Origin of the sequence: Arsenicicoccus sp. UBA2120, from assembly GCF_002330965.1 — a bacterium.
GTDB lineage: Bacteria > Actinomycetota > Actinomycetes > Actinomycetales > Dermatophilaceae > Arsenicicoccus > Arsenicicoccus bolidensis.
Genome location: NZ_DCYC01000052.1, coordinates 15106 through 69703, shown reverse-complemented (window position 1 = coordinate 69703; position 54598 = coordinate 15106). Strand labels below are relative to the sequence as shown.

The window sequence follows — 54598 nt, the reverse complement described above, 5'->3', positions numbered from 1 at the left end:
GGGGAGTAGTTGACCCACAGGGCGTCGAGCCCCCGCAGCGTCGAGAGGCCGTTGACCAGGGACGAGGCGCCGAAGGAGGCGTAGTTCAGCAGGCGTCGGGCGCTCAAGCCGTCGTGGCTGGGGTAGAGCGCCACCCGTCGAACCTGGACGCCGTCCACCAGATGGTCCTCGCAACGGCGGACCTGGTAACCCTCCGTCACGCGCCCCGTGGGGTAGTTGGGGTATCCCGTCAGGACCTGGACGTCGTGGCCGCGACCGGCCAGGCCACGAGCGAGCGCGGAAGGGAGGGCGGCTGGCCCGGGCTCAGGTTCGTACCACTGCGTGAGCAGACCAATCCGCACCGATACCTCCTCCAGCCGATCGCCTGAGATGACAGTACAGAGTGTAATGTATCGGTGACTTTCCGTGGCGACTTGACCGTTAAGGAGTGAATGTGGCACCTGCGCCATTCATCCCCTTCGCCCTCCCCGACATCGGTGAGGCCGAGGTGCAGGCCGCGGCGGAGGCGATGCGATCCGGGTGGCTGACCACCGGGCCCAACGCAGCGGCCTTCGAGCGGGAGTTCGCGGAGTTCCTCGGTGGGGGGCGGGAGGCCATCGCCGTCAACTCCGCCACCGCGGGGCTGCACCTGGCCCTCGAGGCGCTCGCCGTGGGGCCCGGCGACGAGGTGCTGGTGCCAGACTGGACCTTCACGTCGACCGCTGAGGTGGTGAGGTATCTCGGGGCCCAGCCCGTGCTGGTCGACGTCGACCCCCTGACGCTGAACCTCGACGTCGAGCGCGCCCGGGCCGCCGTCACAGGTCGCACCAAGGCGGTGCTGCCCGTGCACATGGCCGGGCTCCCGGTCGACCGCCGTGCCCTGCGCGACTTCGCGGACGAGCACGGGCTGAAGGTGGTGGAGGACGCCGCCCACGCCTTCCCCGTCAGGTCCGGGGGCGACCTCGTCGGGCAGAGCGACAGCGACGCCGTGGTCTTCAGCTTCTACGCCACCAAGACCATCACCACCGGGGAGGGGGGCATGGTCGTCACCGCCGACCCCGAGATGGCCCGCCGGATCCGGACGATGCGGCTGCACGGCATCAGCCGCGACGTCTTCGACCGTTACCGCAGCACCAAGCCCTCCTGGCACTACGAGGTCGTGGCGCCGGGGTTCAAGTACAACCTCCCCGACCCGGCCGCCGCCATGGGGCGGGTCCAGCTGAGCCGGGCGACCCAGATGCGGGACGCCCGCGCTGCGATCGCCGCACGCTACGACGCCGCGCTGGCCGACACCGGTCTGGGCCTGCCGGCGAGGGCCGCCGAGCCGGACGGGCACGCCTGGCACCTCTACATCGTCCGGGTGCCGGGAGGCGGGGCTGCTCGCGACGCCTTCATCGGTCGGATGGCGGACGCGGGCGTCGGCTGCAGCGTCCACTTCATCCCCCTGCACCGCCACCCCTACTGGCGGGAGCAGTGCTCCGCCCGTCCGGAGGACTTCCCGGTGGCCGAGGACCAGTTCGGCCGCGTCGTGAGCCTCCCGGCCTTCTCGGCCATGACCGACGACCAGGTCGACCGCGTGATCGCAGCGGTGCGCTCGTGCCTGTGACGGTGCCCGACGCCAAGCGGCTGCTCGACATCGCGGTCGCCGGTGCGGGGCTGGTGCTCACCGCCCCCGTCGCGCTCGCCGTCGCGGTGGCGGTCCGGCGCGAGGACGGCGGCCCGGTGCTCTTCACGCAGGAGCGTGTGGGCGCCGGGGGGCGGCACTTCCGCATCCACAAGTTCCGCACCATGCGGGCGGCCGGGGGTGGCCCGGCCGTGAGCGGGAGCGACGACGTGCGCGTGACGCGCGTCGGGCGGCTGCTGCGGCGCACCAAGCTCGACGAGCTACCGCAGCTGTATGACGTGCTGCGCGGCGAGATGAGCCTGGTGGGGCCGCGGCCCGAGGTGCCGGAGTTCGTCGCGCTGTGGCCCGCCGAGCTCGCGCCCGTCATCCTCTCGGTGCGCCCCGGGATCACGGATCCGGCGAGCGTCGCCTACCGGCACGAGGCGGACGAGCTGGCGGCAGCACCTGATGCCTACCGCCACTACGTCGACGTCATCCTCCCTCGCAAGGCACGGATGTATGCCGACTACGTCCGGGGCCGCTCCCTCTCCGGCGACATGCGCGTCGTGGGCCAGACGGTGCGAGCGGTTCTGCTCGACTAGGCGCTCGACACGGTGTCGGTCACGTCCTGGAGGTGCCGCAGCGGCCCCTGGCCCTCCCGGGCGCAGCCGCGCATCCACCCGGCGGCCCGCTCGTGGGTGAGCGGCATACCGTCCACCGTGGTGCCGTCCAGTCGCGGCACGTCCACGCTGGTGACCAGGGGGTGCGCCGTGACGCGGGACTCGTCCGCCGCGTTGAAGAGGTCCTCGGACATCTTCTCCCCCGGGCGCAGGCCGGTGTAGACGATCTCGACGTCCTGGCGACCCGACATCCCGATCAGGGTCTCGGCGATCTCCTTGATGCGCACCGGGGTCCCCATGTCGAGCACCATCACCTCCCCGTGATCCCCCATGGTGGCAGCCTGCATGACCAGCTGGCAGGCCTCGGGGATGAGCATGAAGTAGCGCTGCACGTCGGGGTGCGTCACGGTGACCGGACCGCCCTGCGTGATCTGTCGCGTGAAGGCCGGGATCACCGAGCCGCGGCTGCCGAGGACGTTCCCGAATCTCACGCTCATGTAGCGGCCCTCGGACTGCTGTGCCACATCAGCGGTCAACCGCTCGGCGATGCGCTTGCTGTAGCCGAGCACGCAGACGGGGTCGGCCGCCTTGTCCGTCGAGATGTTGACGAAGGTCTGGACACCGGAGGCCTGGGCTGCGCGAAGGACGTTCAGCGTGCCGAGGACATTGGACTTCCACGCCTCGAGGGGATAGCGCTCCAAGAGGGGGAGGTGCTTGAGCGCGGCCGCGTGGAAGACGACCTGGGGACGGTGCTGCCCGAAGACCCGCTGCATGGCCTCCTGGTCCCGGATGTCCGCGAGGACGATGCTGTCGTTCTGGAGCAGGCCGTGGCCGTCGAGGTCGAGCTGCACCGACTGCAGGGCGGACTCGTCGCGGTCGAGCATGACCAGCTTGGCCGGGTGGAACTTGGCGATCTGTCGGCACAGCTCGCTGCCGATGCTGCCCCCGGCGCCGGTCACGAGGACCACGCGGTTCTCGAGGGTGGTGGCGATGCTGGACTGGTCCAGCGTGATCGGACGTCGACCCAGGAGGTCCTCCAGGTTGATGTCGCGGATGTCGTGCGACGTGGGGGTGCGGCCCACCATGGCGCTCATGGTGGGGACGACCAAGGCCTTGACCCCTGCCTCCATGGCGGCCTGCCGCAGCTCGCGGATGGTGTCGGTGCCTGCGCTCGGGATGGCGATGACCATCTTGTCCGCGTCGTACCTCTCGGCGACCTTGGCGATGTCCTTGCGCCCGCCGCTCACCCGCACGCCGTCGAAGGACCTCCGTCGCTTGCCGCGGTCGTCGTCGAGCAGGGCGACCGGGATGTAGGGGGAGGTCGGGTCGTGACGCAGGTTGCGGATCAGCAGCCGACCGCCGTTGCCGGCGCCGAAGACGAGGATCCGCTCCTTGCCCTCCAGGGTCGCCCAGTGCCGCTGGCGTGCCGCCCGGATGACGAAGCGGGTCGCCATCATGGCGAGCGAGGCGATGAGCGCGGCCATGATCGGGACGGTGCGCGGGACCACGATGGGCCGGGCCGTCATGGCCCAGGCCATGAGGCCGGAGCACACGATGGCGACGGTGGCCGCCACCTCCAGGACCTCCTCGAAGGACCCCCGCACGTGCCCCTTGCGATAGGGGCCGGTGGCGAAGGACACGACGACGTGGCCCAGTGCCGCGGCTCCCGCGACGATCGCGGTGTTGCGGACGAAGGTCGGCTCCAGCTCGTAGGCATGACGAAGCCAGGTGGCGGCGTAGATCGCGACGACCCAGACCGAGGCGTCGACGAGGCACCAGGTCACTCGGACGAACCGATCTCGTCGCCGGGGGGCGAGCATGGGCCACTCCTGTGGGGGTCCCTGCTGAGTCACGCAGGGTAGCTTGGCGTATGCTCAGAGTAACCGACGAATGGCGTCCCTACGGCCTTGTGGGGGATTTGGTCACGGATTGTCTTTGCCGTATCAACCAGATGTCGTCATAGAGCGCGATGTGCGGACGCTCCGGCATACGGTTGCGTCATGAGCGAGCCTGCCCGGATCCTGACCGTCTGCACCGGCAATGTCTGCCGGTCGCCCTACATCGAGCGGCGGCTGCAGCACGAGCTGGATCGGGCCTGGGGCCCGGGGGCCGTGGAGGTCAGCAGCGCCGGGACGGGGGCCCTGGTGGATGCCGCCATGGAGCCCGACGCGCTGTCCCGGCTCGGGGTGGCAGGCGGCGCGGGTGAGGACTTCCGCGCGCGAGCCATCACCCGCGAGCTGGTGTCGGACGCCCAGCTCGTCATCGTGGCCACCCGCGACCACCGGGGAGCCGTCAGCCGCCTCTATCCGCGGGCGCTGTCGCGCATCCACGCCCTGCGCGACCTCGCTCAGCTCGCGGAGGGTGTGGCCGACGACGAGCTGCCGGGCCGCACGTCGGCCCGTGCGTGGCTGGACGAGGTGGTCCCGCTGATCGCCTCGAAGCGAGGCCTGCGTCCGCCGCTGGAGCCGAGGGAGGCCGACGTCGTCGACCCCTTCCGTCAGGGTCGAGACGCCTTCGACACCATGTCCACACAGGTCGAGGACGCGCTGCCACAGGTGCTGCGCGTCCTCGGTGCGGGAGCCGGTGCCGGCGCGGGGAGCCGCTAGACCGTCGTCGACTCCCGGTGGGCGCCGGACCCCGACGGTGTGCGCTCGACGGGCATGGCCGGCTCGGACGAGCGATAGGCGTAGCGCTCGCCGTAGTAGGAGTAGCCGTCCGCGCCCTTGGTCGGCACGCGGTTCACGACGAGCCCCAGCACGCGCGCCCCCACCGTCTCCAGGGTGTCGAGGGCCCGGCTGAGGTCCTCCTTCTTGATCACCCCGGCACCCACGACCATGACGGCGCCGTCGGCGAGACGGGACACGACCGCCGCGTCCGTGACGGGCAGCACCGGGGGAGCGTCGATGATCACGTAGTCGAACCGCTGGCGCAGCTCGTCGAGCACCGCGCGCATGGGGTCCGAGCCGAGCAGCTCGCTCGGGTTGGGCGGGATCGGTCCGGCCCCGAGGACGTGGACGTTCTGTCCGAAGGGCTGGAGCACGTCGTCCAGCTCGGCGTCGCCGATGAGCACCGTCGTCAGACCCACGCCGCCCTCGAGGCCCATGTACTGCAGCAGCCGCGGACGACGCAGGTCGCCCTCGACGACGCAGACGCGCGCGCCGCCGGCGCCCATCGTCAGCGCGAGGTTGGCCGTGGTGGTGGACTTGCCCTCGCCCGGCAGGGACGAGGTGAATACCAGCACCTTGGGGTGGTTGGCCGCGTCGACGAACTGGAGGTTGGTGCGCAGCGTGCGGAAGGCCTCGGCGCGCGTGCTCTGCGGGTCGCCCTGCACGATGAGCGGGTGGGTCTTGGCGTCGGGGTCGAAGTGGATGCCGCCGATGATCGTCTCGTCGGTGACCTCCTTGACGTCCCGCTCGCCCTTGATGGAGGTGTCCAGCAGGTCGCGGAGCAGCGCGAGACCGAGGCCGAGCAGCAGACCCAGGAGCAGGCCGAGGGCGAGGTTGCGGGCAGGACGAGGCGCGACGGGTGCGGAGCCCTCGATGGCCGGCCGCACGACGGTGGCCTTGACCGGGCTCTGCTGGCCGGCCTTGACCGACTGCAGCTCCTGGATGGTCGAGGTGAACTCCTCGGCCACGGCGTTGGCGACTTGAGCGGCCTTGGCCTTGTCGCGGTCGACGACGGAGACGTTGAGGAGCACGGTGTCGGGAGGCGTGGTGGCCGTGACGGAGCGTGCCAGGCTGGCCGAGCGGTCGACGCCCAACGCGTCGTGGACGGGGTCCAGCACCTTGGGTGACGTGATCACGTCGGCATAGGTCTTCATCTGCTTCTGCGTGAAGGTGCTGCCTTGGGCCAACTCGGCGGTCGTCTCGCTGTTGGCCGTGGAGATGAAGAGCTGGGCCGTGGACTGGTAGGTCCGGGGCGTGAGGATCGTCAGGGCGGCAGCGGCCAGCACTGCGAGGCAGGTGACCGCGACGATGATGCGCCAACGCTTCCGCACGACGCGGAGGTAGTCCTGCAGGTCCACGAGGAGTCTCTCTTCTCCCGGGCGCGGACCTTACGGTCGGCGCATGTCTGAATACTGAGCGTGATGCTATCGGGTGAAACGGGGGCGAGGTGGGACCTACCCGCCAAAACCCTGCTTGGGAGACACGTTGTCGACATACGTCGCCATCGAGTCGGTGCGCAGGTGCTCGGCCAGCGTGGCCATCTGGCTGCGGCTCATGACGACGATCGACATGTTGTTGGGGCCCGGCTCGGCCGCGACCCACGGCGCCGTCGTCGTGTGGATGTCGCCGCCGCGCACGTTGCGCATGCTGAGCGCGACCTTTTGCATCTCGTCCACCGTGAAGCCGCTGTCCACGGTCATGTTGCGCGTGCCGGCGTCGAGATAGCTCGAGAACTCGCGCGGGTTGAGCAGGACGTCGCGGGACAGTCCCTTGGTCAGGACGGCGCGGATGAACGCCATCTGCCGCTTGCCCCGGCTGATGTCGCCCTGGTCGAGGCCGTAGCGCTCGCGCACCCAGGCCAGACCCTGCGTCCCGTTGACGTGGCGGACGCCCGCGTCGGTCGGCACGTCGACGCCGCCGATCGCGTCGGTCATCGACGTGAAGCCGTTGAAGTCGATGGTGGCGACGTGGTCGATCGGCACCCCGATCAGGGGCTGGATCGTCTGCACCAGCAGCGGCGCGCCGCCGTACTGGTAGGCCGCATTGATCTTGTTCTTGCCGCGCCCCGGGATGGTGACGTAGAGGTCGCGGGGGAAGTGGACGAGGTCGACGCGCTTGCGGTCGTCGGACACGTGGGCGACGACGATGACGTCGGAGCGACCCTGGTCGGAGCCGCGCGAGTCGCTGCCCAGCACCAGGTAGTTGAGCGAGTTCTTCGACGTTCCCACCTTCTTTGGCTGCGCGACCTCCTCCGAGGCGGTGCCGAGGATGGGCTTGCCGCCGGACAGGATGGGCTTGCCCTGCTGGTCGACGATCTGGCCCTTCGCATCGACGTGCGCGGCCCCGGCGTCGACCGGCTTGCCCTGCTGGTCCGTCACGACCTTGCCGCTGCTGTCGACCAGGTTGCCCTTGTCGTCCTGCGGGACGATCCGGTGCTCGGCCGGCGCGTCGGGCAGCAGGGGCGCGCGCTGCACGTTGTCGGACACGGTCCGGCGCAGGTGCCAGGCATAGCCGCCGACCGCGGCGGCGCACAGCACGAGGACGGCGGCGAGCGTCCACGCCAGGGGCTTGAGCCACCGGCGTCGACGTCGGGGCACGGCATGACCGTCAGGGCCCGCGTCGGGCGCCTCGATGTCGCGCTCGGTGGGAGAGGGAGGGACCGGCATACGACCAGAGTAGTTGCCTGGGGGAGTGATGTAACACAAAGCAACCGTCAAGCACTCTGTGTTGTCGCTCCGTGTGACCGGTTGGGGCCCCGCTCGTCCGGAGCGGACGGCGACCGGTGGAGCTCATGATCGGATGTCCGGCACGCTCGCGCTCGCACGCTGAGGCAACACCTCTGCACCCCGCGGGCTGGGGTCTGCCGGTCAGCGGCGCACCCGATAGCGCAGGTGGAGCACCCGGTTACCGACGAGCGCCACGGCAGGATCCTCCAGGAGGTGCTGCGCGTCGACGGACCCGAAGTAGCGCCTGCCGGAGCCGAGGACGACCGGCGCCACGTCCATGCGCACCTCGTCGACGAGGCCCGCCGCCAGGGCCTGGCCACCGACGTCGCCCGCGGCGACCTCCACGATGCGGTCACCCGCGAGCTCCTGCGCCCTGGCCACGGCGGCCTCGACCCCCTCGACGAAGTCGAACGGTGCCGTGGGATCCCAGCCTTCGGGCGGCGGCCGGTGGGTCACGACCACCACGTGATCGATCCCGCTCGGAGGTGTCCCGTCCCAACCGTCCGTCAGGTCGAAGACTCGGCGGCCGACGACGGTCACCCCGATGCTGTCCCAGTAGGGCCGGGTGTAGTCGTGGGACGCCTGCGACACCGTGAGGGCGCCGCTCGCGTCCAGGGGGACGTCCCCGCTGACGAGCCAGTCGAACAACGGCCCGGGCTGGTCGTTCTCGTCCGCGACGAAGCCGTCGACCGAGACTGATGCGTACATGACTACCGTGCCCATGGGGTGCTCCTCTGTATGTGTTGGGGGGGACTCACGCTAGGGGCGGGGGAGCGGCGGCTCTTGTAAGAAATCAATCGGTCGGAAGCGACCAGCTGTCGAGCACGTGACCGGGATGCTCGCGCAGGAACCGCTGACGGACGCCGACATACTCCGTGGGTGTGAGTCCCGTGAACTCGCGGAACTCGTGACCGAAGTGGGCCTGGTCGAAGAAGCCTGCGCCGGCCGCGAGGTCGGCCCAGTCGATCCGTTCGACGGGGTCGAGCGAGAGCAGGGTGGCGGCGAAGCGGTAGCTGCGGGCGAGCCGCTTCGGCGTGACCCCGACGACCTCCTTGAACCGCTGGGCCAGGTGAGTGCTGCTGACGCCGGCTGCCACGCTCAGGTCCCCGACCACGACCACCCCGCGGGTCGCCGCGATCACCCGGCTGGTGTGGCGACCAGCCCGAGACCGGTCGTCGCGCGCATCCGCCCCATCAGCTCGTCCTCGAGCAGGGCGAGCATCTCCGCCGGGCCGGCTGCCGTCGCCAGCCGGTCGCGCAGCTCGTCGCTGGCCGACCGACCCCACGCCTGCTCGATCGTCACCGGCCGGTCGCACAGCTCGCCGGCCGGCATCGGCAGGAACGAGGTCGCTCCCCAGGGCTTGAAGTGCACCCCCACGGACCGGGTGCTGACCGGGTAGCCGAACTCGATGGCGCGGGTGGGCGTCGTCACGACGCAGCCATCGGAGTACTCGATCGCCTCGGCGCCACTGCCGGAGCGGATGCGGAAGGGGTCGCCGAGGTTGACGACGAGGAACGCCGCCGGCGACGGAGGCAGCCGCAACCGGGCGTATGGCGGCGCGCCCTCCAGGTAGTAGAGGTCGTCGATCAGCTCGTCCAGCGGCGGCCGCGGCACTCTGGAGACGTACTCCATGCGCCCAGCATCGCCGATGACCGCGGCGACCGACTGCGGCGGCGTCGGCATACGGCCGAAAGCCGGCGCCGCCGGGGCTGCCGCCCGGCGCAGGCTCACTCCGGAGAGGGCTTGCCGCGGATCGGGTGCCCCTTCATCCCGGCCATCCACAGCACGACGTCAAGGTGCCGGAGCGTTAGCGTGCCATCGCCGAGGTCGGCACCTCGACTGATCGCCTCGCTGACGACGCGGTCGAGACGCTCCCGGACGACGTCGTCCCGCATGATCGCGGCGAAGGCGGGCCAGTCGGTCGAGTAGCCGGGCGTGAGGCCGAGGAACTCCAACACCACGCGGTCGCGGACAGGGAACAGGTTCGGCCGTTTCCGCGCGCAGAGCTTCGACGCCGTCACCCACGGGTTGGCGCCGAGAGTCGCCTTGGCGAAGTTGTGGAACTCCGCCATCTGGTGGGCAAGCTTCGGCGCGCTGTCATCCTCGAGCCGAGCAGAGGCGGGTAGCCGCTCCAGGAGCTCCGAGGCCCGCTGCGCATGGTTGTCGTCGAGAAAGCGCCGGATCGCGAGCGGCAGCACCCTCACCGACAACGTCGTCACCGCGAGCAGGTCCGCCGGCCCGATCGACATGGGGTCGTTCGGGGCGAGGTCAGTGAAGGTAGATCCGGCGTAACCCCTCGCGGGGTCGTAGTAGCGCACAAGGTGGTGAACCGCGCGAGGATCTCCCACCGCGCTTCGAGCACGTTCGACGGCTGCGGAGCACAGCGTCTCGTCGACCACCCAGGCCGCAGTCTCAGGCGCGCCCATCACGCCCCTCCTCGTCCAGCACGACACCCTCAAGCTCGAGGTCGCTGACGATGCTGATCTCCTCGTCGGCGACCGGCTCCCCTCCCGGCATGCTGAAGGCCTCGTGGATATCCACCGAACCAAGGTCCGGGTACTTCTCCAGCAGGAAGCGACGTCGGTAGACGAAGTCCGCTGTGTCCACGATGGATTCGAGCGTCGCCCAGTTGAGGGCCCCGGACACGGCGATGCCCGCGGCAGGAACAACCTTTCCCAGGCTCTGCTTTGTCCACCGGGCGTTGAACGACTTCGCAAACTGGCCGGCGATCTTCGAGATCACCGACTTGTTCAGCTCGTCCCAAGACTTCTTGTGCACGAGAGCCTGGGTCAGTTTTGAGACATCCTTGAGCGCTGCCGATTTCGCGCCGCTCGACGCAGCAGTGCCTGCGTTCACCACGGACATGATAAAGACCTTCTCGGTCGGCGCCTCGGGGTCGTAGCCGTAGGTCAGCGCCACCTGCCCCGCGGCCCTGGAGGACAGGGCGAGGACGGCGGCAGCATCGGCGACGAATGCGCCCGCCACGGCGGCACCCCCTGGCGCAGCGCTTGCGCCGGCCCCAACCACGACCACGAGCTGTCCGCCCGTCATCGCCAACGCAGCTCCCGCACCCGACATCGCGGCAGCCAGCGGGTAGGACCAGCTCGTTGTCCGCCCGCGGAGCTCGTCCACCTGCTCGAGGTCGAGGCGGCGCACGTCGGCGAGATGTTTGACCTCGTGGCCCGCCTTCTGGTGCTTCTTCACGACGCCCTTGGGCGAAAGGCCGACGCGGGACGCGCGCGCAAGGCTGCTGCCGATCGACGTGACAGCCGTTCCGGTCCAATTGGGACTGCTCGCTGCAGCCTTCTTGGCAGCCTTGCTGGCAAGATCCGCGCCTTTCGACGACGCCACTCGCGCTCGATCGACGATGGCCTTCGCCTGCGGTCGCGCCTCGACCTGAGCGTGGGCCTTGTCCCCGAGGCTGACGGCCACGTTGCCTACCTTCGAGGCAGCCTTTCCGGCGGCTTGGTTGACCTGAGCCACGCCGCTCGACATCGTGCGCCCCTGGAACTCCTGAACCTCACGCCACGCATCCAGCTCGTACTGCGACGGTATCCCCATGCACGGAACGTAGCCAACGAGCCCGGGGGCCGACCAGACTGAGTGCGAACGCCGCCCGGTCGGCCTAACGGGGGCCAGGTGAAGCGGTCATCTCCACAAGACTCGGCCGGCTCTAGCGGCTCTCGCCGAGGACCTGGGCGATGCCGTCGCGATAGGTCGTGACGGCGAAGTCGGGGAAGCGGCGGGTGAACTCCGAGGAGTCGAAGACGTTGTCCCCCCGGTAGCGGGGCAGCAGCTCACTCATCTCCTTGAGGGGCTGTGAGACGAGGCTGCCGAGCCGGAACGCCGCGACGGGCAGGACGGTGAACGGGATGCGCCGGCCGGTCACCTCCGACGCCACCGCGATGAGCTGCCGGTAGGTCAGGCGGTGCGGGTCGACCGGCAGGTGCCAGGTCCGACCGTAGGCGTCGGGGGTGTTGCCGATGAGCGCCATCGCGCGGCTCGCATCCGGCGTCCAGATCAGCGACCGCACGGCATCGGCGTCGACGGGCACGAGCGGCCGCTTGCCCGCCTTGATCCGGTCGAGCACCAGCGTGTTGGTGTAGCTGCTGGTCCGGCCCGGGCCGTAGAACTCCGGCGCCCGGCAGATGACGGCGTCGATCCGGCCCTCCTCCATCTCCCGCAGCAGCATCGAGGTCATCTCGGCGCGCACCCGCCCCTTGCGGCCGTTCGGCGCGAAGGGGGTCGACTCGGTCTGCGGGGCCGTGCTGCCCGGATACATGTAGGTGTTGTCGAAGTAGACGAGCGTGGTGCCGTGCTCGACGCACGCGTCGATGACGTTGCGCATCATCGTGGGGAACTGCTCCTCCCACCGCTGCGAGTCCAGCGGCAACCCCACCGTCAGATAAGCGATCTCGCTCCCGGCGACGGCGCGCGACGTGGCCTCGGCATCGGTCAGGTCGGCGGCCACCAGCTCGTCGGTGTCGTGCACCTGCTGCGGGTGACGACTGACCAGCCGTATGTCGTGCGTGTGGCTGCGGTAGAGCTCGCGGGTCAGCTCCACGGCGATCTGGCCGTTCGCGCCGAGGACGGTCTGCATCAGGAACCCCATGTCTGTCGTGATGTCTGTCGTGCGGGTCGGGACGCACCGCTGCTGCGGCGGTCTCGGAGACGTGGGCGACAACGCAGCCCCTGCGCGCCGTCATTCCGTAGCAGACTGAAGTCTCCGATCCCGCAGGCGAAAGGACTGACCATGAGCGTTCCCACCGATGCAGCGTTCGAGATCCCCAAGGAGGGGGACAACGAGGGCGCGCGGCCCCAGGAGGGCGGCGAGCACGAGGCCTACGTGGACGAGAGCAACGTCCCTCACTCCGACCGCGAGGCGACGGACGACCCGTCCATCTGACCCCGCTGCCTGCGAGAGCCCCCGACCCGCCGCGGGCCGGGGGTTCTCGCGCGACACCGGCCCTGGGCGGGGCGGCTTAGCCTGGCCCCATGGACAAGCCCTCCTGGCCCCCGGTGGCAGGCCCCATAGGTGTCGGCACGCTCTTCGTCGTCGTGACCTTGGCGTTCCCACGAGGCGGTGACCTCGAGACGCTCGGGCTGGTGCTGAAGGTCGCCCTGGGGCTGTGGTCCCTCTACCTCTTCGTCCAGCTGTTCCGTCAGATCCTGCGTGACGACCCCGACTTCAACGGGGAGAGCGAGCGTCGGTTCCGCGAGCGGCACAACCGCCCCAAGGACTCCTGAGGGGACGCAGACAGCTGCGACACGCCGCTCGGAGGAGCACTTCTCGTCCTCTCGCGGCGAGGGGCGGGGCGGGCGGCATACGGGCTCTGCCTCTCGATCAGGCGCCGACCTCGCGCAGGCGACCGGTCGCCACGTCGAAGACGAAGCCGCGGATCGAGTCCGTGTGCGGCACATAGGGATCGGCGACGATCCGGGCGATCGAGGAGCGGACGTCGGCGTCGAGGTCGGTGAACGCCGCGGACTCCCAGCCCGGCCGCGTCCCCGTCTCCTGCTCCAGGTCGTCGCGGAAGGCCTGGTCGGTGAACGTCAGCATCCCGCAGTCCGTGTGGTGCACCAGGACGATCTCGCGCGTGCCCAGCAGGCGCTGGCTGATCGCCAGGGATCGCAGGACGTCCTCGGTGACGACGCCTCCGGCGTTGCGTATGACGTGCGCCTCGCCCTCACCGATGCCGAGGACGCGGGACACGTCGAGCCGGGCGTCCATGCACGCCACCACCGCCACGTGCTTGGACGGCGGCAGGGGGAGCGGGCCCTCGAAGCCCTGCGCGTAGGTCTCGTTGTTGGTGAGCAGCTGGTCGGTGACGGCCATGGGGGTTCCGTTCCTCGAGGCGGTGGGTCAGTGCGCGTGGTTGCGGATGCCGTCGAGCCAGCGGTCCACGCCCCGCACCGGGCGGCCGTGCGTGGAGACGATCAGCTCGGGCTCGAGCTCGGCGAGGTGGCGGCGGGACTCTACGGCTCCGGCCGGGTCGTGGTGCCAGCTGACCGGCAGCTTCATCCAGCGGGGGGAGGTGGGGTCGTTGGAGATGTTGGTCGGCCCGTCCCCGACGATGAGGACGCGGTCGGACTCGCGCCAGAAGGCCAGCAGGCCGGGGCTGTGGCCGGGCTGCGGCAGGACCGTGAAGCTGCCGACCTGGTCGCCCTCCGTGAGGCGCTGGTCGACGTGGTGCCGTTGGCGCGTCATACGGGGCACGATCAGTCGCCCGGAGAGCCCGGCGTGGTAGGCGATGCTGCCGCGCTCGAAGTCGTCGGCCTCGATCCCGCTCATCGCGAGCGGCGCGCCGGTGTGGTTGCACAGCCAGGCGCTGGAGCCGACGTGGTCGCCGTGGGCGCGCGTGACGACGTGGCGGCTGACGTCTCGACCCCGCAGCAGCCGCGCCAGGCGCTTGCCCGACCACGCGGGTCCGGAGTCGATGACGATGTCACCGTCAGGCCCGTCGAGGACCACGGAGTTGAACATGCTGAGCGGGGCGAGGGAGCCGAGGTGCACCCCGTCCGCCACGGGCTGCAGGGAGGTAGCCATCCATCGAGCCTAGGCGTCATCCGGCCGATCGGCAGGGGGGAGCGCTTGGGCGCCCCGTCAGCGGCCGAGCTGGGCGTGCCAGGCGTCGTGCTGGGACTCCTCGGCGGCGCCGACCCTGGCGCCGCAGCGATCGCACACCTGGTAGCGAACCGCCCAGCTGCCGGACCAGCGGTAGCCGGGGCCCGACGGCGGCATCGTGAAGCCGAGATGGCTCATCAGCGTGTGCAGGACGTTCCCCATCTCCGCAGTATGCGTCGACGGGCGCGTCAGCCCTTGCCGAACCGCGTCCCGCCGTACTTCTTGTGCACCGCCTGCCTGCTCACGCCCAGCACGCCGGCGATCTGCGCCCAGGACGCACCCTTGGTCCTCGCCCGGCGCACGACCACCGCCTCGGTGCGGTTGATCTCGCGGTGCAGCTCGGCGACGGCGGCCAGCGCACGCAGCGGGTCGTCGTCGCCGGCCTGGCTCACCAGTGCACTCATCGGCTGCTCACCCATCTCGTGTTCGTTCCTCGCGGCGACCTGGCGTCAATCTACGTTGACGTCCGTATGTCGTCAATCCTGGTTGACGTCTGGCCCGGGCCCGACGCTCGCGGTCGTCCGTCATGAGCCGGTCCGGCAGGGGCGTGGCAGGGTTGGGCCCATGGACTTACGCGTGAGGGTGTTGGTGGTCGTCGCGGGGGCCGTCCAAGCGTGGGATGCCTTGCGCGCCAAGGATTCTCGATGACGGACCCGGTGTGAATGGTTGAAGAGGCGCCTGCTGACGGGTGGCAAGGTGCGTGGGCGGGTGCTGGAGTTGCGGCCGGGGTGCGGCCGGGGTGCGGCAGGTCTCGAGGGCGGGACTTGCCACATACGACACGTGCTGTCTCATGACACGCCAGGTGTCCTATGGGGCAAGTGCGGCCGAGCAATGAGGACACCGCCTGGAGCGTGCGGCCGTGACGGCGTCAGGAGGGTTGACGGGCGGCGTCCTGGCTCCTGACGATCAGCGAGCGCGACAGGTTTCCCTGCGGCTCCGGACGGTGAGTTCCCGCAACGCCACGTGAGCGTGGCCTCCGGGGCGAGGGTTGGCAGCGCTGGGCCGCGTCAAAGGTGCGTCGGGCCAGCACGAAGCGCACGCGCGGCCGCCGAGGTGGGCGGCGAGGGGACGCAAACGTCCGCGACACGCCGTGCTACGCGACAGCTGCGTCCCCTCGAGGTGCGCGCGGACACGCCGGGGAGCAGGTGCGCGGGGTGAGAGGGCAAGAGTGGCAGCGAAACGCCGGTCAGGAGAGCGATCTGTGCCCTCTCGACCGGCGTCCGCGTGAGCGACCAGCGACCGGCGACCGGCGGCGCCGGCCGCGCGGCGTGGTTCAGGCGCGGAGGGACTTCTCGATCGCGTCGACCATCACGTCGATGTCGTCCGTCGTCGCGACCAGCGGGGGAGCGAGGCGGATCGTCGAGTCGTGGGCGTCCTTGGCGAGGACGCCGTGACCGGCCATGCGGTGGCACAGCTCGTAGCCCGTCATCAGGTGCGGGTCGATGTCGAGGCCGGCCCACGCGCCGCGCACCCGCACCTCCAGGACGCCGTGCTCGCGCAGCGCCTCGAGCCGGGGCGTCATGTAGTCGCCGAGGACGCGGGCGCGGTCGTTCCACTCGTCGGTGAGGAGCATCTGCACGACCTCGTGCCCCACGGCCGCGGCCAGCGGGTTGCCGCCGAAGGTCGAGCCGTGCGAGCCGGGCGTGATCACGTCCATCACGTAGTGGTCCGCCGCGATCGCGGACACGGGCAGCAGGCCGCCGCCGAGCGCCTTGCCCATCACGTAGATGTCGGGCACGACGTCCTCGTGGTCGCACGCGAACGTCCGCCCGGTGCGCGCGAGGCCGGACTGCACCTCGTCCGCCATCATCAGCACCTCGTGGCGGGTGCACAGGTCACGCACGCCCGGCAGGAACCCGGCCGGCGGGATCAGCACCCCGCCCTCGCCCTGGATCGGCTCGAGCAGGACCGCGGCCGTGTGCTCGTCGATCGCCTGGTCCAGGGCCTCGAGGTCGCCATACGGCACCACCCGGAAGCCGGGGGTGTAGGGGCCATAGCTCCGCCGCGCGATGTCGTCGGTGGAGAAGGACACCACCGTGGTCGTGCGGCCGTGGAAGTTGCCCTCCATGGTGACGATGTTGGCCTGGTCGGCCGGGATGCCCTTGACGTCGTAGCCCCAGCGCCGGGCCACCTTGACGGCGGTCTCGACGGCCTCGGCGCCGGTGTTCATCGGCAGGATCATGTCCTTGCCGGTGAGCGTGGCGAGGTCGCGGGCGAACGGCCCGAGCTGGTCGCTGTGGAACGCCCGGCTGGTCAGGGTGAGCTGGTCCAGCTGCTGGTGCGCCCGGGCCACGAGCCGCGGGTGGCGGTGGCCGAAGTTGAGCGCGGAGTAGCCCGCCAGCGCGTCCAGGTAGCGCCGGCCGTCCACGTCGGTCACCCACGCGCCCTCGCCCTCGGTGAGGACGATCTCGAGCGGGTGATAGTTGTGCGCGGCATAGGTCTCGACGAGACGGATCTGCTCGTTGGTGGTGCTCATGCTGGGGCTCCTTGCTGTATGCCGGAGGCGCTGGCGCGCCGGCCCGGCCTGGGGCGGGGACGGCCGGATCAGGCCGTCTCGTCGGTGAGCACGCGTCCGCGGGTCTCGGGGAGCGTGAGGACGGTGGCTGCGCTCACGAGCAGCAGCGCGATGACGTAGTAGGAGAAGGCCTGGGGACCGTAGGCCCGCGTGAGGTAGGTCTGCAGGTAGAGGCTCGTCCCACCGAAGATAGCAATGGCCACCGACAGCGGGAGCGCGACGCCGATCGTGCGGATGCGGGTGGGGAAGATCTCGCACATGATCGCCGGGGTGATGGCGTACGGCGCGGCGACGAAGACCTGCGCGATCGTCATCGCGAGGAACAGCTTCATCGGGGTGCCGTCGATCATCGCCGACAGGGGGACGCACAGGGCGATCAGGCCGATGATGCCGATGAGCATGACGGGCTTGCGGCCGATCCGGTCGGACAGGATGCCCCACAGCGGCAGCCACACGAGGAACAGCGTGTTGGCGGCCACGCTCGCGATCAGCGTCTGCGTGGGGTCGGCCTTGAGGACCGCGATCGAGTAGCCCGCAGCGGCCACGACCCAGAGGTAGTACGAGACGGTCAGGCCGACCGTCATACCGATCACCTGGAACGCCGAGCGGCGGTGCACCCACATCTCGTGGGCCAGGCTGGGGCGGTCCTGCGCGATGGTCGCCTCGGTGCGCGCGAACTCCTCGGTCTCGCTCATCCGCGAGCGCATGTAGAGCGCAAACAGCCCGCCGAGGGCGCCGATGACGAAGGCGATGCGCCAGCCCCATGCGGTCATGTCGGCGCGGCCGAGCGTGGCGGACAGGACGGCGGCCAGGACCAGCCCGACGTTCGCCCCGATCGTGCCGGAGAAGTAGATCAGCGTCGACCACAGGCCGCGACGCTCCGGCGGGGCGGCCTCCGCGAGGTAGGCCTGCGCGGCCGGCTGCTCGCCGCCGTGCGCCAGGCCCTGCAGGACGCGGGCGACGAACAGCAGCACCGAGGCGAAGACGCCGACCATCGCGTAGGACGGGGCGATCGCGATGATCAGGCTGGCGAACGCGCCGAGGGCCATCGTCATCGCGAGGGCGCGCTTGCGGCCCAGCCGGTCCGAGACCCGGCCGAACAGGAGCCCGCCGAGGGGGCGCGCGACGAAGCCGACGGCGAACACCGCGAGGGTCGACAGGAACGCCGAGACCGGGTCGGTCGACACGAAGAAGCTGGCGGCGAAGAACGGCGCGAAGCTGGAGTGAATGCTCCAGTCGAACCACTCGATCGCCTTGCCGATGCCCGTGCCGACGAGGGTGCGACGGGTGGACGTGGGGCGGGCGCTCGCGGAGGTGGAGCCGGAGTCGGACGCAGGGGCGGGGGCGTCCGAGCCGCCGGAGCTGCTGGGCTGCTGGGGCTGCTGGAGCCGGGCGAGGCTGCGGAGAAGGGCAGGGAGGTGGCGGACATGCGACTTCCTCGATGGGTGAGGTGGAGAGGCTCAGGAGGGGAGCGTGGCCAGCCGGCGGATGGCCAGCTCGGCGTGTATGGCGGCGCCCAGCGGCAGGACGTCGTCGTCGTACGCGGCGTGGGCGCTGTGGTTGAACGGCGCGCTCGCGGGGTCCAGGCCGGCAGGGGTGGCGCCGAGTCCCAGGAAGGTGCCCGGGACGGACTGCAGGGCCCGGGAGAAGTCCTCGGAGGCCGAGAACGGTTGTGGGAGAAGGGAGAACGTGTCCTCGCCGAGCACGTCCGCGACGACGGTGCCGGCGAAGTCGGTCTCGTCGGCGGACGTGTGGGTGACCGGGTAGCCGTCGAGGTAGGACACGTGGGCGGTCATGCCGTGGGCCTGCGCGATGCCCCGGGCGAGCTGCCCGGCGAGCTCGCGGAAGCGGGCGCGGGCTCGGTGGACCAGGAGCGGACGCTGGCGACCAGGCGGGCGTCCTCGGGGATGACGTTGGGGCGTCGCCGGCCCGGAGGCTGCCGACGGTCACGACGACGGGGTCGAAGACGTCGAAGCGGCGCGTGGTCATCGTCTGCAGGGCCATGACGATCTCGCAGGCCACGGGCACGGGGTCGAGCGCGTGCTGCGGCGCGGAGCCGTGACCGCCTCGCCCCTCCACGACGACCTCGAAGCCGTCGGCGGCGGCCAGCATCGCGCCGTGCCGGCTCACGACGTGACCGCCGGGCACGGTCGCCGCGAACGCGTGGATCGCGTAGGCCGCGTCGGCGCGACGACCGGCGGCGTCCAGGACGCCCTCCGCGATCATGAGGGCGGCGCCGTCGTGCATCTCCTCGCCGGGCTGGAACATGAGGACCACGTCGCCGCGCAGCTCGTGGCGGCGGTCGGCGAGCAGGCGGGCGGCGCCGGCACCTCGACCGCCTCGTCGCGTCGGGAGCCCTGGCCTTCCGCTGCGACCTGGCGCACGACGCCGCCGACTGGCCGGTGACCTCCGCGTGGTTCGTGCGCGTGCCGCCGTCCGACCTCGCCCGCACCGTCACGCTGCTGTCGACGCTCACCCAGCTGCGGCTCATGCTCGGCGTGATGGGGGAGGTCAACCTGGTGTTCTCGGTGTTCGGGCGCTCGGTGGCGGGGGTCGCGGCGTTCGAGGAGACGCTGGGGCGGCGGCTGCCGTGGCTCGAGCACGTCGAGTCGCTGCTCCTGCTGCGCTCCGTCAAGCGCATGGGCTGGGTCCTCGACGAGCAGGGCCGCCGCACCGACCGCCTCGTCGTGCCCGCCGTCGTCGACCGCCTCGGCTGAGGTCTGTCCCGCGCAGAGTGGTCGCGCATCGACGTCAGGGCGGCCCTGGTGTCGGATCTGTGACCACTCTGCGCGGCAGGGCGCGCCGCACGGCCATCGCGCCCGCCGAGGTTATACGATGCCGCACATGGCGGGTCCGGCCCGACGTGCCCGCACGCACAGCTGACCGAGGAGCGTCATACGAGATGGGTGCTTTGCGAACCCCGCGAGAGAAGTGGATCGACGAGGGGCTGCGCGTCCTGGCTGAGGGGGGCGTGGACGCGGTGCGCGTGGAGGTCCTGGCCAAGCGGCTCGGGGTCACCAAGGGCGGCTTCTACGGCTACTTCCAGGACCGGCAGGCGCTGCTGACCGAGATGCTGGACACGTGGGAGCGCGAGGCGGTCGACGAGGTGATCGATCGCGTGCAGGCCGAGGGTGGCGACCTGCTCGACCAGGTGCGGACCGCGGGCCGGCTGACCTTCTCCAACGACCGGCTGCTGCCCGTCGACCTGGCCATCCGCACCTGGGCGCGCCGGGACCCGGAGGTCGCCGAGCGCCTGCGCCGGGTCGACAACCGGCGCATCCAGCTGTCGCGCGACGCCATCTCGACGTTCTGCGACGACCCCGACGAGGTCGAGGCGCGCGCGCTGCTGGCCTACTGCGTCGCCATCGGCAGCCACTTCCTCGCCGCGGACCACCCCCGGCGCACGCGATTGAAGGTCATCAACCACGCGGCCGACCTCATCCTCGACCAGGGGGCCCGTGGCCGCCTGAGGTGACGCAGGTCGCACCCCCGCCAGTCGTGCACCCGCGGCCGCCGGGCGAGCGACTCCCCGTCTGACGGCCGGCACAGAGTGGTCACACGTCCGACCTCAGGGTGACCTTGATGTCGGATGTGCGACCACTCTGGATCGGGCAGGGCCGCTCCCACGACTGGGGCGACCGCTCCACGGAACGTTAGATTGCAGAGGCGGATCGTCCCGCCGCAACGCCGCGCCCTGGAGGTGGACCTCGTGTCGTCCCTGCTCGTCCGCAACGTACGCCTCGTCCCGGTGACCCCGCCCGAGCTGGGCGGGCGTCATACGGCCTCTGCCGCAGGCGAGCTCGACTCAGGCCAGACCGTTGCCGCGCACGCGGGGTCCGAACCCGTCGACGTGCGTGTCGTCGACGGCGTCGTCACGCAGGTCGGGCCGGGGCTCGCGGACGACGGGTCCCCGGTGCTCGAGGGTGAGGGCCGCTGGGCGATCCCCGGGCTGTGGGACCAGCACGTCCACTCGGCGCAGGCCGGGCTGATGGCCCGCCGGCTCGACGTGTCGGGGACGGCCGGGCCCGAGGAGGTCACGGCCCGCGTGGCCGAGCACGTGCGGTCGCTGGACGAGCGGCCCGACGCCGACCGCACCTCCGTGGTGTCGGCGTGGGGGCACCGCAGCGCGACCTGGTCCCGGCCGGCCACCGTCGCCGAGCTCGACGCGGTCAGCGGCGAGCACCCCGTGGTCATCGTCAGCGGCGACGGGCACAACGGCTGGCTGAACTCCCTTGCGCTGCAACGACTCGGCGCCCCCGCGACCCAGCACGCGCTGGACGAGGACGACTGGTTCCCGGTGTTCGGGAGGTTGTCGGAGCTGACCGGGGACGACGACGTCGAGGGGGCGGTCGCCGACCTCGTCGCCGACGCGAACGCCCGCGGCGTCGTGGGGATCGTGGACTTCGAGTTCGGGGCGGGCTACGCGCGCTGGCCCGAGCGGGTCGCGGCCGGGCTGGACACGCTGCGGGTGCGGCCCGCCGTCTATCCCGAGCTGCTGGACGCGGTCCTCGAGGCGGGGCTGCGGACCGGTCAGGACCTCGCCGCGGGGCTGGTCACGATGGGCCCGCTCAAGATCATCTCGGACGGCTCGCTCAACACGCGCACGGCCTACTGCTGCGAGCCGTACGTCGACGCCGGGTCGCTCGAGTTCCCGCGCGGCAAGGTCAACTTCCCGCTCGACCGGCTCACGTCGCTGCTGTCGACCGCCCACGGCGCCGGGCTCGAGATCGCGCTGCACGCCATCGGCGACGCGGCCGTGGAGCCTCGGGGTGCGCGCCAGCGTGCAGCCGGCCCACCTGCTCGACGACCGCGACGTCACCGACGTGTGCTGGGGCGACCGGTCCGAGCGGTGCTTCGTGCTGCGGTCGTTCATCGACGCGGGGGTGGTGCTGCGGATGGGGTCGGACGCGCCGGTCTCGCCGCTGGACCCCTGGCTGGCGATGGCGGCGGCGGTCCACCGCAGCGCCGACGGACGCTCCGCCTGGCACCCCGAGCAGGCCATCACCCCGGCCGAAGCGCTGGGCGCGAGCACCGACGGGCAGGGCACGATCGGCGTCGGGTCGCGCGGGGACGTCGTGCTGCTCGACGCCGACCCGCTGGTGTCCGGTGGTGGTGGCGTCCAGGCGGCCGCACGGCTGCGGGACATGCGCGTCGCGGCCACCGTGGTCGCGGGCCGCGTGGTCCACGACGCCCGCTGACGCCGCCGCATGAGCAGTCGGCGTGGGCAGCCGGCATGGGGGCATGACCAATGGCTTGGCTTGCCACATACGACGCCTGGTGTCCCATGGCCCCGTTCGTGTCCTATGGGGCAAGTGTGACGACCCGGCTGTCACCCAGGCCCCACCGACCGGTCAGTCCCGACGGCTTCGCGCGTCGGGAACTGACCAGGCGGCGTGGGGGTCAGGCGTCGTCGTCGTTGTTGTCTTCGTCGTCGAGGAGGGCGGGGTCGCGGGCGACGCGGACCAGGGCGGCGGCGAGGTGGGCGAGGTCGTCGCCGTCGACCAGGCTCGCGAGCTGCTCGGGGTCGTCGGGCAGCCCCGCCGCGCGGGCGCCCTCGAGGGCCAGCCTGTCGAGGTAGGGGCGCACCTGGGGCCACACCGCCTGCACCTCGCGCAGGAAGATCGAGGCGCCCGCCGGACCGATCCCGTCGAAGGTCTGCAGGGCGTCCGCGATGCGGCGCGGGTCGCCGTCGGCCTCGTCGCGCAGCCGGCGCAGGTCACCACCCCACCGGTCGAGCAGCAGCGCGGCGGCGTCGTCGAGCCGGGTGGCGGTGCTCTCGTCATACCGGCGATAGCCCCGCGTCCGAGGACGTTCACGCGGTGCTGCCAGGTGCTCTCGCGCAGGTGCTCCGCGGTCCGCCACCCCTCGGCGAACAGCTCGCGCGCCGTGGCGACCGCGATGTCGGAGCGGATGCGCGTCGACAGCAGGAGACTCAGAACAAGCAGCTGCCACAGGGGAGCGGGCTTGTCCTGCAACGTGATTCCCGCGTCGGAGGCAAAGGTCGTCCCGTGCCGCTCGAGCAGCCGACGTGCGGTCTTCGCCTGCGTGCTTCTGCCCTTGGTCATGCGGGTCGCCTACCCCGGGCGGGGTTCGTCCATGCAGGGCCGAGGTGCGGGTGGGTGCGTCATATGCAACTTAGGGGTTGCGCATCGATGAGGCAAGTGCAATGCTGGAGTTGCACATCATTCACCGACACGAAAGAGTGATGACCATCACCACTGACCGCATCGAGCGCGAGACCCTCATCGCCGCACCGCAGGACCGTGTCTGGGCCATGGTCGCCCAGCCCGGCTGGTGGGTCGCCGACGAGGGCTCGCTGACCGACGAGGTCGCCGAGGAGGGACGTTCCGTCCTCGCCAAGAACAGCGCGTACGGCGAGTTCCCCGTGCGCGTCGAGAAGGTCGACCCCACGTCCTACCTCGCCTATCGCTGGGCCAGCGCCTTCCCGGGCGTGGAGCTCCGCGACGACAACAGCACCCTCGTGGAGTTCACGCTGACCCCCGAGGGGGACGGGACCCGGCTGCGCGTCGTCGAGAGCGGCTTCGGCTCGCTCGCCGGCGCCACCGAGCAGATCGACCAGGCCCAGCAGCAGAATGCCGACGGCTGGATCGAGGTCCTGGACAGCTTCCGCTCGCGCGTCGAGAAGGCCGCCGCGTGACCGAGCAGGCACCGCTCGACGACGGTGGGGCGGACAGCGTGCTCGTCGCGCTGGCCGACCCCACCCGCCGCCGACTGCTCGACCTGGTGGGCTCGCTCGGCGAAGCCACCGCGACCACCCTCGCCGCGCAGGTCTCCGTGACCCGCCAGGCCGTGGTCAAGCACCTCACCGTCCTCGACCAGGCCGGCCTGGTGACCGGTCGGCGCGTCGGCCGAGAGGTGCGCTACTCCGTACGCCCCGAGACGCTCGACGCCACCGCCAGCCGGCTCGCGGCCCTCGCCTCCGACTGGGACACGCGCCTGGCCAGGCTCAAGGAGCAGGCCGAGGCCCGCTAGGCCCTCTGCACCCTTCCGCACCCGGCGATCCCTCATGGGTCGTCCGGCGCCTTCGCCGACCCTCGGGCCGGACCCGTCCACCACTCGCGTGGGCCACCCACTCCTGCCCTAGGACGCCCCATGTCTGCCCCAGCACGCCCTCATGCCTTCACCCGCCGCCAGTCGCTCGTCCTGCTCGTCCTGCTGGGCGCGGGATTCCTGCTCGCGCTCGACTTCTCCATCCTCAACGTGGCCCTGCCCGAGATCGGCGCCGGCGTCGGTCTGAGCAACGCCGACCTGCCCTGGATCGCCGCCGCCTACGCCCTCCCGGCCGCCGGCTTCACCCTGCTCTTCGGCCGGCTCGCAGACCTGCTCGGCCGACGCCGGGTGTTCCTCGGCGGCATGGTCCTGCTGATCTGCGCCTCCGCCCTCGGTGGCCTCGCGACCACCCCGGAGGTCCTGCTCACGGCCCGCGTGCTCCAGGGGCTCGCCGCCGCCATGTCCACCCCCGCAGCGTTGTCGCTGCTCACCACCGAGTTCGACGAGGGCGCCGCCCGCGACCGCGTGCTCGGCTTCAACGGCGCCATCCTGTCCGGCGGCTTCACCGTGGGCGCCCTGGTCGGGGGTGCGCTGGTGAGCCTGATCAGCTGGCGCGCGGCGTTCCTCATCAACCTGCCCGTGGCGCTCGCCATCCTCGTCCTCACGCCCGGTCTCGTTGCCGCATCACGGGTGCCCCACCGCCCGGTGCTGGACGTGCCCGGAGCACTGACCGTCACCGGCGGGCTGCTCGCCGGCGTCTACGCGATCATCGAGCAGGACTGGCGCTGGGGCCTGGCCGGCATCCTGCTGCTCGCGGCGTTCGTCGTCGTCGAGCTGCGCGCCACCGCCCCGCTCGTGCCGCTGCGGATCCTGCGCCGACCCCCTGTGCGGTGGGGCAACGGCGCCGGCATGGTCACCTTCTCCATGGAGACGGCCGCGATCTTCCTCATGACGATCTACGTCCAGCAGTCGATCGGGCTGTCCCCGGTCATCACGGGCCTGGTCTTCGGCATACCGGGCCTGGCCGCGGTGAGCGCCGGCATCCTCGCCGGCCGCTTCCTCGGCGCGTTCGGCACCCGTCGCGTCCTCGTCACCGGGATGGTCGTCCAGGGGGTCGCCACCCTGCCCCTGGCCTTCGTCGGAACCGACCGCACGGCCCTCCTCCTCATCGTCCCCGCGCTCCTCGTGGGCTTCTTCGGGCACGTGACGGCGATCGTCGCCTACACCGTCGCCGGCACCTCCGGGCTCCCCGACGACCAGCAGGGCCTGGCCACCGGCCTCACCTCTATGACCCAGCAGGTGGCGATCACGGTGGGCATCCCGATCCTCGGCTCCCTCGCCGCCACCCAGGCGACCTCGCAGTCGGGCCTGCGGCTGGCGCTCGTCGTCGACGCCGCCGTCGTCGTGGTCGGCGCCGGCCTGGTCTGGCACGGGCTGCGACCCCGCACCCTCACCACGAACGGCCCGTCTGCCCCGGCCCAGCCCGCCGACCCCTACGTGCACGTCTCGACCGAAGGACTGTCATGAACAACATCAGCCTGTGGATCATCATCTCGTTCCTCTCGACCGGTCTGGTCGTCGACGGTCACCGAAGGCTCGGCAGCTCGCCCGTCGCCTATGCAGCGCTCGCCCGTGCGTCGGGCGGTGCTGCGGGTGCTGCCTCTGGCGGTGCCGCGGGTGCTGCCTCGGGCAGCCTGGGCGCTCGGTATCTCTCCCACGGCGCCTACCGCAACGTCGGTGCCCTCCAGCTGGTCGCCGCCGTCGGCCTGATGGTCCCCGGCCTGCTCCGCACCGCCACCCTGCTCGTGCCCCTGTCCGCCTGCGGCGTCATCGCGCTGCTCCTGTGGTCCACCGACGTCCGCGACCTCGGCGGCGATCACCGCCGGGGCGTCAGCGTCGTGGTCGCGATCGCCGCGGCGGCCTTCGTGGCCTACGGACGGTTCGGGACCTGGGCCCTGTGAGGCGTCGTCGACGGGCAGGCCCTCGCCAGGTCCTCGGGCCCGGTGGCGGGCGAGGGGGTCGTGACTACAGTTGAGGGATGGGCGAGTTCACGTGGGGTGACCTCTTCGGCAGCCTGGCCCTCCTCGGGTCGCTGCTCGGGTGGCTGCTGAGCCGCCGCTCGGCCAAGGCGGCGTCCCTCGCCGCCGCCCGAGCGGAGGAGCGCGCCGAGCGGTCGGCCGACTCCGCCGAGCGATCCGCCCTCGCGCAGGAGCGGCTGTCGCGCCTCTTCGAGACCTACCTGAACCATCAGGACCGCCTCGGGGTCGGGGCCGCGCAGCCAGGGCCCAGGCGCCGGGCGATCCTCGGGGGAGCACCGCGACCTCGAGGCGCCCGCTGGACGCTGGACCGCGACCCCGGGGGTCGGGCGACGCTCACCAACCTCGGTGACACCGCCCGCCACGTGCGCCTGCGCGGCGAGGCGACGTCGACCTTCGAGGCGCCGGAGCCCCTGGACGTGCTTGGCCAGGGCGAGAGCGCGACCGTCGTCGCGGTCGGGGACTGGCAGGCCGGGACGCCCACCCTCGTGGTCACCTGGGAGGACGAGGACGGGGATCAGCAGGTATGGCGCCGCGTCCTGCCATGACGCCGGCTGCGGCATACGGCGCTCAGCTGAGGATGTCCTTGCGCCGGAACCACCAGTAGGCCAGCGCGATCGTGACCACGCCGTAGATCAGCGACCACAACGCGCTGAGCTGGATGTCGGTCCAGCCGATGTCGGGGGACAGGGCGCGGACCCAGGCGCGGGAGTAGTGCATCGGCAGGGCGTGGCGCAGGTCGCCGAGCTGCTCGATGGTGTCGAGGATCGACGCGACGATCGTCACGAGCACCGCGCCGCCGACGGCGCCGAGCGGTGCGTCGTTGAGGGTGCCGATGAGCAGGGCGATGCCGATGACCTGGACCAGGTTGATCGCCACGACGGCGGCAGCCAGCGCGAGGCGGGGCAGGAACTCCGCCCACTCCAGGCTCGTGCCGACGGGGCTCGAGTAGGACGTCCACCCGTAGGCGACCCCGCCGACCAGCAGCGCCCACACGGGCAGCAGGAACGCCGCCAGGACGGTCGACCCCAGGGCGACGACGAGCTTGCTGGTCAGCAGCCGCGCACGACTGACCGGCGCGACGAGCAGGTAGCGCAGGGAGGACCAGGACGCCTCGGACGGCACGGCGTCCCCGGCGAACAGCGCCGCGAGGATGACGAGCAGGAAGTCGCTGGACGCGAACAGGCAGAAGACCGCGAAGTTGGCGCCGCCCTCACGCGCCAGGTCGACGAATCGGCCGCCGCCCGAGCCGTCGTCGCCGAGGGAGAAGGCGCCGACCAGGATGAGCGGGAGCGCCAGCAGCAGGCCGAACCCCCACGCCGTGCGGCGCCGCCCGATCTGCCGGCCCAGCTCGACGCGCCACCGCAGCGGCTTGGCGCGACGGGCGCCGTCGGACCTCCGCTGCTCGCCCCCGCGCTCGGTGCCGTCGGTGCCGTCGGTGCCGTCGGTGCCGTCGGTGCGATCGGTGCGCGGCGTGCGCGCGGTGCTGGGGGTCATCGGGCACGCACCTGGCGCAGGCTGTCCATCCGAGTCCTTCCGTCAGGATCATCGAGATCGTCGGCGCGGTCGGGACCGTCGTCGCCGCCGCCGGTGGCGGGACCGTCGCCACCGATCACGCCGAGGAAGACCTCCTCGAGCCGGCGCCGCGGCACGACGGAGTCGACGTCGCCGCCCGCCTGGACGACGGCAGAGACGATGGCCCCCCGGCTCGCGTCGCTGACGAGGGTGAGCGTGCGCGCGTGGCGGTCGAGGCTCAGCTCGTGCAGCGACGGGCCGAGCGGCCCGGTGTGCAGGGCGTGCTCCACCGCGGCGGGGTCGCAGTCCGGGCCGAGGGTGACCACGGTCGTGCCGTCCCCGCTGGTCAGGTCGGCGACCGAGCCGGAGGTGATGACGCGGCCGCGGTTCATGACGACGACGTGCGTGCAGGTCTGCTCGACCTCCGAGAGCAGGTGGCTCGACACGACGACGGTGCGACCCGTGCTCGCGTAGTCCCGCAGGATCGGCCGCATCGCGGCGATCTGGGGCGGGTCCAGGCCGTTGGTCGGCTCGTCGAGGAGCAGCACCTCGGGGCGGCCGAGCATGGCCTGCGCGATGCCGAGCCGCTGGCGCATGCCCTGGCTGTAGGTGCGGACGGGTCGGTCCACCGCACCCCCGAGCGCGGCGACCTCCAGCGCCTCGTCGACGTGGGCGTCGGCGGGGTCACGGCCGGTCGCCCGCCAGTAGGCGTCGAGGTTCTGCCGACCCGTCAGGTGCGGCAGGAACCCGGGCCCCTCGATGAGCGCCCCGACCCGGCCCAGCACGGGGGAGCCCGCGTGCACGGGCTGCCCGAGCACGTGCACCGCCCCCGAGTCGGCCCGGATGAGACCGACGAGCATGCGCATCGTGGTCGTCTTGCCTGCGCCGTTGGGCCCGAGCAGCCCGACGACCTGACCGGCCTCGGCCCGCCAGGACACGTCGTCGACGGCCCGGTGCCCGTCCTTGTAGGTCTTGACCAGGTGCTCCACGACCAGCGGCACCTCGGCGTCCTCGGCCCGCGTGTCCCGGCGGTCCCCGCGTCGGCGGCGCCAGACGGCGATGCCGGCCAGGGCCGAGATGGCGAGCAGGAGAGCGGCGAGTCCGGCTGCGGCCCAGACGACCTCACGGTCCACCGACCGTATGCCGTCCCCGCCGGCCTGCGGATCGGTGACGGCCTGGGCCGGGACCGAGGGCAGGACGAGGCTGCTGTCGGCGAGGCTCACGGCGTAGGCGCGGGCGTCCGTGGGCACCGCGAACCCGGCGTCGGTGGCGGACACGAGCACCCGCCACCGCGAGCCCTGAGCCATCGCATAGGTCCCGGCCGGCAGCGGGACGTCGACGTCGACCGGGGTGCCGGGCGTCGTGGTGATGCGGACGGGGACGACCTGGCTGCGGGGCGACACGGGACCGGACGGGGTGACGCGCCACAGCGAGACGAACAGCGTCGCGTCACGCGCGGTGGAGGTCACGCGCAGGCGGACGCGCGGCGCGCCGACGACATCGACCCGGTCCTCGAGCGGGACGGTGTCGAAGGCCGCGTGCTGTCCCGGCAGGGCGGCGATCGAATACCCCGCGGCCGCAGCGAGATCCAGCCCACCGTTCCCGCTCGAGCCGCCGGAACCCCCGGATCCACCGGACCCGTTCGAGCTGCCGGATCCACCGGACCCGTTCGAGCCGCCGCTGCCCGAGCCGCCGCTGCTGCCCGAACCGCCAGTCGTCCCACCGCTGCCCGAGCTCGCGTTGCTGTCCGAGCCCCCTGAGCCGCCATCGCTCTCGGCGCCCCCCGAGGCGCTGCCGCCGGACGTGCCGGCCCCGAGCGCCCCACCGAGAGCGCCGAGGTTGCTCATGGCGGCGGGGTCGCCTCCGGGTGGTGAGAGCAGGCGCACCGGGCGCGCGGGGGAGCTGTTCGACCCGTTCCCGTTGCCGGGGGCCTGTCCGGTGGCCGGCGCCAGCGTCACGCGGGTCGCGTCGGGCGGAGCCTGGTCGAGGCGCGGCGGCCTCGTGAGCGTGACCTCGCGCTCGCCGCCCTGGGCGGCCAGGGGAGCGCTGAAGGCGGGGAGCGGCATACCGGCCCGAGGGTCTGCTCCGGCCTGCTGGCGTCCCTGGTCGGTGAGGTAGCGCTGGAACCACGGCAGCAGGGTCGTGGCGTCGCTCGGCTCGGCGCCGCCGTCGTGGCCTCCGTCGAACCAGCGGACCGCGACGGGGGTGCCGTTCGCGGCGAGCTGCTGCGCGGTCTCGTCCGCCTCGCCGAGCCCCACGAACGAGTCGCGCATCCCCTGCACCAGCAGCGTCGGTGCGGTGACCTTGCCGGTCACGGCGACCGGGCCGTGGCGACGCAGGACCTGCTCGAGAGCGGGCGAGGGCCGGCCCGTCTTGGCTGCGTCCAGGAACAGGCGGCAGATGGTCGGGTCGAAGCGACCGCACAAGGCGGTGTCCGGTCCGAGCGGCGCGTTCGTGGCGCCCGTCGGCCGGGCCTGCCCGATCGCGGACGAGAAGAAGATCGAGGCCCAGCGACGCTTGAGCACGCCTGGCGCCGAGCCCACCCCGCCCGGGACGAAGGTCTCGGACAGGTCGTTCCAGGTGATGCCTGCGACGGCGGCGTCGACGCGCCGGTCGGTGCCGGCGAGCATGACGCCGAGCGCGCCGCCGTAGGATCCGCCGGCCACGCCCACGCGGGGGTCCTTGGCGACGTCGAGCTGCACGTCGGCCCGGCCCGCGAGGGTGTCGAGCAGCCGTGACGCGTCGGCGACCTCGTAGTCCGGGTCGTCCAGGTGGATGCGGCCGCCCGAGGCGCCGAACCCGCGTGCGGTGTAGGCGAGGGTGACATAGCCCTGGCCGGCCAGCTCGCGGGCGCGCTCCATGAGGTCGGCCTTGCTGCCACCGAAACCGTGCGCGAGCAGCACCGCCGGGTGTCGTCCGGTCGAGGTCGGCGCCACGACCGTGGCGTCGAGGGTCACCGTGGAACCGTCCGGCTCCGCCTTGACCGGGACGCGCAGCGCCTCCTCACGAACCTCGGCGGAGACGCGCTGCACCGGCGCCGACATCGACGCCGACGCCGAGGCCGGCACCGAGATCGCAGGGGTCATCGCCAGGGCAGTGGTGAGCACCGCCATCGCGGCCAGCCTGCGTCTCATCGTCACCTTTCGAGAGGCGGAGCAGGGTCGGTGGTGCAGGTCGTCGGGCTCGTGGATCGGGACGTCCCGCGCGTCACGAGACACCCAGTGTCCTACGCGGCACGTCCACGAACCCGCCTTGTCAGCTCAGGCCACCGTCGACGCCAAGGCCTCGAGGTCTGCCCGTATCCGTGCGATCACGGCGATGGGGTCCGCGGACTCCGACCGCACCTCTTTCATGAGCAGATCGCGCGCGAGGGTCGAGGCGGGCACTCCACGTGCCGCGGCCATGGTGAGGAGGGCCTCCAGCTCGTCTGCGTTGAGGCGCACCTGCAGCGTCCTGGATCGACCGTGGCCGCGCCGCGTCGTGGTGCCAGGACGCAGCTCGGCATCTGGGTGCGCCTCCGACGCCTCGGCTTCGGCGGTGATGAGGTCGTCAATCTTCATCGACCTCCTCCTCTCGGTATCGACGCTGGTCCGTCCCGTTCGATGGCCACGCGTTCACGCCCCAGGTGACCTCACCGTCTGGCAGCAGGATGACGGTGATCAGCATCTTGCGGTTGGAAGACCATCCAACTATGCGGATCGTCCGGCCTGATTGGGACGAGGGGTCGGGGTCGAGGACAAGGCGGTTGGGGTCGTTGACCGCCTCGTTGGCGAGCGCGGGCGTCAAGCCGTGCTTGGCGATGTAGCTGCCGCGATGGCGCCAGTCAGGCGGGCCGTCCGTAGCCCCATTGTAGTGCACGCGCATTACACTCGGCCACCCCTGTCAGACGATGCCGGACGCATCACGATCAGGCGGTCTCGTCGCGGCGGGGGAGCGTCGCGCGGCGGGGTGGTGCCAGGTCGAGCTCGGGCCGGTGGACGTCCTCGTCGAGCGCGTCGAGCAGCTCGGCCGACGTCAGAGGCCGGGCCGCCGTCTCGACGACGTCGACGGTGGGTGGGGCCGTCGACACCAGCTCCAGCTCGTGCATGCGGCGTGCCGTCACGAGGACGCGTGACTCGAGCGTGCCCACCATCGCGTTGTAGGCCTCGACCGAGCGCGACAGCTGGGCCCCGAGCCGGGTGGTGTGGCCGGCCAGGGTGCCGATGCGGGAGTAGAGCTCCTTGCCGAGCGCGAGCAGCTGGGCGGCATTGGTGGCCAGGGCGTCCTGCTGCCAGGTGAACGCGACCGTGCGGAGCAGCGCGAGCAGCGTCGCCGGCGAGGCGAGCACGACGTGCCGGGCGAGTGCGTCGTCATACAGCGTCGGGTCGTGCGCGAGACCGGCCGCCAGCACGGCGTCGGACGGCACGAAGCACACGACCATCTCGGGCGTGGTGGGGAAGGCGGTCCAGTAGGCCTTGGCGGCGAGCGTGTCGACGTGCCCCCGCAGGGCCCCGGCGTGGGCCCGCAGGTGGGCGGCGCGCTGGGTCTCGTCGAGGCCCTCGGCCTGCGCGGCGAGGAACCGCGTCAGGGGGGCCTTGGCGTCGATGACCAGCACCTTGCCGCCGGGGAGCCGGACGACCGCGTCGGGGCGCACCGCGGCGTCGTGCTCGCTCACCGCGCTCACCTGCTCGTCGAAGTCGCAGCGCGCCAGCAGGCCGGCGTGCTCGAGCAGGCGGCGCAGCTGCGCCTCGCCCCATGCTCCGCGCACGCTGCTGGACTGCAGCGAACCCGCGAGGGATGCCGTCTGTTCGCGCAGGGCCGCGGTCGTCGCGGACACCTCCTCGAGACGGCTGCCGAGGGCGCCATACTGCTGCTGCCTGTCGCGCTCGAGGGTCCCGACCGTCCGCTCCATGCGGGAGAGGGCCTCGCGCATCGGCCCCAGCGTCGCCGAGGTCTGCGAGTCCTCCGCGACCGTCGTCTCCAGGTCGAGGCAGCGCTCGCGCAGCAGGTCGCGCTCCGCCGTCACGCCGGCGAGCGCGGTGCGATCAGCCACGCCGGACCCCCGCAGCGCCAGCCAGGTGACCAGCGTGCCGAGGGCGATCCCGACGAGGAGCCCGATGACCAGGTTCACGTCCATGGCTGCAGCAAAGCACCCACCACCGACAGACCCCTGCCGCCCCGCCGCCGCCACTGCCCGAAGCCGCGGCGACCAGGAGTGACGGCGCGAGCCACTAGACTCGCCTCCCGTGGCTCTTACTATCGGGATCGTCGGTCTGCCCAACGTCGGCAAGTCGACCATGTTCAACGCCCTGACCAAGAACAACGTGCTCGCCGCGAACTACCCCTTCGCGACCATCGAGCCCAACGTGGGCGTGGTCCCGCTGCCGGACCCCCGGCTCAAGGTGCTCGCGGGGGTGTTCGGCTCGGAGCGGATCCTGCCGGCCACCGTGTCCTTCGTCGACATCGCCGGCATCGTGCGCGGCGCGTCCGAGGGTGAGGGTCTGGGCAACAAGTTCCTCGCCAACATCCGCGAGTCCGACGCGATCTGCCAGGTCATCCGCGCGTTCAACGACGACGACGTCGTGCACGTCGACGGCAAGGTCTCGCCCGCCAGCGACATCGAGACCATCAACACCGAGCTGATCCTGGCCGACCTGCAGACTCTGGAGCGGGCGATCCCGCGCCTGGAGAAGGAAGTCAAGGGCAAGAAAACGGACAAGGCGATCCTCGACAACGCCCTGGCCGCGCAGAAGGTCCTCGAGGCAGGCGACACCCTCTTCGCCCGCGGCGAGGCCGCCGGCGTCGACTTGGCCGCGATCAAGGAGCTGTTCCTGCTCACGACCAAGCCCTTCCTCTACGTCTTCAACGTCGACGAGGACCAGCTGACCGACACCGAGCTGCAGTCGTCGCTGCAGGAGCTCGTGGCCCCCGCCGACGCGATCTTCCTCAACGCCAAGCTCGAGATGGATCTCGCCGAGCTCGACGAGGAGGAGGCGGCCGAGCTGCTGGAGTCCGTCGGTGTCACGGAGGCGGGCCTGGAGCAGCTGGCGCACAAGGGATTTCACACGCTCGGGCTGCAGACCTACCTCACGGCCGGGCCCAAGGAGTCGCGGGCCTGGACGATCCGCACGGGCTGGACCGCCCCGCAGGCCGCCGGCGTCATCCATACGGACTTCGAGCGCGGCTTCATCAAGGCCGAGGTCGTGTCGTATGACGACCTGGTCGCCACGGGGTCGATGCAGAAGGCCAAGGAGGCCGGCAAGGTGCGCATCGAGGGCAAGGACTACGTCATGAACGACGGCGACGTCGTCGAGTTCCGCTTCAACGTCTAACGTCTGCCAGTAGCCGAGATATCGGTAGTCCGGGGGGGATGGCTTGCCACGCTGTCCTCGTCGCTTGATGTTGGCCGCGGGCCGCGTCTGCTACGGTGATACCAATCGACCCCCTCCCAAGCCTCTCCAAGAAGCTCAAATGGGAGGGGCCTCTTTCTTTCCAGGGTGCCCCATGAAGCCGTCGCTGTCCTGGGACGAGCAGGTCGCCCTCTTGGTCAGCCGGGGCCTGGCCGTCCCCGATGCCACCAAGTGCGCCCGGTTCCTCGCAGCGGCGAACTACTACCGGTTCTCCGGCTACGCCCGGTACTTCCAGAAGGCTCCTCACCTCGGCGACGACGGCTTCCGGCCCGGCTGCACGTTCGAGGAGATCCGTGCTGTCTACGACGCCGACGAGGCGCTGCGCACCGCGCTCGTCCGGCCACTGGCCCGCGTCGAACTCATGCTCCGATCGCACACCGCCCGGGTCATCGCCGACGAGCACGGACCGTACGGCCGGTACCTCGAGGCCGACTTCTACACCGACGTCGGTGATCGCGAGCCGACCGTCGAGTCTTGCCTGCGCGACATCGAGCGCAGCCGGGACCGCCACATCCTGCGCTACCGGGGCGCTGGCGGCGACAGCGCTGACTTCAGCGAATTACCGGTGTGGTCGGCGGTCGAGGCCTGGTCGTTCGGCACGCTGTCCAAGGCGATCGAGCGAGGAGCCGGCGGCACGCTGGCCGACTCCGTTGCCACTAGCATCGGCGTCGCCAAGGCGGGCTTCGCCTATCGGGTGAAGGCCCTGGTCTACTTGCGCAACCGGTGCGCCCACCACAGCCGGCTGTGGCACCACTCCGTCATCGACGCCGGCCCGACGCCGAACAACGTGAGGAAGAAGGCGAAGAGAGAGGCCGGGCAGTTCGAGCCTCGGTCTGTGCTCGACGTCATCGCCTCCCTCGACGACATGACCGCCCGCGGCGGTGTCGCCGGCCCTCTGCTCCCGAAGCTCGCGGCCGAGCATGACCGGGCCTCGGAGTTCATGCAGGGCCTGGCCAAGCCGCAGAGTCCTCGCGACCACGCACGTGACACGCCAAGATGATCTGCTGAAGCGCGCGTGCGCGAATCATGTGTCATACTGAAGTTGCTGTCCCTGCCGAATCCGCGGCTCTGGACGCGGATTCAGGAGGTCCACGATGATTCCACTCTCACCCGCCGAGGCGCTCGGCAGTCACGCATCCGGGGTCCGCGATGTGCTCGTCGAGGTCGTTCGCTCTGTGCACGGCAGGTTTGCCGAGGCACACCTGGTGTCGGAGTCGCGGTACGCGATTGACTTCGGTAGCCAGTGGCGCGATCTGCTCGCCGATGCCAACGAGGCACTGGTTGACCGGGGCTTCCAGTCGCAAAAGTTTCGGCCGGCTGGATACAAGCTCCCCGTCGTCAATGACTGCTTGATCTACGTCTGGCGCATCCCGGACTGCGCTGACCCCGGTGACTTCGCGTCGAGTACGACGAAGAAGAACGGCTTCTCTGCTCAGCCGCCCGACCCCACCTTGTTCGATCCCGTCATCGGAGACGAGCCAGTCGAGCCCGAGCAGCCCGGGCTCGAGCGCGTGGTGCGAGCCGCCGGTGAGGTGATGCCGGTGGTGCTCGTTATCGTCCACTCCTCTCCCCGGCAGCTGCAGTCGATCGAATGGGCCGTCGCTGAGCTCGACGAGACGACCGGCAAGGTCAAGCGCCACGGCCAGGAAGCCATGTGGGAGCCGGAGCTCGTCGAGGCCGACGCGGCATCGGCTGGCGAGTCGTTCGACAGCGGCACCCCGGTGCCGCCTGGTATCGAGCCGCGAGAGCAGGAAGGCATAGACCCGGATGCGTGATGACACTCCGAGCCTGTTCGACGTCTCGGGCTCTGGGCAGACGCACGGACGCTTCGAGCCGGCGCGGCTGACCCAGGCCCGCGTCCGCCGCTCTGTGACCAAGACCGATCTGGCCGCTGAGGTGGGCGTCTCCGCCGCCGCAATCGGTCAGTACGAGGCCGGCGTCAACTCACCGCGCCCCGATGTCCTCGACCGCCTGGCAAAGGCGCTCGACGTCCGTCCTGGGTTCTTCGGCGTCGGACGCCCCCTGGCGCGCATCGACATGGTCAACGCTCACTTCCGGAGCCTGCGGACGGCCAAGGTGAGCGACCGTCAGAAGGCGTTGGCCACGGTCGCGCTGGTGTGGGAGCTGACGTTCGCGCTCGAACGGCACGTGAAGCTCCCTGAGGTCGACCTCCCGGAGGTCCATCCCGGCACCGCTCCCGCAGAAGCGGCCGCTCTGCTGCGCCGTCACTGGGGTCTGCCCGATGGTCCGGTCAAGCACCTGGTCGCCACGGCCGAGTCCCGAGGCATTGTGGTCGCCGTGCGACCTCTCGCCGAGATCGACACCGTCGATGCCTTCTCCGTCGTCATCGTCGACCGACCGATCATCATCACGACCCCGCGTCGGACTGAGAACGTGTTCAGGCATCGGTTCTCGATCGCGCACGAGGTCGGACACCTGCTGCTGCATGCCGATACCGCCGAGCACAGTGCTGCCATCGAGAAGGAAGCGGACGAGTTCGCCGCGGCCTTCCTCACTCCGGCTGCGTCCATGGACGCAGCCCTGCCGCAGCGGCTCGATCTCGCTGCCCTCGACCGCCTCGGCAGGACATGGGGGGTCTCACCGACCTCCCTGATCCGTCGGATGGTCGAGCGCGGGCGCACCACCGAGTCCTCGGCGCGGCGTGCCTACCAGCGGCTGTCGGCTGTCTACGACTCCAAGGCCGACCCGACCAGCGCCTATCCCGGCGAGGTGCCAACGCTGCTGAGGAAGGCCGCTGACCTCGCCGGTGACCACGGCGCGCCCGTACCGGCGCTTGCCGAAGCGTTGAAGATCAGCCCCTACCTGGTGCGCGACCTGCTGGGCGATGCCGACGAGCGCCCAGTGCTCCGCCTCGTCGGCAGTGACTGACCCTCCGGTCCCGCCGGATGGGGGCTGACTTGCCCAGGCCCGGCTTTGCCTCTCATCACCAACCAACGAAGGACCTTCATCGATGGCCTATCCCACCCTTGCGCTCCACCTGCTCATCTCGGCACCGGGAGACGTGCCCGTCCAGGACATGGCGACCATCCGCAAGACGATCAGCCAGTGGAACCTCAACCTCGGCCGCGTCGTCGCCCTCACCGTGCTGCCCGTGTCCTGGACCGAGCACGCGGTCGCCGAGTTCGGGGACCGCCCTCAGGCCATCCTCAACGACCAGATCGTTGAGGAGGCGGACTTCGCTGTCGCTCTCTTCTACGACCGCCTGGGCACTCCGACCGGTGAGGCAGATTCGGGTACGGCCGAAGAGATCAAGGTCCTCGTCGAGGCTGGCAAGTCGGTGGCGGTACTGGTGAATGCGTCCGCCAGACCGCCTCTCGGTGGTTCAGCCCTTGAAGAGCGGAAGCGCCTGACCGAGTACCTGACTGACCTGCGTAAGACCGCCCTCGTCTTCGAGTATGCCAACGAGGGCGACCTCATTAGCCACCTCAACAACTTCCTGAGCAGGGCTACTGCGCAGTTCCAACAGTCCGTCGAAGCCTCTAAAGATGAGGAACCGGCAGGGCCGGACCCCTCGGAAGGCGTGTGGCCGCGAGCCGAGGTTCGCGAGAGCGTGAAGACGGACAACAAGGGTCGGCTGAAGACCCAGCGGCACTGGTCGCTCGTGCTTCACAACACCTCGCGGGGACCGGCGTCCGACGTGGACTTCCAGTTCCTGGACCTGCCGGAGAATGCGATGTTCCGCGTGCATCGCGAGGAGGGTCCGCTCGGAACCATCCCGCCAGGTCAGGAAGCACGGTTCCCTCTGCTGCTCGCCATGGGGTCGCCAGACGCAGTCGATTGCGTGGTCACGTGGACCGACGCCTCGGGAAACGCCAGGGAGACGAGGGCAACAGTCCGAACCTGACGTTCCTAACCGTGGCGACGTGGTCGAGTTCCGGTTTAACGTCTAGCGTTAATGACGCTTCGCGTTATATGCTGGTCTCGTGATCAGATCGTTCGGGAGCAAGGATACCGAACGCATCTGGCACGAGCAGTACGTCAAGCGCGTCGACCGGACGGTGCTGCGGGCGACCCTGCGGAAGCTCGAGCTGATCCATGCGGCGAAGGATGTCGAGGACCTCCGGGTCCCGCCGGGGAACCGCTTGTAGCTTCTGGTCGGCGATCGTCGCGGACAGCACGGCATCCGCGTGAACGCGCAATGGCGACTCTGCTTCGTCTGGAGAGATGGAGGTGCAGAAGATGTCGAACTCGTCGACTACCACTGAGGCGGACTTGATTCAGCCGATCCACCCGGGAGAGATCCTGATGGAGGACTTCATCGAGGGCTTCGGGATCACGCAGAACAAGCTGGCCGTGTCCATCGGTGTGCCGCCGCGACGGATCAACGAGATCGTGCACGGCAAGCGAGGGATCACGGCTGACACGGCCATTCGTCTGGCGCGGTACTTCGGGACGTCAGAGGAGCTCTGGATGAACCTGCAGTCGAACTACGAGCTGCGGCTCGAGCGGCGGGCGCTGCGCGACAAGGTCGCTGCGATCACGCCGTTGCATGTCGCATGACCGGGCATCTCGTCGCGATCTCCGGTCTTCCCGGCGTCGGAAAGACAAGGGCTGCCGAGATCGCCGCCGCGAGCACAGGCTCGATGCATCTGTCCATCGACGCCACGGCAACGCGGACTGCGGATGAAGTCGCAGACGCACTCACCGCGCGCCTCGGCGCAAGACGAGGCCCGTCTCGCTGATGGTTCTCTGTACCGAAACGCGGTGGAATTCCGGTTCGACGTGAAGTTCAGATGGAGACCGTCATGCTCCCGAATCCCCATGTGGTGCGCCGAGGCGCCGGAACGCCGGTGCTGTTCATCCACGGCAACGGAGTCGATCATCGGCTGCTGAGCGATCTCGACGACGTCTTCGCCAGTGATGACGGGGATGGGTGGGAGCGCATCTATGTCGACCTTCCTGGGTTCGGGCAGACCCCGCCGCTGATCGGGCGGGGCGGCCTGCCTGACGTTGCGGATTGGCTTGACGAGCTGACCTCCGAGCTGATCGGTTCCTCGTCGTTCGCCGTCGTCGCGAACTCGCTGGGGGGTCTGCTCGCGAGGGACCTGGTGGCGCGCCGACCGGCGCAATGCCTCGGGATGGCCCTCCTGGCACCGGTCGTCGATCCCGCGCACGAGCGCCGGACGGTGCCCGAGCGGTGCGTGCTCGTCGAGGACCACGATCTCCTGGCCTCGATCGCACCTGCGGACGCCGTGACGTACGCAGAAATGGCCGTCCTGCAGAGTCGCGAGAACTGGCTCCGGTTCCAGCGAGCCGCACTCCCTGGAATCACTGCGGCCGACGACGACGCGATGCGTCGCATCGGCGATCTCTACGACCTCCCGCATTCGAACGAGGACAGGCTTGTGCTGGACCGCCCCGTGCTTGTCGTCGCGGGCAAGCAGGACCACATCGTCGGCTACGAGGATCAAGACGCGCTGTCGAGGCGGTTCCCTCGATCGACGTATGCGGCGCTCGACGGTGCCGGGCATAACGTCCATCTCGATCAACCGGAACTGGTCCGTGCTCTCCTGCGTGAGTGGAGGAGCGCGGTGACCATGGAAGCAGCGATCGCGTAGCGCAAGCTCGGCCCGTTGAGGATCGGCAGCCACGAGGGGTAGTTGAACACGTCATGTTCCGGAGCGACGCGACGTCGTCGAGTTCCGTTTCAACGTGTAGGCCAAAGGGCCAGCCTGGAAGCCTGGCTCCGCCCCCAGCCCGCCGGCTCCCTCGTTCGCTTCCTCGGCCCTCAGGCCGCCCCCGCCACTCCCGGCCTGCCCGTAGCACGTGCGCTACGCTCGGTGGTATGAGCGCGATCGAGCCTCCTGCGGAGAGCCTGTCGCAGCGTGAGCTGCGCAACGAGTCCGGGCGTGTGCTGCGGGCGGTGAGCGAGGGCCACTCCTTCGTCCTGACCAACAGCGGGGTTCCCGTGGGCCGGATCGTCCCGCTCGACAGGCCTCTTCCAGCGCTGCCGATCGCGCGCCCGGCGCGTCGCACCGGAGGGTGGACGGCGTTGGCGATCGAGCGCAGGAGTGGCGCCCGGAGCCTCGCCGAGCCCCTCGACGACCTTCGCGAGGATCGGTTGTGACCTCGAGCGGGGTCGTCTACGTCGACACGTCCGCTCTCGCGGCACTGCTCATCGACCAGCCAGAGAGTGCTGCGCTCCTGGACTGGCTCGACTCGACGGCAGCCGAGCTCGTCTCGAGCGACCTGCTGGAGACGGAGCTGCGCCGGGTCGCGGTCCGCGAGGGGCTCGACCAGTCAGACGTGACGCGACTCCTCGACGGCGTCGCCCTCGCAGCCCTCGATCGAGCCGTCTATCGAGGTGCCGGCTACCTGCCCATGCCCTACCTGCGGACCCTGGATGCCTTGCACCTCGAGGCGGCCATCCGGCTCGATGCCTCGGCGGTCCTCACCTACGACCGCAGGCTCGGCGAGGCGGCCAGGGCTGCCGGCCTGGACGTGATCGCCCCGGCTGGGCCCCCCGGCGCGCCGCCCCGCCCAGCCTGAGGGTCAGAGAGTCCGCTCGGGAGGAGGGCCGGCCGTCACATGTAGATCATGCGGCTGAGCCGGACGGCGTAGTCGGAGTCGAGTCCTGCAGCCGGGTCCTCCATGCGCTCGTTCAGGATCGCCGCCGCGAAGTCCCGGCGCTTCGGCAGGCGCTCGCGCTGCGCGGACTCCAGCGCCGCAGGGAGCTCGGCCGCGGTCAGCTCGGTGCAGTACGCGGGTGAGCCCGGCTGCTGGCGCCACGAGTCGGCGATCGAACCCGCGTCCACGGCGTCGAAGCCCGAGTCGTCCATCAGGGTGGCGGCGACCTCCTTGGCGCGCGGGTCGTCGCCTGCGATGGGGATGGCGAGGCGGTCGGGGTGCCCGGCGGGCAGGGCGCGGTCGGCAAAGGTGCCGGAGCCCACGGCGTTCCAAGCCTTCACGATGGGGCGACCCAGCTGCTGGGATGCCCACTCGCTCTCCCAGAGCCTGGGGGAGACATGGATGATCGTGATGTGTCGACGATGCCCGTCGACGGCGTGCTCGGCCTGGCCGCCGTCGGTCCGACCGTCCTGTCTCGTGCCGGGCTGGAGCGCATCGGCTACGCCGACGTGTTCACCATGAGGGTGCCGGGCGCAGCGGCGACGCCGGAGCAGTGGGCTCGAGCGATGTTCGGCGACGTGCCGACCGTGGGGGAGCAGTTCATCTGGCAGGGACTGCTGCAGCTGCGACTGGTCCCCGGGCGATCGGGCTCGGCGGTCGCGGGGTGGCAGATCGCGGCGCGCGGCGAGGACTGGATTCGGCTCGAGGCCCGGTCCTGGGACATGGCTGTCAACCTGATCGTGCGCGCGACGCCGTCGGAGGTCTCGCTGGCCACGCTGATCCGCTACGACCGGTTGCCTGCCTCCCAGGTCTGGACGGTGCTCTCGGCGGTCCATCGCCGGCTGGCGCCGGGCCTGCTCCGGGCTGCTGCCACCGCCGTGGTGAGGGTTGATCGAGGGTCAGGTCAGGTCGGGTCATGAGGTCGCGGCGTGCCGTCCTGGGCGTCGAGCAGGCGCTCGATGGTCGCCCGCAGCTCGCGCGCATGACGTGAGATCACCAGCCACACAATGTCGTCGTCGACCGCGTCGTGCTCGTGCGCGATGCGGTGACGCATCCCGATCGCACGACGCCAGGTGGGGTCGCCCTGACGCTCGTCCAGGAAGCCCTCGGGCAGTCGGCGCACCGCCTCGCCCAGCTTGAGGACCACGGAGTCCGCGGCGAGCTTCGGCACCTCGAGGTCGGGGTCGCTGTCATACCACTCTCGGCCCCGGGCAGCGATCGCCTCCGCTCGGTGGCACGGGCGGACGATGTCGGTGAGGCGGGCGATGGTGGGTGCGGACAAGGCAGGTTCCCGCGTCATACGGGCACCGCCGAGGTCGCGATCTCATGACCGGTCCGCAGCGACCGAGACGTCACGATGTCGACCGGCACCTCCAGCAGGTCCTCGAGCTCCGCGGCGGCGTCGATGATGTCGAGCAGATCCAGGTCGTCGGCAGCGTCGACGAGCAGATCGAGATCGCTCCGGGTGGCATCGGAGGCGGTCGCGGCCGAGCCGAAGACCCGGGGGTTCGTCATTCGATGCTGCTCCAGCACCCGCACGACCGCGTCTCGATGTCTGGCCAGCGCCTCTCGGGGCAACGGGCGCAGCGCCGCCACGAGTCGCTCCTGCGACGCTGCCGACGGGCGCCGTCGTCCTGACTCGTAGGCCGCGATGTGGGGCTGCGCCACACCGCTGCGGGCAGCCAGGGCCGTCTGGGTGAGCCCAGCGCGCAGTCGCCGCTCCCGGAGATCGTCCACGCTGAGATTACATCGCTCGATATCAAGCCCCTCGCCTCCCGCAGGACTAATGCGCGCGTCAACGACGTTGAGGGGCCCATGAAGGCCTTCGGTTTCCTCAGCTTCGGGCACTACGGGTCCGGACGTGGCCCGGGCGACCCCAGCGCTGGCCAGTCGCTCAAGGACGCGATCGAGATCGCCCGGGGCGCGGACGAGCTGGGCGTCAACGGGGCCTACTTCCGCGTGCACCACTTCGCGCGCCAGTCAGCCAGCCCCATGCCGCTGCTCGCCGCCATCGCCGCGACCACCGAGCGGATCGAGGTCGGCACCGGCGTCATCGACATGCGCTACGAGAACCCGCTCTACCTCGCCGAGGAGGCCGCCCAGCTCGACCTCATCGCCGACAACCGGATCGCCCTCGGGATCAGTCGCGGGTCGCCCGAGCCGGCGCTGCGCGGGTGGGAGGCCTTCGGCTACACCGGGTCCCAGGACCCGCGAGGTGCGGACCTGGCGCGTGACAAGTTCGCGGCGTTCATGCGGGCCGTCAGCGGTGACCGGCTGGTCGACGCCGATCCCGCCCAGCACGGTCCCGGCCAGCGGCTGCGGGTCGAGCCGCACTCGCCGGGTCTCGCCGACCGCGTCTGGTGGGGCGCCGGCACCCGTGAGACCGCCTCGTGGGCAGGGGAGCTCGGTGTCAACCTGATGAGCTCCACGCTGCTGACCGAGGCGACGGGGGAGTCCTTCGGCGACCTGCAGCGCGAGCAGATCGAGCGCTACCGCGCCGCCTTCACGGCTGCGGGGCACGGCCGCGTGCCGCGAGTCTCGGTGAGCCGCAGCGTCTTTCCGATCGTCGACAGCCGTGACCTCGTCTGGGGTCAGCTGCGCGGAGGGTCCGGGGACCAGGTCGGCGTCATCGACGGATTCACCTCGACCTTCGGCAAGTCGTATGTCGCAGAACCGGATCGGCTCGTCGCGGAGCTCCAGGCGGACGCCGCCGTGAGGGCCGCGGACACCCTGATGCTGACCATCCCGTCGCAGCTCGGGCCCGAGGCCAACCTGCGCATCCTGCAGACCTTCGCCGAGCACGTGGCGCCGGCCCTCGGGTGGGAGCCCAACCAGGACGGCCCGGTCAGCGGCTACGCCGAGCTGCCGCGCTGAGCCGCCGAGCCATCGCACCCGCACTCGCCGTCCCGTCACCGCGCGACGCACAGAGACGAGCGCGTGGTCATCCGTCGCGGGGTGACAGCCAGCCCGCGAGGCGACGGGCGCCGACGGCATACGGCATCGACCCGGTCGCCACGTGCACGACCAGGTCGTAGACCTCGTCGTCCGGTCCGTCGACCACCCATCCGTTGATCCAGCAGAAGGTCACGGTCGCCAGCCAACCGAGGCGCTTGTTGCCGTCGACCAGCGGGTGGCTGCGGGTGATCGACTCCAGAAGGACGGCGGCCTTCTCCTCGACGGCGGGGTAGGCGTCCCGGCCGCCGACCCAGGTGCGGGGCCGGTGGGCGGCGGCATCGAGCAGGCCGACGTCCACGACCGGGCCGACGTCCAGCTGGTCGGCCAGCCCGAGCAGGTCGTCCAGCTCGAGGTAGCGGGTCGTCATTCGCCGAGGCGCCGCAGCACGTCGGCGTAGCGCTCCCGACCCCAGGCTGATCCGGCAGCGACGTCGGCACGGTGCATCCGCCGCGAGGCGGCCTCGTGGATGGCGCGCACGACGGCCTCCTGCTTGGAGACGCCCTCCGCGCGCGCGAGCTCGGTCAGGGTGGCGTCCTGCTCCGGGGTGAGTCGTAGGTTCATGGCCATGCTCCACGGTACCTCCGTGGTACCACGCGTCGGGTCAGGTGTCGCGCCGAGCGGGTCGACGAGGGCCTGCGCTGAGCCGGTGCGCCAGGACCAGCACCACGAGCGTCCCGAGGCCGGTCCAGAGGGCGGGGCGTGAGGCCGAGCCGACGCCGAGGAGCACCAGCACGCCGACCATGAACGCCACGGCGGCCCAGCTGGCGACCGGCCACCCGGGCACGGGGAAGCCGCCGGGGGAGAGGTCGCCGCGCGCGACCTGCCGCCTCATGGCGACGTGCGAGAGCAGGATCATCAGCCAGACGAAGACCGTCGCGAAGCTCGCCACCGACGCCACGAGCACGAACACGCCCTCGGGGACCAGGACGTCGAGCACGAGCCCCACCGTCAGCGCCGCCGCCACGAACCCCACGGCCGCCACCGGCACCCCGCGACCGTTGGTGCGCGCCAACGGTCGCGGCGCGTCGCCCTGCTCCGCGAGGCCGTGCAGCATGCGGCCGATCGAGAAGGTGATGGCGTTGAGCGCCGAGAAGGCCGCGGTGATGACGACGGCGTTGAGCACGTTCGCGGCGGCGGGCAGCCCCACGGCGTCAAAGATCTGCACGAACGCGCTCGACCGCCCGTCCACCGTGGTCCAGGGCGCGAGGCAGAGGATGACGCCGATGGCCCCGACGTAGAAGAGCAGGACGCGCCAGGGGATGGTGTTGATGGCGCCCGGGATGGCGTGCCCGGGGTCCTCGGCCTCCGCGGCGGACAGCCCCAGCGTCTCGATCCCGCCGAACGCGAACACCACGACGGTGAGCGAGACCAGCGCGCCCCACAGCCCGTATGGCGCGAAACCGCCATGCGCCCAGAGGTTCTCGACCGTCGGGTGGCTGCCGCCGGGGACCTGCAGGCCGAGCGCGAGGATCGTGAGACCGGCGGCGATCATCGCGATGATCGCGGTGACCTTGATCAGCGAGAGCCAGAACTCCGTCTCGCCGAAGACCTTCACGTGGATGAGGTTGAGGCCGGTGACCAGGGCGATCGCGCCGACCACCCACACCCAGCCCGGCACCTCCGGCCACCAGTGGCCGAGATAGATCGTGAGGGCGGTGACGTCGGCGACGGCCACGACCAGCATCTCGATGACGAACATCCAGCCGGTCACGAAGCCGCCGAGCGGCCCGAGGTAGGTGCGCGCGTAGCGCCCGAAGGACCCGGCGCCGGGGTCGCGGACGGCCATCTCGCCGAGCGCCCGCATCACGAGGAACACCGCGAGTCCCGCTGCGACATAACCCAGGAGGACCGCCGGCCCCGCCATCCGGATGGCGTCGGCGGAGCCGTAGAACAAGCCCGTCCCGATCGCCGAGCCCAGCGCGATGAACTGCACGTGCCGCGTCGTCAGCCCGCGCGCGAGGGTGTGGTGGGGCACGGGCGCCGGGCCCTGCGGGGGTTCGCTCTGCCGGGTGGACGAGCGGCGGCTCGGTGACGACACGGTGGTCCTTCCTCGTGGGCAACCCTCCCAGGCTAGTCCGCAGACCTCTGCGTATGACGGGGGTGTCCGGGGTATGCGCCTCGACGAATCGGACGCCGGCACCACGAGGAGGCAGCAGTGGACATCACCGAGATCATCCTGGAGCAGCACGCGCAGCAGCGAGCGGCATTCGCGCAGCTGGAGGAGTTCCCCAAGAAGGACGTCGAGGGGCTCGAGGCGCTGTGGAAGCGGCTGGTGATCTTCCTGGAGACCCACGCCGAGGCCGAGGAGCGCTACTTCTATCCCCACCTGCTCGAGAAGGGGACCGGTGCGGCGGACGCCGACGACGGCACCGTCGAGGGCGAGGTCGAGGACGCGATCAAGGACCACAACAAGATCCGCGACGCGATCGGCCGGGCCGACGAGGCCAAGGTGGGCTCGGACGAGTGGTGGCAGGCCGTCACCGACGCCGACATCGCCAACTCCGAGCACATGGGCGAGGAGGAGCGGCAGGACCTGCGCGACTTCCGGGACCACGCGAGCCTGCAGCTGCGGCACGACATCGCGGTGGAGTTCCTCCGCTACCAGGCGACCAAGGCGGCGACCGGCATCGAGCCGGTCAACAAGGACGCCGAGGAGTACGTCGAGGACCCGGAGGCCGAGCTGGAGGAGGCCGAGGGCAAGGCCGAGCCCGCGAAGAAGGCCTCCGCGAAGAAGGCTTCTCCCAAGAAGTAGGACAACAGCCTGTCGTCAGGGCCGTCCGGCCGGTGCCGGGCGGCCCTGACGCCGTCTCCGGGGGCCTGCGACGCCGCTCGCCGGCGTCACGCAGGCGGCGAGGTTAGGGTGCCCTTATGAGCGACCAGCGACCCCAGCGCCGCCCCCGGGTGATGCGTACGGCCACCGTCACCCGCACCGAGCGCCTCACCCGCGACCTGGTGCGCGTGCACCTCGAGGGGTCCGACCTCACGACGATCGAGCCGTCGGAGCAGACCGATCGCTACGTCAAGCTGCTGTTCGCGCCCGCCGGGGCCGACTACGCGTGGCCGTTCGACCCCGACACGCTCCGCGAGGAGCGGCCGCGCGAGCAGTGGCCGGTGACGCGGACCTACACGATCCGCAGCCTGGACCCCGTGGCCGGGCAGATGGCGCTGGACTTCGTGGTCCACGGCGACGAGGGGCTGGCGGGCCCGTGGGCCGCTGCGGCGCGACCGGGGGACGGCATCGGGTTCTACGGCCCCGGCGGTGGCTGGGGTCCCGACCCGACCGCCGACCACCACCTGCTCCTGAGCGATGAGTCGGCGGCCCCCGCGATCGCGGCCGCCCTGGACGCGCTGCCCCACGACGCGCGCGCCAGCGTGTTCGTCGAGGTCGCGGACGCCACCACGCACGTGCCGCTGCGCACGACGCCGGGGATCCAGATCACCTGGGTGCACCGGGACGAGACCGGCGGCCGGTATGGCGTGGCCCTGGCCCAGGCCGTGCGGGCGGCCGGGCTGCCGGGCGGGGACGTCCGGGCGTTCGTGCACGGCAACGCCGACATGATCAAGGACCTGCGCCGCTACCTCTTCGTCGAGCAGGGGGTGCCTAGAGATCGCGTGTCGATCTCGGGATACTGGCGAACGGGTCAGGACGAGGATGCCTGGCAGGCCGGCAAGCGCGAGTTCGTGGCCGCGATGGAGCAGGAGCAGGACGGCTCGACCGCGGCGGCGCCGACCGGCTGACCACCGCACGATCACAGGGGAAGCACCGATGGACCGCAACCACAAGGCCCTGGCCGCGCTCGCGACCGGAGCGATCACGCTCGTGCCCGTTCGGCGCTGGCCCGCACCCGTGCGGGCGGGGCGGGACGCCCGACGTCGACGCCCCACCGGCGGTGACCCCGCTCGCCCTGGCCGGCGGCATCGGGGCGGCCGGGGCGGCATACGGCCTCGGTCGGCTGAGCGTCTCGGCCGACGGCTGGATCGAGGACCGGCTGCGGGACTGGGGCGTGCCGCAGCCGCGGCTGGTGATGGCGGTGCTCGCCGCCGCGATCATGGCGCTGCCGGACCCGAGCGACGAGCCCGTCGTCAGCGCAACCGGGGGCTGACCAGCCTGATCGACGACGGTCGGCGACAGGTCTGTCGATAGGTCTGTCGGTAGGCTGCGGCCGTGGTGGACGACTTCCTGATCGCTCGCAACCCGGAGCCCGGCTCCAGCCTGCCGTACCTCCTGCGCATCCCCCTCGGCCCTGACGGGGTGGTGCTCAAGGCCAAGGAGATGTGGCCGCGGACGGCCAAGGTCTACTGCCACCGCGCCGAGTGGCCGGATGACGCGGAGATCGTCGAGCGCACGCCCACCCGCACCTGCGTGCGTCGCGGCGCGGCCATCGACCTCGTCCTGGACCGGGGTCGGGAGAACCGCTCCCAGCTCGTGCTCACGCAGGTGCGGGGCAGGGAGGCGATCTTCTGGCAGACCGCGCGGACGGCCAAGCAGGCCCGCCCGTCGGTGCGCTCGCCGCGGGCCAGGGCGGCCGGGATCGCCGAGATGCAGGTCGTGGTCGACAGCCACGAGCGGTACGCCTGGAAGTTCTCGGACGAGCAGGTCACGACGGTGCGCCGGGGGCTGCCGGTCGGTGACTACGCCGTGGAGGTGGAGGGTCGGCCCGTCGCGGTGGTCGAGCGCAAGTCCTTGCCGGACCTGGTGTCGACCCTGACCTCGGGGCGGCTGCGCTATGCCCTGGCCGAGCTGGCGACCGTCCCCCGGGCCGCCGTCGTCGTGGAGGCGAGGTACTCCGACGTGTTCAAGCTCGACCCGTCGATCCCGGTGCGTCCCTCCGTGGTCGCCGAGGGGCTCGCGGAGTGCCAGGCACGGGTGCCGAGCGTGCCCGTCATCTTCGCCGAGACCCGCGCGCTCGCGCAGCAGTGGACCTACCGGTTCTTCGGGGCCTGCCTGGTCGAGCTCGCCCAGGAGGACGGCGCCTCGGCGCGCGTGGCGGACCTGTCTCCCGGCCCCGGGATGCCTCCGCGTGAGCCGACCCCCGCCGAGATCCGCGCCTGGGCGGTGGCCGAGGGCCTGCCGGTCTCGGCGCGCGGTGGCCGTCTCGCGGCGAGCGTGGTGGCGGCATACCGGGCCGCCCACGGTGATACCTTCCCGAACGGCTGACGACCCCCTGAGCGCACCCGTCGGCCACGATCCGCGACCGAGCTCCCCTGACCTGCACGGAGTGAGCATGAGCGACCTAGTCGGACAGAGCGACCTGCACCGCGGGCTCAAGGCCCGCCACCTCAACATGATCGCGATCGGCGGGGCCATCGGCACCGGCCTGTTCGTGGCGTCGGGGCAGTCCATCTCCAAGGCCGGGCCGGGAGGCGCGCTCCTGGCGTATGCCGCCATCGGCTTCATGGTCTACCTGCTCATGCAGAGCCTCGGCGAGATGTCGACCTATCTGCCGGTGGCCGGCTCCTTCGAGACCTACGGCACCCGCTTCGTCAGCCCGAGCTTCGGGTTCGCCACGGGCTGGAACTACTGGTTCAACTGGGCGATCACGGTCGCGGCCGAGCTCGTGGCCGCCGCCATCGTCATGAAGTACTGGCTCCCCGACGTCCCGTCGTGGTTGTGGTCGGCGGTCTTCCTCAGCCTCCTGTTCGCGCTGAACTGCGCGTCGGTCAAGGCGTTCGGCGAGAGCGAGTTCTGGTTCGCCTCGATCAAGGTCCTGACGGTGATCGTGTTCCTCGTGGTCGGCGTCGCCATGATCGTCGGCATCCTGTCCGGCCCCTCCCCGGGCTTCAGCAACTGGACGACGCGGGAGGCGCCCTTCGTCGGCGGCTTCACGGGCATGCTCGCGATCTTCATGGTCGCGGGTTTCTCCTTCCAGGGCACCGAGCTCATCGCGGTGGCCTCCGGGGAGGCCGAGGAGCCGGAGCGGACCATCCCCAAGGCCATCCGCGCCGTGTTCTACCGCATCGTCCTGTTCTACGTCGGGGCCATCGCCGTCATCGGCTTCCTGCTGCCCCACACGGATCCGCGCCTGCTCGGCAGCGACATCGACAAGGTCGCCGTCTCGCCGTTCACCCTGGTGTTCGAGCGCGCGGGGGTGCTCGGTGCCGCCACCCTGATCAACGCCGTGATCCTGACGTCGATCCTGTCTGCGGGCAACAGCGGCATGTTCGCCTCGACCCGCATGCTCTACGGCCTGGCCCGCGGCGGCAAGGCGCCGGCGATCTTCGGCCGCACCACGCGTCGCGGCGTCCCGATGAACGCCCTGCTCGCCACCACCGCCATCGGTGCGCTCTGCTTCCTCACCAGCCTCATCGGCGACGGCAGCGCCTACATCTGGCTCGTCAGCGCCTCCGGCCTGGCCGGCTTCATCACCTGGATGGGCATCGCCTGGTCGCACTACCGCTTCCGCAAGGCGTACGTCCTGCAGGGACGCCGCCTCGAGGACCTGCCGTTCCGGGCCCGGTGGTTCCCCCTGGGGCCGATCGTGGCGCTGCTGATGTGCGCGATCGTCATCGTCGGGCAGAACTACGAGGCGCTGGTCGGCAACACGGACGTCAAGACCCTGCTCTCGTCATACCTCGGTCTCCCGTTGTTCCTGGCCCTGTGGGCCGGGCACAAGCTGGTGACCCGGTCACCCTCCGTCGACCTGGCGACCGCCGACCTGAGTCGGCGCTGACCGGGACGGGCGCTCGGTGTGTTGGTCATGCGGGGGTACGCGTGACCAGTCGGGATCATTCACTCATTTGGTCCTGTCGGGGCGAATAGGACGAGCATAAGGTTCCAGCACCCCCAAGCGAACGACGTCGTAGTCGTTCGTGCTCATCATGAGGAGCACCATGAAGCGCACCATCGCGGGCGCCACGGGAGCGATGCTCATCGCCCTGTCGCTGGCCCCCACCACCGCCCACGCCGCCCCCACCCAGGGCGACCCGCAGCTCGGCACGTCGAAGAAGAACGACGACCGCTCCCACCCGCTGGGTGACAAGCAGCGCGCGCTGCGCGAGAAGGGTGTCGAGAAGGTCGTCAAGGGCACGGCCAAGGTCGAGACCAACAAGAAGGGCAAGAAGGTCATCAAGGTGGCCAAGGGCCAGTACGTCAACTACGACGTCAACCGTGAGGAGGACATCTTCACGATCCTGGCCGAGTTCGGCACCCAGACCTACCCGACCACCGGTGGGGGCGCCGGCCCGCTGCACAACCAGATCCCGCAGCCCGACCGCTCGCAGGACAACTCCACCATCTGGCGCGCCAACTTCGACCGCGCGCACTACCAGAACCTCATGTTCGGCGACGGCGAGTCCTTCAAGGACTTCTACCTCAAGCAGTCCAACGGCCGCTTCCTCGCCAAGGGTGACGTCTCCGACTGGGTCAAGGTGCCCTACAACGAGGCTCGTTACGGCAGCAACAAGATCTCCGACGCAGCCGGCGCCTGGCCGTTCGTCCAGGACTCCGCCAACGCCTGGTATGCCGCGCAGAAGGCTGCTGGCAAGACCGACGCGGAGATCGCCGCCTACCTCAAGGGCTTCGACAAGGTCGACCGCTACGACTTCGACCAGGACGGCGACTTCAACGAGCCGGACGGCTACATCGACCACTTCCAGGCCATCCACGCCGGTGAGGGCGAGGAGGCCGGCGGCGGCGCCCAGGGCGAGGACGCCATCTGGTCCCACCGGTGGTACGCCTACTCCAACAACGCCGGCAAGTCCGGCCCCGCCACCAACAAGGCCGGCGGTGTGCGCATCGGCAGCTCGGACATCTGGATCGGTGACTACACCACCGAGCCCGAGAACGGCGGCCTCGGCGTCTTCACCCACGAGTTCGGTCACGACCTCGGCCTGCCGGACCTCTACGACACCCAGGGCGGCGACAACGGCACCGGCTTCTGGACCCTCATGAGCGCCGGCTCCTGGCTCAACGACGGCACCGTCGACATCGGCTCCAAGCCCGGCTACATGGGCCCGTGGGAGAAGCTCCAGCTCGGCTGGCTCGACTACCAGACCGTGAGCTATGGCAAGGACGGCAACGTCAAGCTCGGCCCCGCCTCGCTCGCGGGCAAGATGCCGCAGGCCGCGCTCGTGTCGCTGCCCGACAAGACCCGCACCACCCAGCTCGTCGCCCCGCACTCGGGCAGCAAGCAGTGGTGGTCCGGCGCGGCCGACGACCTCAACGTCACGCTGACCCGCCCGATCGACCTGACCACCGCCAAGACGGCGTCGCTGTCCGCGTGGGTCAACTACCAGACCGAGGCGGAGTACGACTACTTCTACGCCGAGGTCACCGACGACGGCGGCGCCACCTGGAAGCAGCTGGCCACCTACGACGGCAGCTCCGGCGGCTACGTCCAGAAGACGTACGACCTGTCCGCCTACGCCGGCAAGCAGATCAGCTTCCGGTTCCGCTACGCCTCCGACGGCGGCGTCCACGAGCTCGGCGCGTTCGTCGACGACATCATGGTGACTGCGGACGGTCAGAGCGTCTTCAACGACGACGTCGAGGGTGACGCCAAGGGCTGGACGGCCAAGGGCTTCACCCAGGTCGGGGCGAGCTCCTCCGAGGCCGTCACGCACTACTACCTGGCGGAGAACCGCACCTACACCGGCTACGACCGCTACCTCAAGACCGGGCCGTACAACTTCGGCTGGGCGAACACGCGGCCCGACTGGGTGGAGCGCTTCCCCTACCAGGACGGCATGCTCGTCTGGTACATCAACAACGAGTACACCGACAACAACACGTCGGTCCACCCCGGCGGCGGCCAGGTCCTCCCGGTCGACGCGCGTCCCACGCCGATCCGCTTCCCCGACGGGGCGCTGCTCGGCAACCGTCGTCAGCCCTTCGACGCGACCTTCGGCCTGCAGGCGACCGACCCGGTGACCTTCCACCGCAACGGCGTCCCGGTCACGGTCCCGTCGCAGCCGGCGATCCGGACCTTCGACGACAGTGACCCCAACCGCTACTGGTCGGCCGCCAACCCGTGGTCCTCCACCAAGGTGGCCGGCGCGGGCGTCAAGATCACGGTCAACAACATGGCCAAGCAGGGCGACCAGATGAACATCAAGGTCGACTACACCAAGTAGTTCAGAGGTCCGGGACGTGAGTCCCGCACCACGACGGAGCGGCCCTGGCAGGTCAGACCTGCCGGGGCCGCTCCGTGCGTGCTGCCGGTGCGTGCTGCCGATGTGCGCGGACCGGGGTGCGTCAGTCGTCAGTCGACCACGAGATGTCGAGGTGGACCGCGTCCGGCGTGCGGCGGCCGGTGCCGACGAGGATGCGTCCCGCCAACCAGGCCCACCGGGGTCCGCTCGACTGCATGCGGGGGGTGCAGCGGAAGTAGATGCGGTCGTGCGGCACCGACTCACCGCGCACCAGGGCGGCGATGTCCTGCGCCTCTCCCGTGCGGATGCCGAGGTTGGTCACCCAGATGCGCTCGCCGTCCTCCGTCTCGACGGCGTAGCGGGCCTCCAGCTCGGTGAGGGTGTCGCTGCGCAGCACCTGGAAGTCGGCGCCGCCGGGCAGGACGACACCGGTGAGGGTGCCCTCGGCCCGCTCGACCCCGGTGACGGTGCCGCCGGTGATGGGGATGATCCGGCGCACGCCGTCGGCCACGCGCCCCAGCTCGATGGGTGGACCGACGGTCACCTCGAGCCGGCACAAGGGACTGAGGGAGGGGGGCGCGAGGGCATCCATGGGCGGCACGCTACCCGGCGCGAACAACGGTGAGGATGCCGGTCTTTCCGGCCTTCCATGTCGGTTCTTCGGCGTTGACCGGTCGTCGGGTGGTCGCCACGCTGATTCGGGCATCCCCTCGGCTCACACCGAGTAGCGGTGGAGCTGCCGCCCCGCCAGGCGGCGCACGACGACGGTCCCGGCCGTGAGGTCGTAGGCCGCTGACCACTGCGTGTCGGCCTGGCGCACGTCGTCCAGCAGCCGGAGCGCGCCGTCGGCGTCGATGCGGCCCTGCGAGGCGGTCAGCTGCTCGCGGCAGCGGGTGTAGCGGGGGTGCTCGTCGCGCGCGGCCGGTGGCGTCGTGGCCAGCTGGAAGTTCTCGAGGCACTGCCACGGGGTGGCCGCGGCGCGCTCGCGCACCGACAGCCGCCCGTCGACCAGCTCGATCGTCGCGGAGGCCCCGGAGCGGTCGGCCACCAGGTAGTGCAGCCCCGGCCCGCCGGCGAACTCCAGCGACTGGCGCTCGAACATGGCGAGGGCGCCGCGCACGTCCTTGGCGTGGTCGAGCACGAGTCGGACGATGCCGACCCCGCCGACCACGATCGTCCCGGGCCGCGCGACGGACCGCGCCTCCAGGTCGGCTGCCAGGCCGATGAACAGCCCGTGCTGGTTCATGCCGTCCACGACCCGCCCGTGCGCCCGCAGCAGCCGACGCCGCACGGCCACCTCTCCGATCCGGGGGAGCTCGGCGGTCGGCAGCTCGACGAAGGACAGGTCGCACATCCCGATCGTCCGCGGCCCTCGGTCGGTGCGCGACCGCACGACGGCCGCGGGATTCGGGTCCCAGTCGAAGTTGCGGCCCACCATCACGCGCCCCGGGTCGCCAGCGGCGACGAACAGCGTGCAGCCGTATGGCGTTCGCGTGCTCGCGCGAGATGCGGCGGCCGGCGCGTCCACCTCCGCCACGGCGCCGGACCACCGCAGCTCGTGCAGGACCGGGTCGCCGGTGGACCGCCACGAGGCGAGGGTGGCTCGCTCCTGGGCCGGCGTCTGCACGAGACGCAGCGGTCGGGCGGCGGACGGGCCCGCGGTGGTCGGAGGGGCTCCTGCCGTCGCGGCCGACGTGGAGCCGGTCGGCGTGGGGGAGGTCGGCGGGTGCTCGGGGTGGATCACCGTGCCGGAGGCGGACGAGGCTGCGCAGCCGGCCACTCCCGCGGCCACCGCGGCGAGGCCGGCGCCGAGCACCGTCCGGCGCGTGACGTCCACGCCCCCAGGCTAGACCCGACGTGAGACGGGAGCCCGTCATACGGACTGGCTGTCTAGTCTGGAGACATGCCTGCACTGCGCTCACGCACCACCACCCACGGACGCAACATGGCCGGGGCGCGCGCCCTGTGGCGCGCGACGGGCATGACCGAGGGCGACTTCGGCAAGCCGATCGTGGCGATCGCCAACTCGTTCACGCAGTTCGTCCCGGGCCACGTCCACCTCAAGGACATGGGCCAGCTCGTGGCGGGCGCCGTCGCCGAGGCCGGGGGAGTGGGCCGCGAGTTCGACACCATCGCCGTCGACGACGGCATCGCGATGGGGCACTCGGGGATGCTCTATTCCCTGCCGAGCCGTGAGGTCATCGCCGACTCGGTGGAGTTCATGGTCAACGCGCACCAGGCCGACGCGCTCGTGTGCATCTCGAACTGCGACAAGATCAC

The 54598-nt window shown here is 70.9% G+C and carries 62 protein-coding genes and 2 pseudogenes (1 of these 64 cut by a window edge); 32 read left to right on the top strand and 32 right to left on the bottom strand.

The features are described 5' to 3' along the window. On the bottom strand, positions 1 to 341 hold the beginning of the coding sequence (locus B2P18_RS07525) for a glycosyltransferase family 4 protein (protein WP_286957806.1). 892 nt of this gene lie to the left of the window's left edge; 341 of the gene's 1233 nt are visible here — the first part of the coding sequence; the start codon lies at positions 339 to 341; the stop codon falls past the left edge of the window. Between the two features lie 92 nt (positions 342 to 433). On the opposite strand from B2P18_RS07525, the gene B2P18_RS07520 reads away from it, so the two are divergent. Both B2P18_RS07520 and B2P18_RS07515 read left to right on the top strand, forming a co-directional pair. Next, entirely contained in the window at positions 434 to 1585 is a 1152-nt protein-coding gene (locus tag B2P18_RS07520; protein WP_286957804.1) for a DegT/DnrJ/EryC1/StrS family aminotransferase, read from the top strand. Further along, the gene (locus tag B2P18_RS07515; protein ID WP_286957797.1) at positions 1582 to 2184 is read left to right on the top strand and encodes a sugar transferase; all 603 of its coding nucleotides are present in this window, start codon (positions 1582 to 1584) and stop codon (positions 2182 to 2184) included. Before B2P18_RS07520 ends, B2P18_RS07515 begins: the two co-directional genes overlap by 4 nt. Here the strand turns inward: B2P18_RS07515 and B2P18_RS07510 are convergent. Next, the gene (locus tag B2P18_RS07510) at positions 2181 to 4022 is read right to left on the bottom strand and encodes a polysaccharide biosynthesis protein (RefSeq protein WP_286957794.1); all 1842 of its coding nucleotides are present in this window, start codon (positions 4020 to 4022) and stop codon (positions 2181 to 2183) included. The genes B2P18_RS07515 and B2P18_RS07510 overlap by 4 nt on opposite strands. 180 nt (positions 4023 to 4202) lie before the next feature. Between B2P18_RS07510 and B2P18_RS07505 the strand changes: the two genes are divergently transcribed. Beyond that, positions 4203 to 4808, top strand: a complete 606-nt coding sequence (locus tag B2P18_RS07505) for a hypothetical protein (RefSeq protein WP_286957792.1) — start codon at positions 4203 to 4205, stop codon at positions 4806 to 4808. On the opposite strand, the gene B2P18_RS07500 is transcribed toward B2P18_RS07505, so the two are convergent. The 8 genes from B2P18_RS07500 to B2P18_RS07465 all read right to left on the bottom strand — a co-directional run bounded on the left by B2P18_RS07500 (position 4805) and on the right by B2P18_RS07465 (position 12206). Continuing rightward, on the bottom strand, positions 4805 to 6226 hold the full coding sequence (locus tag B2P18_RS07500; protein WP_286957786.1) for a polysaccharide biosynthesis tyrosine autokinase: 1422 nt from the start codon (positions 6224 to 6226) through the stop codon (positions 4805 to 4807). The two genes, B2P18_RS07505 and B2P18_RS07500, sit on opposite strands and share 4 nt — an antisense overlap. A 96-nt stretch (positions 6227 to 6322) precedes the next feature. Then, complete coding sequence (locus B2P18_RS07495) at positions 6323 to 7534, bottom strand: LCP family protein (protein ID WP_286957774.1); 1212 nt, start codon at positions 7532 to 7534, stop codon at positions 6323 to 6325. A 201-nt stretch (positions 7535 to 7735) separates the two neighbouring features. Beyond that, positions 7736 to 8317 (bottom strand): dihydrofolate reductase family protein, encoded by a 582-nt coding sequence (locus B2P18_RS07490; protein WP_029210286.1) that lies wholly within the window; start codon positions 8315 to 8317, stop codon positions 7736 to 7738. A 70-nt stretch (positions 8318 to 8387) separates the two neighbouring features. Further along, complete coding sequence (locus B2P18_RS07485) at positions 8388 to 8735, bottom strand: helix-turn-helix domain-containing protein (protein ID WP_205621790.1); 348 nt, start codon at positions 8733 to 8735, stop codon at positions 8388 to 8390. Next, positions 8732 to 9226 (bottom strand): DUF6597 domain-containing transcriptional factor, encoded by a 495-nt coding sequence (locus B2P18_RS07480; protein ID WP_286957766.1) that lies wholly within the window; start codon positions 9224 to 9226, stop codon positions 8732 to 8734. Before B2P18_RS07480 ends, B2P18_RS07485 begins: the two co-directional genes overlap by 4 nt. Positions 9227 to 9321: 95 nt before the next feature. After that, on the bottom strand, positions 9322 to 10020 hold the full coding sequence (locus B2P18_RS07475; RefSeq protein WP_286957765.1) for a DUF6308 family protein: 699 nt from the start codon (positions 10018 to 10020) through the stop codon (positions 9322 to 9324). Next, the gene (locus tag B2P18_RS07470; RefSeq protein ID WP_286957763.1) at positions 10007 to 11155 is read right to left on the bottom strand and encodes an EcsC family protein; all 1149 of its coding nucleotides are present in this window, start codon (positions 11153 to 11155) and stop codon (positions 10007 to 10009) included. Before B2P18_RS07470 ends, B2P18_RS07475 begins: the two co-directional genes overlap by 14 nt. 112 nt (positions 11156 to 11267) lie before the next feature. Continuing rightward, complete coding sequence (locus tag B2P18_RS07465; protein WP_286957762.1) at positions 11268 to 12206, bottom strand: NAD-dependent epimerase/dehydratase family protein; 939 nt, start codon at positions 12204 to 12206, stop codon at positions 11268 to 11270. Between the two features lie 141 nt (positions 12207 to 12347). Here B2P18_RS07465 and B2P18_RS07460 point away from each other — a divergent pair, with 141 nt between their 5' ends. Together B2P18_RS07460 and B2P18_RS07455 are read left to right on the top strand one after the other, a co-directional pair. Further along, entirely contained in the window at positions 12348 to 12500 is a 153-nt protein-coding gene (locus tag B2P18_RS07460) for a hypothetical protein (protein ID WP_019286257.1), read from the top strand. Positions 12501 to 12589: 89 nt separating this feature from the next. Continuing rightward, positions 12590 to 12841 carry a hypothetical protein gene (locus B2P18_RS07455; protein WP_029210290.1) on the top strand — a complete coding sequence of 84 codons (252 nt, stop codon included), beginning with the start codon at positions 12590 to 12592 and terminating at the stop codon, positions 12839 to 12841. A gap of 97 nt (positions 12842 to 12938) precedes the next feature. Here B2P18_RS07455 and B2P18_RS07450 read toward each other — a convergent pair whose 3' ends face one another. The 8 genes and pseudogenes from B2P18_RS07450 to B2P18_RS18880 all read right to left on the bottom strand — a co-directional run. Then, positions 12939 to 13430 carry a beta-class carbonic anhydrase gene (locus B2P18_RS07450; protein ID WP_029210291.1) on the bottom strand — a complete coding sequence of 164 codons (492 nt, stop codon included), beginning with the start codon at positions 13428 to 13430 and terminating at the stop codon, positions 12939 to 12941. Positions 13431 to 13457: 27 nt separating this feature from the next. Next, entirely contained in the window at positions 13458 to 14141 is a 684-nt protein-coding gene (locus tag B2P18_RS07445; protein ID WP_286957755.1) for an MBL fold metallo-hydrolase, read from the bottom strand. 57 nt (positions 14142 to 14198) lie between these two features. Continuing rightward, positions 14199 to 14381, bottom strand: coding sequence for a hypothetical protein (locus B2P18_RS07440; RefSeq protein ID WP_286957753.1), 183 nt, complete (start codon positions 14379 to 14381; stop codon positions 14199 to 14201). A gap of 26 nt (positions 14382 to 14407) precedes the next feature. Then, entirely contained in the window at positions 14408 to 14638 is a 231-nt protein-coding gene (locus tag B2P18_RS07435) for a hypothetical protein (RefSeq protein ID WP_286957751.1), read from the bottom strand. An 854-nt stretch (positions 14639 to 15492) separates the two neighbouring features. Next, a complete protein-coding gene (rocD, locus tag B2P18_RS07430) occupies positions 15493 to 16695 on the bottom strand; it encodes an ornithine--oxo-acid transaminase (RefSeq protein ID WP_286957746.1) in 1203 nt (400 codons plus the stop codon). A 68-nt stretch (positions 16696 to 16763) separates the two neighbouring features. Further along, positions 16764 to 17984, bottom strand: a complete 1221-nt coding sequence (locus B2P18_RS07425) for an MFS transporter (RefSeq protein ID WP_313535319.1) — start codon at positions 17982 to 17984, stop codon at positions 16764 to 16766. 210 nt (positions 17985 to 18194) lie between these two features. Continuing rightward, entirely contained in the window at positions 18195 to 18530 is a 336-nt protein-coding gene (locus B2P18_RS07420) for a M20/M25/M40 family metallo-hydrolase (RefSeq protein WP_286957744.1), read from the bottom strand. A 163-nt stretch (positions 18531 to 18693) separates the two neighbouring features. Next, positions 18694 to 19002 (bottom strand): annotated as a pseudogene (locus B2P18_RS18880) (amidohydrolase); the annotation flags it as partial. A 158-nt stretch (positions 19003 to 19160) separates the two neighbouring features. Between B2P18_RS18880 and B2P18_RS07410 the strand changes: the two are divergent. The 3 genes and pseudogenes from B2P18_RS07410 (at position 19161) to B2P18_RS07400 (ending at position 21932) form a co-directional block, all read left to right on the top strand. Continuing rightward, the gene (locus B2P18_RS07410) at positions 19161 to 19451 is read left to right on the top strand and encodes a hypothetical protein (protein ID WP_169516807.1); all 291 of its coding nucleotides are present in this window, start codon (positions 19161 to 19163) and stop codon (positions 19449 to 19451) included. Between the two features lie 185 nt (positions 19452 to 19636). Beyond that, positions 19637 to 20209, top strand: a complete 573-nt coding sequence (locus B2P18_RS07405; protein WP_286957736.1) for a TetR/AcrR family transcriptional regulator — start codon at positions 19637 to 19639, stop codon at positions 20207 to 20209. A 114-nt stretch (positions 20210 to 20323) separates the two neighbouring features. After that, positions 20324 to 21932, top strand: a pseudogene (locus tag B2P18_RS07400) (amidohydrolase). A gap of 202 nt (positions 21933 to 22134) precedes the next feature. On the opposite strand, the gene B2P18_RS07395 reads toward B2P18_RS07400, so the two are convergent. Beyond that, positions 22135 to 22596, bottom strand: a complete 462-nt coding sequence (locus B2P18_RS07395) for a hypothetical protein (protein WP_286957730.1) — start codon at positions 22594 to 22596, stop codon at positions 22135 to 22137. 343 nt (positions 22597 to 22939) lie between these two features. Here B2P18_RS07395 and B2P18_RS07390 point away from each other — a divergent pair, with 343 nt between their 5' ends. The 5 genes from B2P18_RS07390 (at position 22940) to B2P18_RS07370 (ending at position 26329) form a co-directional block, all read left to right on the top strand. Then, complete coding sequence (locus tag B2P18_RS07390; RefSeq protein ID WP_034251318.1) at positions 22940 to 23392, top strand: SRPBCC domain-containing protein; 453 nt, start codon at positions 22940 to 22942, stop codon at positions 23390 to 23392. Then, complete coding sequence (locus B2P18_RS07385) at positions 23389 to 23727, top strand: ArsR/SmtB family transcription factor (protein WP_019286243.1); 339 nt, start codon at positions 23389 to 23391, stop codon at positions 23725 to 23727. Before B2P18_RS07390 ends, B2P18_RS07385 begins: the two co-directional genes overlap by 4 nt. Before the next feature lie 120 nt (positions 23728 to 23847). Beyond that, positions 23848 to 25272 (top strand): MFS transporter, encoded by a 1425-nt coding sequence (locus B2P18_RS07380; RefSeq protein ID WP_286957712.1) that lies wholly within the window; start codon positions 23848 to 23850, stop codon positions 25270 to 25272. Then, positions 25269 to 25706: a hypothetical protein gene (locus tag B2P18_RS07375; protein ID WP_286957711.1), complete on the top strand. Its 438-nt coding sequence runs from the start codon at positions 25269 to 25271 to the stop codon at positions 25704 to 25706. The genes B2P18_RS07380 and B2P18_RS07375 overlap by 4 nt, the downstream gene beginning before the upstream one ends. Before the next feature lie 77 nt (positions 25707 to 25783). After that, a complete protein-coding gene (locus tag B2P18_RS07370; protein ID WP_286957710.1) occupies positions 25784 to 26329 on the top strand; it encodes a hypothetical protein in 546 nt (181 codons plus the stop codon). A 22-nt stretch (positions 26330 to 26351) separates the two neighbouring features. Here B2P18_RS07370 and B2P18_RS07365 read toward each other — a convergent pair whose 3' ends face one another. The 5 genes from B2P18_RS07365 to B2P18_RS07345 form a co-directional block, all read right to left on the bottom strand. Continuing rightward, entirely contained in the window at positions 26352 to 27278 is a 927-nt protein-coding gene (locus B2P18_RS07365; RefSeq protein WP_286957705.1) for an ABC transporter permease, read from the bottom strand. After that, positions 27275 to 30430: an alpha/beta fold hydrolase gene (locus tag B2P18_RS07360; protein WP_286957700.1), complete on the bottom strand. Its 3156-nt coding sequence runs from the start codon at positions 30428 to 30430 to the stop codon at positions 27275 to 27277. Before B2P18_RS07360 ends, B2P18_RS07365 begins: the two co-directional genes overlap by 4 nt. A 126-nt stretch (positions 30431 to 30556) precedes the next feature. Next, complete coding sequence (locus tag B2P18_RS07355; protein ID WP_019286234.1) at positions 30557 to 30856, bottom strand: hypothetical protein; 300 nt, start codon at positions 30854 to 30856, stop codon at positions 30557 to 30559. Next, positions 30846 to 31154 (bottom strand): hypothetical protein, encoded by a 309-nt coding sequence (locus tag B2P18_RS07350; RefSeq protein ID WP_286957698.1) that lies wholly within the window; start codon positions 31152 to 31154, stop codon positions 30846 to 30848. The genes B2P18_RS07355 and B2P18_RS07350 overlap by 11 nt, the downstream gene beginning before the upstream one ends. A 49-nt stretch (positions 31155 to 31203) precedes the next feature. Further along, the gene (locus B2P18_RS07345; RefSeq protein WP_286957693.1) at positions 31204 to 32412 is read right to left on the bottom strand and encodes a DNA recombination protein RmuC; all 1209 of its coding nucleotides are present in this window, start codon (positions 32410 to 32412) and stop codon (positions 31204 to 31206) included. A 109-nt stretch (positions 32413 to 32521) separates the two neighbouring features. On the opposite strand from B2P18_RS07345, the gene ychF reads away from it, so the two are divergent. The 10 genes from ychF to B2P18_RS07290 all read left to right on the top strand — a co-directional run bounded on the left by ychF (position 32522) and on the right by B2P18_RS07290 (position 40195). Continuing rightward, a complete protein-coding gene (ychF, locus tag B2P18_RS07340; RefSeq protein ID WP_019286231.1) occupies positions 32522 to 33607 on the top strand; it encodes a redox-regulated ATPase YchF in 1086 nt (361 codons plus the stop codon). Positions 33608 to 33779: 172 nt separating this feature from the next. Continuing rightward, positions 33780 to 34685, top strand: a complete 906-nt coding sequence (locus B2P18_RS07335; RefSeq protein ID WP_286957689.1) for an Abi family protein — start codon at positions 33780 to 33782, stop codon at positions 34683 to 34685. Positions 34686 to 34779: 94 nt separating this feature from the next. Continuing rightward, positions 34780 to 35460, top strand: coding sequence for a hypothetical protein (locus tag B2P18_RS07330; RefSeq protein ID WP_286957688.1), 681 nt, complete (start codon positions 34780 to 34782; stop codon positions 35458 to 35460). After that, a complete protein-coding gene (locus B2P18_RS07325) occupies positions 35453 to 36574 on the top strand; it encodes a helix-turn-helix domain-containing protein (protein WP_286957686.1) in 1122 nt (373 codons plus the stop codon). The genes B2P18_RS07330 and B2P18_RS07325 overlap by 8 nt, the downstream gene beginning before the upstream one ends. Before the next feature lie 82 nt (positions 36575 to 36656). Then, a complete protein-coding gene (locus B2P18_RS07320) occupies positions 36657 to 37550 on the top strand; it encodes a hypothetical protein (RefSeq protein ID WP_286957684.1) in 894 nt (297 codons plus the stop codon). Positions 37551 to 37629: 79 nt separating this feature from the next. After that, entirely contained in the window at positions 37630 to 37794 is a 165-nt protein-coding gene (locus B2P18_RS07315) for a type II toxin-antitoxin system RelE/ParE family toxin (RefSeq protein ID WP_286957679.1), read from the top strand. 91 nt (positions 37795 to 37885) lie between these two features. Next, positions 37886 to 38206: a HigA family addiction module antitoxin gene (locus B2P18_RS07305; RefSeq protein ID WP_029210309.1), complete on the top strand. Its 321-nt coding sequence runs from the start codon at positions 37886 to 37888 to the stop codon at positions 38204 to 38206. Between the two features lie 233 nt (positions 38207 to 38439). Beyond that, the gene (locus B2P18_RS07300) at positions 38440 to 39264 is read left to right on the top strand and encodes an alpha/beta fold hydrolase (protein ID WP_286957677.1); all 825 of its coding nucleotides are present in this window, start codon (positions 38440 to 38442) and stop codon (positions 39262 to 39264) included. Between the two features lie 227 nt (positions 39265 to 39491). Then, positions 39492 to 39773 (top strand): type II toxin-antitoxin system Phd/YefM family antitoxin, encoded by a 282-nt coding sequence (locus B2P18_RS07295; protein WP_286957675.1) that lies wholly within the window; start codon positions 39492 to 39494, stop codon positions 39771 to 39773. Further along, complete coding sequence (locus B2P18_RS07290; protein WP_029210311.1) at positions 39770 to 40195, top strand: type II toxin-antitoxin system VapC family toxin; 426 nt, start codon at positions 39770 to 39772, stop codon at positions 40193 to 40195. The genes B2P18_RS07295 and B2P18_RS07290 overlap by 4 nt, the downstream gene beginning before the upstream one ends. Before the next feature lie 35 nt (positions 40196 to 40230). Here the strand turns inward: B2P18_RS07290 and B2P18_RS07285 are convergent, their stop codons facing one another. After that, a complete protein-coding gene (locus B2P18_RS07285; protein ID WP_156911108.1) occupies positions 40231 to 40614 on the bottom strand; it encodes an NADPH-dependent F420 reductase in 384 nt (127 codons plus the stop codon). Between the two features lie 57 nt (positions 40615 to 40671). Between B2P18_RS07285 and B2P18_RS07280 the strand changes: the two genes are divergently transcribed. After that, positions 40672 to 41193 (top strand): hypothetical protein, encoded by a 522-nt coding sequence (locus B2P18_RS07280; protein ID WP_286957665.1) that lies wholly within the window; start codon positions 40672 to 40674, stop codon positions 41191 to 41193. Here the strand turns inward: B2P18_RS07280 and B2P18_RS07275 are convergent. Both B2P18_RS07275 and B2P18_RS07270 read right to left on the bottom strand, forming a co-directional pair. Then, entirely contained in the window at positions 41178 to 41573 is a 396-nt protein-coding gene (locus tag B2P18_RS07275; RefSeq protein ID WP_286957662.1) for a DUF86 domain-containing protein, read from the bottom strand. The two genes, B2P18_RS07280 and B2P18_RS07275, sit on opposite strands and share 16 nt — an antisense overlap. Further along, positions 41570 to 42010, bottom strand: a complete 441-nt coding sequence (locus B2P18_RS07270; protein WP_286957830.1) for a helix-turn-helix domain-containing protein — start codon at positions 42008 to 42010, stop codon at positions 41570 to 41572. Before B2P18_RS07270 ends, B2P18_RS07275 begins: the two co-directional genes overlap by 4 nt. 78 nt (positions 42011 to 42088) lie before the next feature. On the opposite strand from B2P18_RS07270, the gene B2P18_RS07265 reads away from it, so the two are divergent. Further along, on the top strand, positions 42089 to 43147 hold the full coding sequence (locus B2P18_RS07265; protein WP_286957658.1) for an LLM class flavin-dependent oxidoreductase: 1059 nt from the start codon (positions 42089 to 42091) through the stop codon (positions 43145 to 43147). 67 nt (positions 43148 to 43214) lie between these two features. Here the strand turns inward: B2P18_RS07265 and B2P18_RS07260 are convergent, their stop codons facing one another. The 3 genes from B2P18_RS07260 to B2P18_RS07250 are packed head-to-tail and all read right to left on the bottom strand — an operon-like array spanning position 43215 to position 45266. Next, positions 43215 to 43595 carry a type II toxin-antitoxin system death-on-curing family toxin gene (locus B2P18_RS07260; protein ID WP_286957653.1) on the bottom strand — a complete coding sequence of 127 codons (381 nt, stop codon included), beginning with the start codon at positions 43593 to 43595 and terminating at the stop codon, positions 43215 to 43217. Next, positions 43592 to 43789: a ribbon-helix-helix protein, CopG family gene (locus B2P18_RS07255; RefSeq protein WP_019286219.1), complete on the bottom strand. Its 198-nt coding sequence runs from the start codon at positions 43787 to 43789 to the stop codon at positions 43592 to 43594. The genes B2P18_RS07260 and B2P18_RS07255 overlap by 4 nt, the downstream gene beginning before the upstream one ends. A 40-nt stretch (positions 43790 to 43829) precedes the next feature. Beyond that, a complete protein-coding gene (locus B2P18_RS07250) occupies positions 43830 to 45266 on the bottom strand; it encodes an amino acid permease (protein WP_286957647.1) in 1437 nt (478 codons plus the stop codon). Positions 45267 to 45383: 117 nt separating this feature from the next. On the opposite strand from B2P18_RS07250, the gene B2P18_RS07245 reads away from it, so the two are divergent. The 6 genes from B2P18_RS07245 (at position 45384) to B2P18_RS07220 (ending at position 52300) form a co-directional block, all read left to right on the top strand. Then, the gene (locus B2P18_RS07245; RefSeq protein WP_239265081.1) at positions 45384 to 45980 is read left to right on the top strand and encodes a hemerythrin domain-containing protein; all 597 of its coding nucleotides are present in this window, start codon (positions 45384 to 45386) and stop codon (positions 45978 to 45980) included. Between the two features lie 116 nt (positions 45981 to 46096). After that, the gene (locus tag B2P18_RS07240) at positions 46097 to 46966 is read left to right on the top strand and encodes a siderophore-interacting protein (RefSeq protein ID WP_286957641.1); all 870 of its coding nucleotides are present in this window, start codon (positions 46097 to 46099) and stop codon (positions 46964 to 46966) included. Positions 46967 to 47118: 152 nt separating this feature from the next. Next, positions 47119 to 47331 carry a hypothetical protein gene (locus tag B2P18_RS07235; protein ID WP_037214571.1) on the top strand — a complete coding sequence of 71 codons (213 nt, stop codon included), beginning with the start codon at positions 47119 to 47121 and terminating at the stop codon, positions 47329 to 47331. Positions 47332 to 47393: 62 nt separating this feature from the next. After that, complete coding sequence (locus tag B2P18_RS07230; RefSeq protein WP_029210320.1) at positions 47394 to 48386, top strand: ERCC4 domain-containing protein; 993 nt, start codon at positions 47394 to 47396, stop codon at positions 48384 to 48386. A gap of 67 nt (positions 48387 to 48453) precedes the next feature. Continuing rightward, positions 48454 to 49899 (top strand): amino acid permease, encoded by a 1446-nt coding sequence (locus tag B2P18_RS07225; protein WP_286957631.1) that lies wholly within the window; start codon positions 48454 to 48456, stop codon positions 49897 to 49899. 160 nt (positions 49900 to 50059) lie between these two features. After that, positions 50060 to 52300, top strand: coding sequence for an immune inhibitor A domain-containing protein (locus tag B2P18_RS07220; protein ID WP_286957625.1), 2241 nt, complete (start codon positions 50060 to 50062; stop codon positions 52298 to 52300). A 121-nt stretch (positions 52301 to 52421) separates the two neighbouring features. Here B2P18_RS07220 and B2P18_RS07215 read toward each other — a convergent pair whose 3' ends face one another. Both B2P18_RS07215 and B2P18_RS07210 read right to left on the bottom strand, forming a co-directional pair. After that, a complete protein-coding gene (locus tag B2P18_RS07215; protein ID WP_286957618.1) occupies positions 52422 to 52910 on the bottom strand; it encodes a DUF3237 domain-containing protein in 489 nt (162 codons plus the stop codon). 123 nt (positions 52911 to 53033) lie between these two features. Continuing rightward, positions 53034 to 54155: a carcinine hydrolase/isopenicillin-N N-acyltransferase family protein gene (locus B2P18_RS07210; protein WP_286957613.1), complete on the bottom strand. Its 1122-nt coding sequence runs from the start codon at positions 54153 to 54155 to the stop codon at positions 53034 to 53036. 66 nt (positions 54156 to 54221) lie between these two features. Here B2P18_RS07210 and B2P18_RS07205 point away from each other — a divergent pair. Beyond that, a partial coding sequence (locus B2P18_RS07205; RefSeq protein ID WP_286957611.1) for a dihydroxy-acid dehydratase occupies positions 54222 to 54598 on the top strand: 377 nt, incomplete at its 3' end.

Coding starts and splice junctions, on each gene's coding strand:
- B2P18_RS07510 (WP_286957794.1), bottom strand. CDS start 4,022: ATGCTCGCCCCCCGGCGACGAGATCGGTTCGTCCGAGTGACCTGGTGC.
- B2P18_RS07505 (WP_286957792.1), top strand. CDS start 4,203: ATGAGCGAGCCTGCCCGGATCCTGACCGTCTGCACCGGCAATGTCTGC.
- B2P18_RS07495 (WP_286957774.1), bottom strand. CDS start 7,534: ATGCCGGTCCCTCCCTCTCCCACCGAGCGCGACATCGAGGCGCCCGAC.
- B2P18_RS07490 (WP_029210286.1), bottom strand. CDS start 8,317: ATGGGCACGGTAGTCATGTACGCATCAGTCTCGGTCGACGGCTTCGTC.
- B2P18_RS07480 (WP_286957766.1), bottom strand. CDS start 9,226: ATGGAGTACGTCTCCAGAGTGCCGCGGCCGCCGCTGGACGAGCTGATC.
- B2P18_RS07475 (WP_286957765.1), bottom strand. CDS start 10,020: ATGGGCGCGCCTGAGACTGCGGCCTGGGTGGTCGACGAGACGCTGTGC.
- B2P18_RS07470 (WP_286957763.1), bottom strand. CDS start 11,155: ATGGGGATACCGTCGCAGTACGAGCTGGATGCGTGGCGTGAGGTTCAG.
- B2P18_RS07465 (WP_286957762.1), bottom strand. CDS start 12,206: ATGGGGTTCCTGATGCAGACCGTCCTCGGCGCGAACGGCCAGATCGCC.
- B2P18_RS07460 (WP_019286257.1), top strand. CDS start 12,348: ATGAGCGTTCCCACCGATGCAGCGTTCGAGATCCCCAAGGAGGGGGAC.
- B2P18_RS07455 (WP_029210290.1), top strand. CDS start 12,590: ATGGACAAGCCCTCCTGGCCCCCGGTGGCAGGCCCCATAGGTGTCGGC.
- B2P18_RS07450 (WP_029210291.1), bottom strand. CDS start 13,430: ATGGCCGTCACCGACCAGCTGCTCACCAACAACGAGACCTACGCGCAG.
- B2P18_RS07445 (WP_286957755.1), bottom strand. CDS start 14,141: ATGGCTACCTCCCTGCAGCCCGTGGCGGACGGGGTGCACCTCGGCTCC.
- B2P18_RS07440 (WP_286957753.1), bottom strand. CDS start 14,381: ATGGGGAACGTCCTGCACACGCTGATGAGCCATCTCGGCTTCACGATG.
- B2P18_RS07435 (WP_286957751.1), bottom strand. CDS start 14,638: ATGGGTGAGCAGCCGATGAGTGCACTGGTGAGCCAGGCCGGCGACGAC.
- rocD (WP_286957746.1), bottom strand. CDS start 16,695: ATGAGCACCACCAACGAGCAGATCCGTCTCGTCGAGACCTATGCCGCG.
- B2P18_RS07420 (WP_286957744.1), bottom strand. CDS start 18,530: ATGACCGCCCACGTGTCCTACCTCGACGGCTACCCGGTCACCCACACG.
- B2P18_RS07405 (WP_286957736.1), top strand. CDS start 19,637: ATGGGTGCTTTGCGAACCCCGCGAGAGAAGTGGATCGACGAGGGGCTG.
- B2P18_RS07390 (WP_034251318.1), top strand. CDS start 22,940: ATGACCATCACCACTGACCGCATCGAGCGCGAGACCCTCATCGCCGCA.
- B2P18_RS07380 (WP_286957712.1), top strand. CDS start 23,848: ATGTCTGCCCCAGCACGCCCTCATGCCTTCACCCGCCGCCAGTCGCTC.
- B2P18_RS07375 (WP_286957711.1), top strand. CDS start 25,269: ATGAACAACATCAGCCTGTGGATCATCATCTCGTTCCTCTCGACCGGT.
- B2P18_RS07370 (WP_286957710.1), top strand. CDS start 25,784: ATGGGCGAGTTCACGTGGGGTGACCTCTTCGGCAGCCTGGCCCTCCTC.
- B2P18_RS07365 (WP_286957705.1), bottom strand. CDS start 27,278: ATGACCCCCAGCACCGCGCGCACGCCGCGCACCGATCGCACCGACGGC.
- B2P18_RS07360 (WP_286957700.1), bottom strand. CDS start 30,430: ATGAGACGCAGGCTGGCCGCGATGGCGGTGCTCACCACTGCCCTGGCG.
- B2P18_RS07355 (WP_019286234.1), bottom strand. CDS start 30,856: ATGAAGATTGACGACCTCATCACCGCCGAAGCCGAGGCGTCGGAGGCG.
- B2P18_RS07345 (WP_286957693.1), bottom strand. CDS start 32,412: ATGGACGTGAACCTGGTCATCGGGCTCCTCGTCGGGATCGCCCTCGGC.
- B2P18_RS07335 (WP_286957689.1), top strand. CDS start 33,780: ATGAAGCCGTCGCTGTCCTGGGACGAGCAGGTCGCCCTCTTGGTCAGC.
- B2P18_RS07330 (WP_286957688.1), top strand. CDS start 34,780: ATGATTCCACTCTCACCCGCCGAGGCGCTCGGCAGTCACGCATCCGGG.
- B2P18_RS07325 (WP_286957686.1), top strand. CDS start 35,453: ATGCGTGATGACACTCCGAGCCTGTTCGACGTCTCGGGCTCTGGGCAG.
- B2P18_RS07320 (WP_286957684.1), top strand. CDS start 36,657: ATGGCCTATCCCACCCTTGCGCTCCACCTGCTCATCTCGGCACCGGGA.
- B2P18_RS07305 (WP_029210309.1), top strand. CDS start 37,886: ATGTCGAACTCGTCGACTACCACTGAGGCGGACTTGATTCAGCCGATC.
- B2P18_RS07300 (WP_286957677.1), top strand. CDS start 38,440: ATGGAGACCGTCATGCTCCCGAATCCCCATGTGGTGCGCCGAGGCGCC.
- B2P18_RS07295 (WP_286957675.1), top strand. CDS start 39,492: ATGAGCGCGATCGAGCCTCCTGCGGAGAGCCTGTCGCAGCGTGAGCTG.
- B2P18_RS07280 (WP_286957665.1), top strand. CDS start 40,672: ATGGATGATCGTGATGTGTCGACGATGCCCGTCGACGGCGTGCTCGGC.
- B2P18_RS07275 (WP_286957662.1), bottom strand. CDS start 41,573: ATGACGCGGGAACCTGCCTTGTCCGCACCCACCATCGCCCGCCTCACC.
- B2P18_RS07265 (WP_286957658.1), top strand. CDS start 42,089: ATGAAGGCCTTCGGTTTCCTCAGCTTCGGGCACTACGGGTCCGGACGT.
- B2P18_RS07260 (WP_286957653.1), bottom strand. CDS start 43,595: ATGACGACCCGCTACCTCGAGCTGGACGACCTGCTCGGGCTGGCCGAC.
- B2P18_RS07255 (WP_019286219.1), bottom strand. CDS start 43,789: ATGAACCTACGACTCACCCCGGAGCAGGACGCCACCCTGACCGAGCTC.
- B2P18_RS07240 (WP_286957641.1), top strand. CDS start 46,097: ATGAGCGACCAGCGACCCCAGCGCCGCCCCCGGGTGATGCGTACGGCC.
- B2P18_RS07225 (WP_286957631.1), top strand. CDS start 48,454: ATGAGCGACCTAGTCGGACAGAGCGACCTGCACCGCGGGCTCAAGGCC.
- B2P18_RS07220 (WP_286957625.1), top strand. CDS start 50,060: ATGAAGCGCACCATCGCGGGCGCCACGGGAGCGATGCTCATCGCCCTG.
- B2P18_RS07215 (WP_286957618.1), bottom strand. CDS start 52,910: ATGGATGCCCTCGCGCCCCCCTCCCTCAGTCCCTTGTGCCGGCTCGAG.